The 56,484-nt window shown below is 64.7% G+C and carries 57 protein-coding genes and 1 pseudogene (1 of these 58 only partly in view); 18 read left to right on the top strand and 40 right to left on the bottom strand.

Features of this window, described 5'->3' with window-relative positions:
* The 3 genes from NG697_RS16325 to NG697_RS16315 form a co-directional block, all read left to right on the top strand.
* Window positions 1-468 carry the end of an NHL repeat-containing protein gene (locus NG697_RS16325; protein ID WP_252614672.1) on the top strand. Its footprint begins 507 nt before the window's first position, so 468 of the gene's 975 nt are visible here — the last part of the coding sequence; the start codon falls outside the window, past its left edge; the stop codon is at window positions 466-468.
* Window positions 469-523: 55 nt separating this feature from the next.
* Window positions 524-1,516, top strand: a complete 993-nt coding sequence (locus NG697_RS16320; RefSeq protein WP_252614671.1) for a PDR/VanB family oxidoreductase — start codon at window positions 524-526, stop codon at window positions 1,514-1,516.
* Between the two features lie 174 nt (window positions 1,517-1,690).
* Window positions 1,691-2,602, top strand: a complete 912-nt coding sequence (locus NG697_RS16315; protein ID WP_252614670.1) for an alpha/beta fold hydrolase — start codon at window positions 1,691-1,693, stop codon at window positions 2,600-2,602.
* 10 nt (window positions 2,603-2,612) lie between these two features.
* Here NG697_RS16315 and NG697_RS16310 read toward each other — a convergent pair whose 3' ends face one another.
* The 5 genes from NG697_RS16310 to NG697_RS16285 form a co-directional block, all read right to left on the bottom strand.
* The gene (locus NG697_RS16310; protein WP_256473039.1) at window positions 2,613-3,398 is read right to left on the bottom strand and encodes a GOLPH3/VPS74 family protein; all 786 of its coding nucleotides are present in this window, start codon (window positions 3,396-3,398) and stop codon (window positions 2,613-2,615) included.
* A 224-nt stretch (window positions 3,399-3,622) separates the two neighbouring features.
* Entirely contained in the window at window positions 3,623-4,432 is an 810-nt protein-coding gene (locus NG697_RS16300; RefSeq protein ID WP_252568455.1) for an HAD family hydrolase, read from the bottom strand.
* Complete coding sequence (locus NG697_RS16295) at window positions 4,429-6,978, bottom strand: phosphoribosyltransferase domain-containing protein (protein ID WP_252614669.1); 2,550 nt, start codon at window positions 6,976-6,978, stop codon at window positions 4,429-4,431. Before NG697_RS16295 ends, NG697_RS16300 begins: the two co-directional genes overlap by 4 nt.
* Entirely contained in the window at window positions 6,975-8,225 is a 1,251-nt protein-coding gene (locus NG697_RS16290) for an HpcH/HpaI aldolase/citrate lyase family protein (RefSeq protein WP_252600442.1), read from the bottom strand. Before NG697_RS16290 ends, NG697_RS16295 begins: the two co-directional genes overlap by 4 nt.
* A 9-nt stretch (window positions 8,226-8,234) precedes the next feature.
* Window positions 8,235-8,690, bottom strand: coding sequence for a hypothetical protein (locus NG697_RS16285; RefSeq protein WP_252614668.1), 456 nt, complete (start codon window positions 8,688-8,690; stop codon window positions 8,235-8,237).
* A 13-nt stretch (window positions 8,691-8,703) separates the two neighbouring features.
* Between NG697_RS16285 and NG697_RS16280 the strand changes: the two genes are divergently transcribed.
* The gene (locus tag NG697_RS16280) at window positions 8,704-8,994 is read left to right on the top strand and encodes a hypothetical protein (RefSeq protein WP_252568459.1); all 291 of its coding nucleotides are present in this window, start codon (window positions 8,704-8,706) and stop codon (window positions 8,992-8,994) included.
* Here the strand turns inward: NG697_RS16280 and NG697_RS16275 are convergent.
* From NG697_RS16275 to NG697_RS16250, 6 genes are all read right to left on the bottom strand, one after another.
* Window positions 8,991-9,542 (bottom strand): TerD family protein, encoded by a 552-nt coding sequence (locus NG697_RS16275; RefSeq protein ID WP_252575924.1) that lies wholly within the window; start codon window positions 9,540-9,542, stop codon window positions 8,991-8,993. The genes NG697_RS16280 and NG697_RS16275 overlap by 4 nt on opposite strands.
* Window positions 9,542-10,045, bottom strand: coding sequence for a hypothetical protein (locus tag NG697_RS16270; RefSeq protein WP_252568461.1), 504 nt, complete (start codon window positions 10,043-10,045; stop codon window positions 9,542-9,544). Before NG697_RS16270 ends, NG697_RS16275 begins: the two co-directional genes overlap by 1 nt.
* Window positions 10,046-10,076: 31 nt before the next feature.
* Window positions 10,077-11,270, bottom strand: coding sequence for a toxic anion resistance protein (locus tag NG697_RS16265; protein ID WP_252600439.1), 1,194 nt, complete (start codon window positions 11,268-11,270; stop codon window positions 10,077-10,079).
* Window positions 11,271-11,391: 121 nt separating this feature from the next.
* The gene (locus NG697_RS16260) at window positions 11,392-11,973 is read right to left on the bottom strand and encodes a TerD family protein (RefSeq protein ID WP_252568463.1); all 582 of its coding nucleotides are present in this window, start codon (window positions 11,971-11,973) and stop codon (window positions 11,392-11,394) included.
* A 38-nt stretch (window positions 11,974-12,011) separates the two neighbouring features.
* Window positions 12,012-12,200, bottom strand: coding sequence for a TerD family protein (locus NG697_RS16255; RefSeq protein WP_374208695.1), 189 nt, complete (start codon window positions 12,198-12,200; stop codon window positions 12,012-12,014).
* Window positions 12,201-12,224: 24 nt separating this feature from the next.
* The gene (locus tag NG697_RS16250; RefSeq protein WP_252568464.1) at window positions 12,225-12,815 is read right to left on the bottom strand and encodes a TerD family protein; all 591 of its coding nucleotides are present in this window, start codon (window positions 12,813-12,815) and stop codon (window positions 12,225-12,227) included.
* A gap of 309 nt (window positions 12,816-13,124) precedes the next feature.
* Between NG697_RS16250 and NG697_RS16245 the strand changes: the two genes are divergently transcribed.
* The gene (locus NG697_RS16245; protein WP_252614667.1) at window positions 13,125-13,748 is read left to right on the top strand and encodes a hypothetical protein; all 624 of its coding nucleotides are present in this window, start codon (window positions 13,125-13,127) and stop codon (window positions 13,746-13,748) included.
* Here the strand turns inward: NG697_RS16245 and NG697_RS16240 are convergent.
* Window positions 13,667-14,707: a metallophosphoesterase family protein gene (locus NG697_RS16240; protein ID WP_252614666.1), complete on the bottom strand. Its 1,041-nt coding sequence runs from the start codon at window positions 14,705-14,707 to the stop codon at window positions 13,667-13,669. The genes NG697_RS16245 and NG697_RS16240 overlap by 82 nt on opposite strands.
* Window positions 14,708-14,742: 35 nt before the next feature.
* A complete protein-coding gene (locus NG697_RS16235) occupies window positions 14,743-15,600 on the bottom strand; it encodes a phosphatidylinositol-specific phospholipase C/glycerophosphodiester phosphodiesterase family protein (RefSeq protein WP_252611025.1) in 858 nt (285 codons plus the stop codon).
* 239 nt (window positions 15,601-15,839) lie between these two features.
* Here NG697_RS16235 and NG697_RS16230 point away from each other — a divergent pair, with 239 nt between their 5' ends.
* Together NG697_RS16230 and NG697_RS16225 are read left to right on the top strand one after the other, a co-directional pair.
* Window positions 15,840-16,052: a helix-hairpin-helix domain-containing protein gene (locus NG697_RS16230; protein ID WP_252600407.1), complete on the top strand. Its 213-nt coding sequence runs from the start codon at window positions 15,840-15,842 to the stop codon at window positions 16,050-16,052.
* A 139-nt stretch (window positions 16,053-16,191) separates the two neighbouring features.
* Window positions 16,192-16,515 carry a hypothetical protein gene (locus tag NG697_RS16225; RefSeq protein WP_252600406.1) on the top strand — a complete coding sequence of 108 codons (324 nt, stop codon included), beginning with the start codon at window positions 16,192-16,194 and terminating at the stop codon, window positions 16,513-16,515.
* A gap of 71 nt (window positions 16,516-16,586) precedes the next feature.
* Here the strand turns inward: NG697_RS16225 and arfA are convergent, their stop codons facing one another.
* The 5 genes from arfA to NG697_RS16200 form a co-directional block, all read right to left on the bottom strand.
* Window positions 16,587-18,125, bottom strand: a complete 1,539-nt coding sequence (gene arfA, locus NG697_RS16220; protein ID WP_252600404.1) for an arabinosylfuranosidase ArfA — start codon at window positions 18,123-18,125, stop codon at window positions 16,587-16,589.
* Between the two features lie 60 nt (window positions 18,126-18,185).
* Window positions 18,186-19,082: a carbohydrate ABC transporter permease gene (locus tag NG697_RS16215; protein ID WP_252614665.1), complete on the bottom strand. Its 897-nt coding sequence runs from the start codon at window positions 19,080-19,082 to the stop codon at window positions 18,186-18,188.
* A 2-nt stretch (window positions 19,083-19,084) separates the two neighbouring features.
* On the bottom strand, window positions 19,085-20,041 hold the full coding sequence (locus NG697_RS16210) for a carbohydrate ABC transporter permease (RefSeq protein ID WP_252611029.1): 957 nt from the start codon (window positions 20,039-20,041) through the stop codon (window positions 19,085-19,087).
* Between the two features lie 27 nt (window positions 20,042-20,068).
* The gene (locus NG697_RS16205) at window positions 20,069-21,400 is read right to left on the bottom strand and encodes an extracellular solute-binding protein (RefSeq protein ID WP_252614664.1); all 1,332 of its coding nucleotides are present in this window, start codon (window positions 21,398-21,400) and stop codon (window positions 20,069-20,071) included.
* A gap of 184 nt (window positions 21,401-21,584) precedes the next feature.
* The gene (locus NG697_RS16200) at window positions 21,585-22,586 is read right to left on the bottom strand and encodes a LacI family DNA-binding transcriptional regulator (protein ID WP_252614663.1); all 1,002 of its coding nucleotides are present in this window, start codon (window positions 22,584-22,586) and stop codon (window positions 21,585-21,587) included.
* A 177-nt stretch (window positions 22,587-22,763) separates the two neighbouring features.
* Between NG697_RS16200 and NG697_RS16195 the strand changes: the two genes are divergently transcribed.
* The gene (locus NG697_RS16195) at window positions 22,764-24,020 is read left to right on the top strand and encodes a D-arabinono-1,4-lactone oxidase (protein ID WP_252614662.1); all 1,257 of its coding nucleotides are present in this window, start codon (window positions 22,764-22,766) and stop codon (window positions 24,018-24,020) included.
* A 263-nt stretch (window positions 24,021-24,283) separates the two neighbouring features.
* Here the strand turns inward: NG697_RS16195 and NG697_RS16190 are convergent.
* From NG697_RS16190 to NG697_RS16170, 5 genes and pseudogenes are all read right to left on the bottom strand, one after another.
* Window positions 24,284-25,296, bottom strand: a pseudogene (locus NG697_RS16190) (agmatine deiminase family protein).
* A complete protein-coding gene (locus tag NG697_RS16185) occupies window positions 25,293-26,282 on the bottom strand; it encodes a nitrilase-related carbon-nitrogen hydrolase (protein WP_256473038.1) in 990 nt (329 codons plus the stop codon). The pseudogene NG697_RS16190 and the gene NG697_RS16185 overlap by 4 nt, the downstream one beginning before the upstream one ends.
* Before the next feature lie 99 nt (window positions 26,283-26,381).
* A complete protein-coding gene (locus tag NG697_RS16180; protein ID WP_252600391.1) occupies window positions 26,382-26,993 on the bottom strand; it encodes a TetR/AcrR family transcriptional regulator in 612 nt (203 codons plus the stop codon).
* Complete coding sequence (locus NG697_RS16175) at window positions 26,986-28,503, bottom strand: purine-cytosine permease family protein (RefSeq protein WP_252614661.1); 1,518 nt, start codon at window positions 28,501-28,503, stop codon at window positions 26,986-26,988. Before NG697_RS16175 ends, NG697_RS16180 begins: the two co-directional genes overlap by 8 nt.
* Before the next feature lie 217 nt (window positions 28,504-28,720).
* Window positions 28,721-29,251, bottom strand: a complete 531-nt coding sequence (locus tag NG697_RS16170) for an SDR family NAD(P)-dependent oxidoreductase (protein ID WP_308293100.1) — start codon at window positions 29,249-29,251, stop codon at window positions 28,721-28,723.
* A 102-nt stretch (window positions 29,252-29,353) separates the two neighbouring features.
* Between NG697_RS16170 and NG697_RS16165 the strand changes: the two genes are divergently transcribed.
* Window positions 29,354-30,265 carry an alpha/beta fold hydrolase gene (locus tag NG697_RS16165; protein ID WP_252614660.1) on the top strand — a complete coding sequence of 304 codons (912 nt, stop codon included), beginning with the start codon at window positions 29,354-29,356 and terminating at the stop codon, window positions 30,263-30,265.
* A 64-nt stretch (window positions 30,266-30,329) separates the two neighbouring features.
* On the opposite strand, the gene NG697_RS16160 is transcribed toward NG697_RS16165, so the two are convergent.
* Window positions 30,330-31,925: an alkaline phosphatase D family protein gene (locus NG697_RS16160; protein WP_252614659.1), complete on the bottom strand. Its 1,596-nt coding sequence runs from the start codon at window positions 31,923-31,925 to the stop codon at window positions 30,330-30,332.
* Window positions 31,926-32,517: 592 nt separating this feature from the next.
* The gene (locus NG697_RS16155) at window positions 32,518-33,219 is read right to left on the bottom strand and encodes a GntR family transcriptional regulator (protein ID WP_252614658.1); all 702 of its coding nucleotides are present in this window, start codon (window positions 33,217-33,219) and stop codon (window positions 32,518-32,520) included.
* 48 nt (window positions 33,220-33,267) lie between these two features.
* Here NG697_RS16155 and lhgD point away from each other — a divergent pair, with 48 nt between their 5' ends.
* Complete coding sequence (gene lhgD / locus NG697_RS16150; RefSeq protein WP_252600380.1) at window positions 33,268-34,500, top strand: L-2-hydroxyglutarate dehydrogenase; 1,233 nt, start codon at window positions 33,268-33,270, stop codon at window positions 34,498-34,500.
* Window positions 34,501-34,514: 14 nt separating this feature from the next.
* On the opposite strand, the gene NG697_RS16145 is transcribed toward lhgD, so the two are convergent.
* The 15 genes from NG697_RS16145 to NG697_RS16075 all read right to left on the bottom strand — a co-directional run bounded on the left by NG697_RS16145 (window position 34,515) and on the right by NG697_RS16075 (window position 50,828).
* The gene (locus NG697_RS16145) at window positions 34,515-35,675 is read right to left on the bottom strand and encodes an acyl-CoA dehydrogenase family protein (protein ID WP_252600378.1); all 1,161 of its coding nucleotides are present in this window, start codon (window positions 35,673-35,675) and stop codon (window positions 34,515-34,517) included.
* Between the two features lie 4 nt (window positions 35,676-35,679).
* Complete coding sequence (locus NG697_RS16140) at window positions 35,680-36,894, bottom strand: CaiB/BaiF CoA transferase family protein (RefSeq protein WP_256473036.1); 1,215 nt, start codon at window positions 36,892-36,894, stop codon at window positions 35,680-35,682.
* 36 nt (window positions 36,895-36,930) lie between these two features.
* Window positions 36,931-37,827 carry a fumarylacetoacetate hydrolase family protein gene (locus NG697_RS16135; RefSeq protein ID WP_252600376.1) on the bottom strand — a complete coding sequence of 299 codons (897 nt, stop codon included), beginning with the start codon at window positions 37,825-37,827 and terminating at the stop codon, window positions 36,931-36,933.
* A gap of 16 nt (window positions 37,828-37,843) precedes the next feature.
* Window positions 37,844-38,605 carry an SDR family oxidoreductase gene (locus NG697_RS16130; RefSeq protein WP_308216185.1) on the bottom strand — a complete coding sequence of 254 codons (762 nt, stop codon included), beginning with the start codon at window positions 38,603-38,605 and terminating at the stop codon, window positions 37,844-37,846.
* Between the two features lie 11 nt (window positions 38,606-38,616).
* A complete protein-coding gene (locus NG697_RS16125) occupies window positions 38,617-39,522 on the bottom strand; it encodes a dihydrodipicolinate synthase family protein (protein ID WP_252611053.1) in 906 nt (301 codons plus the stop codon).
* A complete protein-coding gene (locus NG697_RS16120; RefSeq protein WP_252614657.1) occupies window positions 39,519-41,606 on the bottom strand; it encodes a TRAP transporter permease in 2,088 nt (695 codons plus the stop codon). Before NG697_RS16120 ends, NG697_RS16125 begins: the two co-directional genes overlap by 4 nt.
* Window positions 41,603-42,118 (bottom strand): hypothetical protein, encoded by a 516-nt coding sequence (locus NG697_RS16115; protein ID WP_252611056.1) that lies wholly within the window; start codon window positions 42,116-42,118, stop codon window positions 41,603-41,605. Before NG697_RS16115 ends, NG697_RS16120 begins: the two co-directional genes overlap by 4 nt.
* A 6-nt stretch (window positions 42,119-42,124) precedes the next feature.
* Window positions 42,125-43,147: a TAXI family TRAP transporter solute-binding subunit gene (locus tag NG697_RS16110; protein ID WP_252600367.1), complete on the bottom strand. Its 1,023-nt coding sequence runs from the start codon at window positions 43,145-43,147 to the stop codon at window positions 42,125-42,127.
* 61 nt (window positions 43,148-43,208) lie between these two features.
* A complete protein-coding gene (locus tag NG697_RS16105; protein ID WP_252600365.1) occupies window positions 43,209-43,850 on the bottom strand; it encodes a carboxymuconolactone decarboxylase family protein in 642 nt (213 codons plus the stop codon).
* Complete coding sequence (locus NG697_RS16100; protein WP_252600363.1) at window positions 43,843-44,616, bottom strand: SDR family NAD(P)-dependent oxidoreductase; 774 nt, start codon at window positions 44,614-44,616, stop codon at window positions 43,843-43,845. Before NG697_RS16100 ends, NG697_RS16105 begins: the two co-directional genes overlap by 8 nt.
* Window positions 44,617-44,713: 97 nt before the next feature.
* Window positions 44,714-45,394: a GntR family transcriptional regulator gene (locus NG697_RS16095; RefSeq protein WP_252600361.1), complete on the bottom strand. Its 681-nt coding sequence runs from the start codon at window positions 45,392-45,394 to the stop codon at window positions 44,714-44,716.
* A gap of 25 nt (window positions 45,395-45,419) precedes the next feature.
* A complete protein-coding gene (locus tag NG697_RS16090) occupies window positions 45,420-48,338 on the bottom strand; it encodes an FAD-binding and (Fe-S)-binding domain-containing protein (protein ID WP_252600359.1) in 2,919 nt (972 codons plus the stop codon).
* Between the two features lie 231 nt (window positions 48,339-48,569).
* Window positions 48,570-48,983, bottom strand: coding sequence for a nuclear transport factor 2 family protein (locus tag NG697_RS16085; protein WP_252600357.1), 414 nt, complete (start codon window positions 48,981-48,983; stop codon window positions 48,570-48,572).
* Between the two features lie 224 nt (window positions 48,984-49,207).
* The gene (locus NG697_RS16080; protein WP_252603565.1) at window positions 49,208-49,624 is read right to left on the bottom strand and encodes a CBS domain-containing protein; all 417 of its coding nucleotides are present in this window, start codon (window positions 49,622-49,624) and stop codon (window positions 49,208-49,210) included.
* 175 nt (window positions 49,625-49,799) lie between these two features.
* Window positions 49,800-50,828, bottom strand: coding sequence for a LacI family DNA-binding transcriptional regulator (locus tag NG697_RS16075; protein ID WP_252611060.1), 1,029 nt, complete (start codon window positions 50,826-50,828; stop codon window positions 49,800-49,802).
* Window positions 50,829-51,083: 255 nt separating this feature from the next.
* Here NG697_RS16075 and NG697_RS16070 point away from each other — a divergent pair, with 255 nt between their 5' ends.
* From NG697_RS16070 to NG697_RS21410, 8 genes are all read left to right on the top strand, one after another.
* Window positions 51,084-52,454: an NAD(P)H-dependent oxidoreductase gene (locus tag NG697_RS16070; RefSeq protein WP_252611061.1), complete on the top strand. Its 1,371-nt coding sequence runs from the start codon at window positions 51,084-51,086 to the stop codon at window positions 52,452-52,454.
* A gap of 124 nt (window positions 52,455-52,578) precedes the next feature.
* The gene (locus NG697_RS16065) at window positions 52,579-52,890 is read left to right on the top strand and encodes a putative quinol monooxygenase (RefSeq protein ID WP_252611063.1); all 312 of its coding nucleotides are present in this window, start codon (window positions 52,579-52,581) and stop codon (window positions 52,888-52,890) included.
* Entirely contained in the window at window positions 52,890-53,426 is a 537-nt protein-coding gene (locus NG697_RS16060) for a gluconokinase (protein ID WP_252611065.1), read from the top strand. The genes NG697_RS16065 and NG697_RS16060 overlap by 1 nt, the downstream gene beginning before the upstream one ends.
* A 140-nt stretch (window positions 53,427-53,566) precedes the next feature.
* Window positions 53,567-53,842, top strand: a complete 276-nt coding sequence (locus tag NG697_RS16055; protein ID WP_252611067.1) for a recombinase family protein — start codon at window positions 53,567-53,569, stop codon at window positions 53,840-53,842.
* A gap of 202 nt (window positions 53,843-54,044) precedes the next feature.
* Window positions 54,045-54,278: an Abi family protein gene (locus NG697_RS16050; protein ID WP_252611069.1), complete on the top strand. Its 234-nt coding sequence runs from the start codon at window positions 54,045-54,047 to the stop codon at window positions 54,276-54,278.
* Between the two features lie 101 nt (window positions 54,279-54,379).
* On the top strand, window positions 54,380-55,201 hold the full coding sequence (locus NG697_RS16045; RefSeq protein ID WP_256471180.1) for an Abi family protein: 822 nt from the start codon (window positions 54,380-54,382) through the stop codon (window positions 55,199-55,201).
* A 668-nt stretch (window positions 55,202-55,869) separates the two neighbouring features.
* Window positions 55,870-56,160: a transposase gene (locus NG697_RS16040; RefSeq protein WP_252614656.1), complete on the top strand. Its 291-nt coding sequence runs from the start codon at window positions 55,870-55,872 to the stop codon at window positions 56,158-56,160.
* Between the two features lie 53 nt (window positions 56,161-56,213).
* The coding region (locus NG697_RS21410) for an IS3 family transposase (RefSeq protein WP_256473035.1) at window positions 56,214-56,484 on the top strand (271 nt) is incomplete at its 3' end.

The raw sequence follows: 56,484 nt of genomic DNA, 5'->3' as shown, positions 1-56,484 counted from the left end.
GGAACGCGGGACGGCGCTGAAACGGGCACCGCCTTCGCCTGCCCGCACGGGATAATGCTGCGGACCCACCATGGGCGCCTCGAAATCTACGTGGCGGACCGCACCAACCGCCGAATCGTGGTCATGGACCCGAACGGAATGCAGTCGCGGCTCCTGGGCGAAGGAGTCCTGGACAGCCCGTCCTCGCTCGTTCTCGTGGAGAACCGGATCTACATTACCGAACTCTTCGGCGGAGTCGCGAGGTTCGACGGCGATGCATTCACCCGCGTCCTTGAACAGACCCGGCCCCGGTCGAACGAGGACGACGCCTGGCCCAACCGCCGCACCCCCGAGGGCCTGGACGGACCGGTTGTGGACCCGGGGTTCTTTAACAGCCCCCACGGCATCGCTGCCGACGATCACTGGCTCTACGTCACCGAGTGGTTCATCGGCGGGCGGCTCAGCCGCCTGTCACTCACGCAGTACTAGAACACACTTCCCCGCACCCATCCCACGCGACGACTTTCAGATTGAGAGCAGGACCATGAGCACAACAGAGACCATCTCCGGGCCGATTTCGGACCTCACCCTCGAAGAGGCCCATTTCGTTGCCCGCGTCGCGTCGAAGACACACGCAGCCGACGACGTCGTACTCCTCACCCTCCAGCACCAGGACGGCGAAGACCTTCCGCCGTGGCGACCCGGCGCCCATATCGACCTGGTTCTTTCCAACGGCCTGACGCGGCAGTACTCCCTCTGCGGCGATCCGGCAGATCGGAGCAGCTACGTCGTTGGTGTCCTCAATGCGCCCAACAGCCGCGGCGGCTCGCAGTTCGTTCACGAATCGCTGGCTGCCGGCGATTCGGTGACTGTCCGCGGTCCGCGGAACCACTTCCGGCTGGTCGATGCCCCCAGCTACCTGTTCGTCGCCGGTGGTATCGGAATCACGCCCATTGCCGCGATGGTCCGTGAAGTACAGCAGCAGGGGAAGCCCTGGACACTCGTCTACGGAGGCCGGACACTTTCCTCCATGGCCTTCAGGGATGAGCTAACCGCCCACAGCACCCGAACCACCTTGTGGCCCCAGGACCAGAAGGGGATCATCGATCTGCCCACGGCCCTGGGCTCCCCGGACAGCCACACAGCCGTCTACACCTGCGGTCCGGAACCGCTCCTGGCCGCCGTCGAGGCAATCTGTGCCGAGAAATGGCCCTCCGGGTCCCTGCACCTGGAACGGTTCACGGCAAAGAAGGTGGACACCGCGCACGATGTGGCGTTCGAAATCGAACTGGCAACGAGCGGCGTACGGCTGACCGTCCCGGCGGATAAATCCGTCCTGCGTGTTCTCGAAGAAGCCGGCACGCGCATCCTTTCCTCCTGCGGCGAAGGGACCTGCGGCACCTGCGAAACCACGGTCATCGAGGGAAGGATCGACCACCGCGACTCCGTCCTCACCCACGAAGAAAAAGCCGAGAACAGCTGCATGATGGTCTGCGTCTCCCGCGCCACGTGCCCCGTTCTGGTGCTGGACCTCTAACCTTCCTGCCGCCCAGTTACGCGGACGACGACGGGACCTCCCGCCGTCGTCCGTTTCCGTTTAGTGCCTCACCAGGCAGCTGTGCTCTGCACGTCCGGTCCGGTCCAGTAACGCCACGGCTCCGAATCCTTTGTAGAGATCAACAGCGTTAGAGATCACCAGAGGAAGGCGGGCATGAGCGTTCGGCAGGAATCCGCGACGCGGGAGGCCACGCTGCGGCGGCACATCATTCCAACCGGGCTGGGCTCGTGCACGGTGCGTGTCCAGCAGGGCACCGGAGGCGGGTCCCCGGCGTCCGGCACAGCGGAGGTGTATCTTCACGGCGCCGCGGGATCCTGGACCACTTTTGAGCCGCTGCTTTCCGACGCTTCGCCCCGCGATCGTGTCCTGATTGATCTGCCGGGCTGGGGCGAATCCACCAAGGGAGCCAGGCTGGAACACTTCGGCATCGAGGCGATGGCACGCGCCGTCACTGAGGTGCTGGCCTTGCTCGGCTACCCGCAATGGCACCTCGTGGGCCACTCCATGGGAGGCTTCCTGGCGTTGCATATTGCCGCGGCATGGCCGGAACGGACCGCGAGCGTCGCCGCCATTTCGGCCACGACATTCGGCGTGTCCGAGGCCGCCCGCAAGCCGCTGCTCAGTCTGTCCCGATTCCCGGCGTTTGTCGGCATGAGGCTGCTCATGCGCTCACTGGCGGCCCTGGGTCCGGCAGGGCCGGCCCTGGTCCGTGCAGTCGGCGCAACCCCCGTGATGGGACCGTTGACGGCACCGCTGTTCGCCGATCCCGCAGGCATGTCCGAGGGGGTGATCCGCGGGCTCGGCCGTGGCGCCCGTCCGGCCAGCTTCTCCGCGGCTGCCCGGGCAGTGGCGCACTACGACTTTGACCAGTGGCGCGGCATCCGCTGCCCCGTGCTGGCGACCCGCGGGGACACTGATGTGTTCACGTTTCCTTCCGACCTGGACCGGCTGGCCGCCACAATTCCGAACGTCAGGACTGTGACGATCCCGCGCTGCGGCCACTTCGCCAACGTCGAGCAGCCGGAGCACGTGCAGCAACTGCTCGAGGGCCTGTGGTCACTGTGAAGGCGTTGAATCACAGGTTTGCGGCTTCTTGCTCCGCCAGCCTGATCATACGAAGTTCGTCCTCCACCGCGCGGGACGGCCAATAGTCCTTCGACAGCTCAGTTGCCCGGGTCAGATCTGCCGCCGGGAAGAGCTTGCCGAGCATTCCGGCCGCCTGAAGCAGGGCGATCAGCACTATGGTCCTCGCATCGGGCGCCTTGGAATCAGGCTTGGCAGCAGGGGCCCCGGCACCAGGCTTCGTGGAATCGGGCGTCCCTGCGTCAGCCGTCCCCGCATCACTGGTCCCCGCATCAGAGCCGGCATCGGTCGCCATGGTATCCGGCGGCTCAAGTTCGGACGGCGGGCCGCTGAGGGCGGCCTGGATCTTTTCCAGGAGCGCCGACTCCGGAGCGTGGTCCTTCTCCGGGTACCGCACGGCCCGGAACCGGCCCAGGTGCTTTTCGCCGACATGTTCTACGATGCCCAGTGACGCCATGCCCTCGTAGACACGCTGCACTACGGCGCGGCCCTCCAGCATGCCTACCCACCCCTTGGGAGTGTGGGGCCGGGATTTGCCACGGATGACTTCCAGCTCGCGCTGGAAGTCCGTTGCCGGGGCGTCGCCGGTGGCCCTGATGCGCTTCCCCTGCAGCTCGATCGCACCGATCAGGTCCAGCTCGGCCAATATTGCCCCTGCCACAGTGGTCCTGAGTGCGAACACCGGCACTTCAGGTTTGCCGTTCATGTCGTTCGTTGCCAGAAGGAGGAAGGCCTGGGGAAGGTTCAGCTCCGCCGCCTTCGGTGTTTCAGCGTCCATACGAACATGGTGGCCCTGTTGGGCGCCCACCACAATGAGGATTTACAAAGGCGAGCGGACGACGGCGGGACCTCCTGCCGTCGGACGCAAGGATGGCCCCGTTGATGTTGGTGATGGTGGGGCCGGGGTCCACTGCATTGAAGCGCAGGCCCTTGGGCCCGTACATCACGGCCGAGTTCCTGGTCAGGCCAAGGCTGGGCAGGTGGCCGCCTGTAGACGTGTGCTCAGCGCTGGACCAGCGCATGTATGCGTCGGGAGATTTCTTCGCCTGCCAGGATGCCGCGGGCATCGGTGACGCGCAGGTGATCCCTGCGGAAGTCGACGTCGGCGAGTTCTCCGTGGGAGGGACGGAAGGCGACGTCAGCTTCGGCCAGCATCGGCCCGTCCAGCAGCGAATCCCCGGCGGCGATCACCCGGGAGGCCCCAGTCCGCCGGGCGACTTCTGCGACGGCGCTGTTCTTCGTCACCGCGTGCGGCACACAGTAGAGCTTGCGGCCCTGGACGGACACCGTCCAGCCGAGCGAGGCACACCATGCGTCCAGCTCCCGCACGAATTCCGCGGGCATGAGCTCCCGGTCCACGATGGCGTAGAGGAAGAGCTCTTCGGCCTGGCGCAGCCGGAGAATCCAGGACCGGTAGGCCTCCCGGGACAAAAATTCCTCGATGACGGCCAGCGGCGCCGAGCCCTCCGAGACCCGTTGCCCGACTGTGGTCTGCCACTCGATGTCCGGCTCGCCGTTCTTGAGCAGGACACCGCCGTTGGTGGTGACCGCGTATTCAGGCACGGCACCGGGCAGCCGGACCCGCCGGTACTGGGCCTCGGTCCGGGTGGTCACTGGGACGAAGATGGTTGTCCGGGTCAGTTCGAGCAGCAGCCGCTCGGCGGTGCGGGTCATAAACGAGATCGGCACCCCCTCGTGGAGCTCCGCAACCACCATGTCCGGTGCCAGGTGGTCGGGGACGTCCAGAAAGAAGGCCTTCGCGGAGTAGATGAGGGTCCGGTCAAGGTCCGAGGCCAGCAGGACGGAATTCACAGGGCGGCCGCCGCAGTGACTCCATCGGCGCCGGATACCCCGCTGAACGTCGGATCGATGAGCCCCACGCAGCTGAAGGGCAGGTGCGGCACCTCCAGCACCGGTACATCGCGCTGCTGAGCCAGCAGCAGGATGTGGGCTATCTCGGGCGCGGCATCAGGACGCACCAGGATCTTCCACGGCACCCTGCGCAGCAGCACGCGTGTTGTCTCGCCGACTCCGGGTTTGATGAGGTTCAGGTCGTCGATCCCGTGTTCCCGGCCGAGGCTTTCCACGGCGAGCCTGCCGGCCCAGGTGGGCGTCCGGTCCGCGGCCAGCAGCGCCCCGGCTTCTGCCCGGGCGAACGGTTCGACGGTTGGGAAATGGCCAGAGACGGCGGCCAAGAACTCCCGCGAGACGTCGTCACCGCGCAGCTGGTGGTAAAACTTGGCCCCGTGGAAGTCGTCGGGGCCGATGAACTCCGTGTTGAAGACCGTGCGGGACACGAGCCCGGACACCGTCGAGTTCAGGCAGGCGGAGGGTATGAGGTAGTCCTCGCGCGTGCCGTACATGGCGGCGCAGTGCCCGGGATCGGCGAGCACGGCGAGGTCCTTGGGGAAGGCAACACCGTCGGTTTCGGCGAAGCGGTCGAGGCCGGCCGAGAGCTCGCGGGTGATCGCGCCCTTTCCGGTCCAGCCGTCCACAAAGAGGATCTGCTCCGGGTCATGGTGGGCGGCCAGGTATCGCAGGGCCGTCTGGTCCGGCCCGACGCCGCGCACGATGCTCATCGTGTAGTGGGGAAGGTCGATGCCGTGGATCTGCTGGGCCCAGCGGCGCATCAGGATGCCGACCGGTGTGCCGGCCCTGGCCAGGGAAACCAACACAGGCCGGTTCCGGCGCGCGGCCAGCGCCATCTCGGTCACGGTGCCCACGGCCTGCGCGACGCGCGCGGCGGAGCGTTTCAAGGCGTCCCGGTACAGCTGCTGGTACTGCTGCGAGGGCGAATATTCGATCGGCAGGGACTCGGCATAGTTCGCCCTGCCCGATTGCATCGCGGCTTCACGATCGGCCGCTGGCGCTTCCAGCGCGGCATCACCGATGTCCTTGAGCAGCCAGGTGACTTCCTCGGGCGCGTAGGAACCGAACGCCGGTCCGGCCAGCGGCGCCGGGAGGATGGGTGAGGCGGGCAGGAGGACGACGACGACGACGCTGCAGACGGCGCTGAGCCCCTCCGTCACGCTGCCGGGACCCGAGAGAACCTCCGCGGGGGTTCCAGGTTCGGGCATCAGGACGATCGTGCCGAATCTGCGGCCGGCGGGGGAAACATTGTGGGCGAAGCGCACACCGGGGCCGTCCACGGTGACGTCATGGCTGGTGAACCGCACCGTGCCGGTGATGGCGTAGTCCGGGCGGTCCAGGGCGACGATGGGCGAGCGGGTGGTGGTGGAGAACCGGACGCCGCGGTCCGGATTCAGCCGGTCCAGTGCATCGGCCACGGCCAGGGGCACGTGGATGAACTCCTCGCTGCCCAGGACCAGAACGGACTCCGCGGCAGCCGCCTGCGGAAGCATCCGGTGGATCGATTCCGCGATGCCGGCCAGGGTGGCCGCCGCGGGGGCGCCGCCGTTGCCGAACCGGTCGCTGCGGACAGCTGCGCCGTCTGCCGCGGGCTTGAGGAAGGTCACCGTTCCGGGTGCCGAATCGGGGGTTGCCGGCGCCTGCGGCAGTGCCGCCACCACCTCCTCGGCACGCTGGAGAATGTCCGCGCCCAGGGTGATCTGCCCCGTGCCCAGAGCCACCACCCGGATGCGGGTCCCGAGCCGCTCCGCGAGTTCGTCGAACCGGGCCCGGTCCCCCGGTGTCCGCAGGTCCACGAGCGCAGCCACCGTGTAGCTGGGATGGGGAGCCAAGGCGTGGAGTTCGGTGATGGTGTTGATGATCGTGGCCCCGGTGCTGAGTTCGTCGTCGACCAGCACCACCGGTTCAGGGGCGTTCAGGCGCCGCGGATCCGTGGGGAGCAGCCGGTGTGAGGTGGCGTGCGAATGTGATTCCTCGAAGGACCCGTAGGCGGCGGCGCCCGCCGGGGCGTGCCGGGAGGAATGGATGTAATACGAGCCGATCGTGTCAGCCACAAGCCGTCCCAGGCCGGTGGCCGTCTCCGCGTAGCCGATGGTAATGATCTGCGGGTTGCGGGTCTTCAACCCGGCGAGCTGCAGACGGAGGCTCTGCAACGCGGCCCGCCGGCCGCCGTCGTGCGTTTCCCCGCGCAGGAGCGCGGCGAGCCCGGCCGCAATGGTCGGAGTGACGGATACGGATTCCGGGGTATCGGACAGAGCCTCGCCGACGAGCACTCCCAGCAACTCACCGGCGGCTATGATCAGCCCGGGTTCAGAGGGGACGTGTTTGCCGAGCACCCGGGACACCAGCAGGTGGGCCCGCTTGGGGTTGCGGCGCAGTGCCAGTCCCACGAGGTCCTCGACCGGCAGCAGGCTCGCGGAGTGGTCCGTCGTGATGCCGACGCCGAGGGCGTCCCGCACAAAACCGCCGGTCCAGATGTCCTGGCTCAATTCATGCTCGCTTCCAGAAGGTCAACGTAAGTGATGTTCTCGGCGGCAACACCAAACGCTGCGGCACGCAGCAGCGTCTGGCCGGCCCAGGCCTGATGGGGCTTCATCTCATTCATCTTGTTGCCGTACGGCGAGGCCGAGGCGCCGCCGCCGTTCTTGCCGGCGATCTCCAGCGCGTCCACGTATTCCTCGTGGCTGACGACGCACATGGCATGGACCAGCGGGACATGGGTGGGGTGGATGACCGTCTTGCCCAGCAGCCCGTTGGCCAGGTCCAGTTCGATTTCGCGGATCAGCCCGTCGAGGTTGGCCGTCAGAATCCGATCGCGCAGCGGCATCTCATTTGCGTCGGCGAAGGGAGTGCGCCGCAGCAGGGGGCGCAGCACCCGCTCGCTGTTGCTGTAGTGCTCCCAGACCGGGCCGGAGATCACGAATCCGTTGTCCGGCCGGCCCAGCATATTCACGATGTCCCCGATCACGGAGGCCACCACCTTGACGTCATAGATGGTCAGGTCCCGGGAGCGGCGCAGGCCGAAAGCACTGGACATGTCCGTGGCGCCCACGCGGACGGCCAGGACATCCTCCTTGTTGGCTTGCAGCACGTCGCAGATACCGGACAAAGTCCTGGCCCGGGTCTCGCCGTGGATCACGAGCGGAGATTCCATGATGGGCATGATCCGCAGCCTGCGGCCGCCCCCGCGTGAAGCGTTGATGGTATGCAGGGCATCCAGGAACCGCTGGGCCTGGCCGGTCTCATTCTCGAACTTCGGAATGACAAAACCCACCAGCAGGTCCAGTGCCTTACCGCAGCGGCTTGCCAGGCTCAGCATCTGTTCCGGCGTGCGGACCCGGAGAAACAGCAACGGCCCCTCGTCGGAGTGGAAGGCGCCGACAGCGTCGCTGCCGCTGTCGCCACTCCTGTCGTCGTCGCTGCCGATGCCGCTCCCGCGGCGCGGCCCGGCGGAACCGGCATGCAGCCGGGTCAGCGTGTTCACGACGTTGGTCTCTGCAGAGTCCACCGCATCATCGGCGATGGAATCCTCGAGGCAGATCACCATGCTCAGGCAGCCGCGGGCAGCCTGTTTGCGGATATCCTGAGCCAGGTTCGGGCGGTCCGCCGGAGTGTAGAGCGTGGCGCCCAAGGCCACGGCCAGCACCGCTGGCGCCGAGCCCAGGCTCAGCTCCTGCGGAGCGATGTGGAAAAGGCGCGAGGCATTCTCGTCGCTAAGAAAACTGAAATGGCGCATGCCGTCCCGTCAGTGTCCCTGCCGACAGGCGGCAGCGTTGGTGGTCATGGAAAAGCCGAATTCCTGCCAGAGCTCGGCGGCGTCGGCGCGGGCCGGCACCGGTTCGGCGCGCAGCTCGATGACTCCATCGATCGCGGTCAGGGACAGGATGTATCTGAGCTCCCCGCTGGCCGCGGGCAGCGTCACGGTGCCGCCGTCGAAGATCTCCACGGTCAGCGGGGCCGAAGGCTGTCCGATAAAAAGCGCCCGGCGCAGCTCGCGGATATGCCGAAGTGCCACGACGGCGGTCCCGTCCATGTAGCCCACAAGCGGGCGGTTTCCCGAGCACTTGATGGAAGTGCCGGAGACGGCGCCGTCCACGGTCATTGCCCCGGTCACGCGTTCTGGGCTTTCCCATGCCGCCGAGGTTGCCCCCGTCACCAGCAGGCTGCCAATCGCCGACTGGCGCCGGTCGAGGCGGATCATCGGTGTCTGGGCGTTGAGCAGCCTCGTCTCGCCGATCCCGGGAGCCGGAAAGAGCCTGGTGGGCCGGGTCTCGGCTGCCGGCCGGGCTCCGGCCCATGGGGTCGCCGCTGACGTGGCTGGTGCTGGCGATGTGGGCGCGGACGATCGGCTTAGGGACAGCGACGTCACGGCCGCAGGGGACACCGGAGACGACGGCGGCGCTGTCGCCGGGGCGGATGTTTCAGCGCGGGCGGCCGGCTTGACCCGGCGGCTGAGGTACGTGATGTCCGTGCGGGTGCTGGACCTGTTCAGTGCCATCGCCTAGACATCGAACCGGAAGTCGGCTGCCACGCCGCGCAGGCCAGTCGTGTAGCCCTGGCCCAGGGCCCGGAACTTCCAGTCTTCGCGGTGGCGGTACAGTTCGCCGAACATCATGGCGGTGATGTTGTCCTGCGGGGACTGGGGAATATCGAAGCGCACGAGCTCCTGATTCTGTGCGGTAGCCACCCGGATGTACTGGTTGCGGATGGCGGAGAAGGTGCCGGGCCCGCGGAGATCGGGGTCCACGTAGACAATGAACGTAATCTTGGCGACGCCGGCCGGCACCAGGGACAGGTCGACGTCGATCTGCTCCTGGTCCTCGGTGCCGGCGAAGGCCACCGAGCCCTCCGGGCTGGCGATCTGGTTGAAAAACACCAGGTGATCGTTCGAGACGGCACGGCCGCCGGCGTCGCACATGATCGCCAGCGGAACCAGCTCGGACTGGGGCCCCCGGCTGGGAATGGACTGCCAGCCCAAGCCGACCAGGATCTTGCTCAGTCCCGGGTTCTCGGCCGTCAGCGCGGCGTTGGCCCCGGCCACAAGATTGCCCATCAGCGGCCTTCCAGACGAAGGCTGGACGGCGCGAACTTATCCTCGAGGAACCGGCCGTGGGTGGACAGCTCGGCAATGGCACCGATCCGCACCTGGTTGGCCAGGTCACGAGCTATTTCCTCGAGCGTGGCGAACTGTTCCGCCAGCAGCCGCGTCGGCCCGGATTCCTCAGTCCTGGCACTGTCCGGGAGCGCCAGATAAGTGCGCAGGGGATCCGGGATGTAGCTGCAGACGATGGAATTCAACAGCACCTGCTGCTCCATCGAAGCCCCCTGCTCGACCATATGGCTCACCAGCGGGCGCAGCACATCGTCGATTTGGCGCAACTGCGAGGACACCGACGTCGGCAGCTCAGCGCCGGCCCGCCGGATGGCGCTGCGCAGGTTGTCCAGGGATCCGGCGGTCTGCGCCATCTCGGCGTCGGCCGTTGGCTCGGGAGCCTGTTCGGTGATGCCCGGCACGGGGGCGCCGCCGAACAGGGAGCCGATGAACTTACCAATCACTGCGTTACCGCCTGCTGCTTTCCGCCGTCACTTAGTCTGTCTTGCCCTGCCGCGCGCGTTCCAGGTACGGCTTGGCCTTCAGCACGCTGGCTTCGAGGGCCCCGACGGTGCTCTCCATGTTCTTGGCCGCCTCCGACCGGAAGGTGTCGATGGCATCCATCGTGGCGAACACATTGTCGAAGGCCTTCTGCAGCGTCTCCACGCTGACCCCGGAGCTGGACGCCTGCTGGTGGATTCGGGAAGTCTGGTCCTTGAGCATTTCGCTGGTGCTCAAGATCATGTTGTTGGTGGTGGTATTGACGGCGTCGATCTGGTCCAGGACCATCTTCTGGTTGGCCAGGGCCTGGGCCACGATCACCGCCGTGCGCAGGGCCGAGATGGTGGTGGTCCGCGCCCGCTCCACACCCTTGATCAGTTCAACGTTGTTCTTGCGGATCAGGTCCATCGCCAGGTACCCCTGCACCGAGACGGCGAGCTGGGTCAGGATGTCCTGGTGGCGCTGACGCACGGGGAACAGGACGTCCGCCTCCATCTTTTGCGCCTCGGTAATCTGCCCGGCGGCGCGGGTGGAGTCGATCTTCTCCATGCAGGCGGCATCCAGTGCCTTGGCGAAGACGGCATATTCGCTCAACGCCTGCATCGTTTCCCAGAGCTGGACTTTTTCGTTGGCCAGGCTGGCATTGTCCTTGAGCAGCTCGTCCTGGCCCGTCATCAGGGCCTTGATGATCTGGTTCAGCTGGGTCTGCGCCGACTCGTACTTCTGGAAGTACTTGGCCAGCTTGTTGCCGCCGGGGATGAAGCCCAGGATCTTCTTGCCAACGCTCATGTTGGCCTGGTTGGGAGTGAGCTCCTCCACCGTGCTCCGCAGCTCACCCAGGGTGTTGGCGACCGCCACCTGAGCGCTGTTCCCGGACTTCTTGGCGCCGGCCATGGACGTCGAGGAACGCTCCAGCAGCCTGCTGGAGGAGTTGCTGGACGCTGTGATCTCGGCGCTGCCGATCTTATTGATGCCATCGACCTGCGCGGAGAACTCCGGGCTGCGCGCGTCCAGTTGGGCCAGACCGGCCACGAACTCCCTGGCCTGCCTATTGATCTCGGCCCGTCGTTCGTCGGGGACCGGCACCATGCCGGGAGCGTCTTCGGGCTGAACTATGGCAGGGGCGTCCGGAGCCTGAAGCACCAATGAAGCCTCTGCGGCGTCGGGGGGAGTCAACGGAGAATTCATGATGCTGCCTTTTCAAGAGGTCGATGGTGTCCCGGTTTCGATTGGCCGGGACACCACCTCAGGTGGAAACGATGCGGAGCCGAAGTAGTCAGTCCGGACTCTAATCAGTCCGGGACACTAATCAGCTAAGGTCGACGCCGAAGTCCTTGGCGATGCCGGCGAGTCCGGTGGCGTATCCCTGTCCGACGGCCTTGAACTTCCAGTCCCCGTTGTTGCGGTAGACCTCGGCGAAAATCATCGACGTTTCGGGCGCCGCGTCCTCGCTCAGGTCGTAGCGGACGATTTCCTTCTCATCGATCTGGTTGACCACCCGGCAGTAGGCGCTGCGCACCTGGCCGAAGTTCTGGCCGCGCGTTTCACCCTGGTCGATGGAGACCACGATGACAACACGCTCGACGTCGGCAGCAACCAGGGAGAGATCGATCAGAATCTGTTCGTCGTCGCCGGCGCCTTCGCCGGACCGGTTATCCCCCAGGTGGCTGACGGAGCCGTCCGCGGCAGCGGGCTGGTTGTAGAAAATGAAGTCCGCGGAGGACCGGACCTTGCCGTCGGCCGCCACCAGGAGGGCGGAGGCGTCGAGGTCGAAAGGTTCTCCCGTCGTCGTACGCGGGTCCCAGCCCAGCCCGACCACAGCCTTCGTCAGGCCTGGTGCGCTCTTCGTCAGGGACAGATTGCTGCCTTTGGTAAGGGTTAGTCCTGCCATGTTTGTACCATTCCTTCGTGTTGAATCGATCTTGCGAACTAGTCCAGCGAAATGCCGAAATCGGTGGCGATGCCGTGGAGGCCCGTGGCATAGCCTTGGCCAACCGCCCGGAACTTCCATTCGGCACGGTTGCGGTAAATCTCGGCGCAAATCATCGACGTTTCAGGTGCCGCGTCCTCGCTCAAATCGTAGCGGACCACTTCCTGATCCGTGTCCTGGTTCAGCACACGGCAGAAGGGAGCCTCGAACGACTAGAGGACGGCGGCAGCTGGTGCGATCAGATCCGCGACCGAGCGGCCCTGGGCCCGCTCCCCGATGGCCTTAAAGGTCCAGCCCGCGCCGTCACGGGATACTTTGGACATGATCATGGCCGAATGGGTCCCCGAGTCGGTCAGCTGGTACTTGGCAATTTCCGGGCTTCCTGGCGTGGAGTCGTCCACCAGCCGGCAGAAGGCATTCTGCACCTGGTCGAAGGTCTGGCCGGTGTAGCTGCTGATAACGAAGACGATGTGTGCCACTGCCGGGGAGACGAGCTCCAAATTGACCAGGATGGTCTCGTCATCGCCGTCGCCGTCGCCCGTCAGGTTGTCCCCGGTATGACGCGTGGAGCCGTCTTTGCTCTGCAGCTGGTTGTACCAGACCTGATCCAGCGACTTGCCAGCCGCGTCGAAGAAAATGGCCGACGCATCGAGGTCGACCTCCACCGACTTGGCCTTTCCGAAAAAGCCCTTCTTGACCGGGGCCGCCGAGTCCCAGCCCAGCCCCATCTTGGTCTTAGTGAGCGATCCGCCGTCTTTTTTGGTCAGCGACAGCGACTGGCCCTTCTGCAAGCTCAATCCCATAATTTTCTCAACCTCCAGCTAGTTTGAATACTCGAGTTCTCAGGTCCCAACGACTCCGGCCGTGCGCCAGTTCCGTGCGTACATGTGAAGTTGGTGGGGGCGAGGACGCGGACCATGCCGATCAGGCGGGTTCGAGAGCGATCCTAGCCGGAATCGAGGTGATGGCGAAGCCGTGGCGCGGGCGGAGCCGGACAAGGCGGCCGTGTATGGTCTCGTCTAATTGGCGAATCTCAAAAGCAGGACGGCTCTTGCCGGAAGGCATTCACACGAAGTCAATTTCCAGTAGGGATTGAATTCAAATGGGGGAAAATGACAGACATCAAGTATCAGGCGCGTCTGCAGGTGCTGTCTCAGTGGGCGACTGAGGCAGCTGGGCAGGGTCACCTTGTTCCGCGCATCGCCGATCTGGAGGCCATCTCCGCGGCGAGGACCGTCGATGCCCCGGGTGTGAGCAGGGAGGCCGTCCAGCCATGGTTGCCGACAATCCAGTGGCTGTTGAAACAGGCGGCTTTTGGTGTTGTGGACCCACATGTCCAGCTCCCCGACGAATTGTCGCGGCCCGTGCGTGCGGCCCACGCTCTCCAAGTCGTTCCACCCGACGAAAATTCAGCCGACGCGCCAGCGCCGCCGGCGATGGAATTAAGCCTCGTGGCGGTCGTTTCCCCGGACACGGAACACGGAAGCAGCCACGCCGCCGAAGCCGTCACAGTCATCGCGGAGATCAAACCCGCTCCCCCAATTGCCAAGGGACCGAAGTGGGAGTCCGAGGCCCATGAGCAGGTTAAAGACACGAGGGAAGGGAAGCGGACGACGGCGGGAGGCTCCCGCCGTCGTCCGCTTCCGTTTGGTGCCTACTGGCTGAAGGGGACCTTCTCCCAGCTCAGGACATCATCGCTGTCGCTGCTGTTGCCGACCACCGTGAACCTGACGTAGTTGGTGGCGTTGGCCGATCCGTCCACGGTGATGCGCTGCAGGTCATCCGCGGCGGGCTGGCCGTAGACCTCCAGCCATGGTGAGCCTTCCGCCAGCGGCTGGTTCTCGGCAAAGACGTGGCTGTCGCCGTTGATGAGATAGACCGGGCGGTCAAAGCGGTTGGTCTCTTCAATGATGGCCGCAACGATCTCCCGGAACCCGGAGACTGTTTCCGGGTTGGCAGCGGCCGCGGCGAGCAGCGACGGATCAAACATGTCGGCCTGCGTCATCAGCACCACGGCGCGGTCGTTGCGGCGCTCGGCGTCGGTGAACGTGTCACGTATCTGGCCCAGGACGGCATCCGTCCGGTGCTCAACTTCGGCCAGCTGCTCGGGCGTGGGTGTGGTTTCGCCCAGGCCGCTCCATGGAAGCAGCGAGTTGTTGCTGCCCTGGACGTTCACCACGGAGAAGGCCACGCGGTTCTGGGTGAAGCGGACATTTTCCGGAAGCCCAAGCTTCTCTTGCGTCTTGACCGGCATGGTTGCGCCCAGGGTCTTGCCGGGCTCGTCGAAGAAGACGTCCCGCAGCTTGTCCAGCCGTTCCAGCGGGTTGTAGGCGCCGTTGTTAGTGCGGTGGCAGTCCACCCACTCGTTGTCGCCCGGGGTGAAGACCAGCGGGTGCTCGAAAGTGTCGAACTGTGAGCGGATGTCGGCGAAGTACTCATCTGAGCACACCGAGGAGCCGTTCTTGATGTCGCCCACATGGGTGACGAACTTCAGCGCCCTGTCGCCGTTGATGTCCTGGATGCGGGACGGGAACTTGGCGATTTCGGCGGCGCCGTAGGGAATGTCGCCGATGACGCCAAAGGTGAAAGCCTGGCTGTCAGAGGTGTTATTGGCTGCGATGGCGGGCTGGGACGCAAGGAGGCCGAGCGCCAGGACGGCCGCCGCCGTCGTCGTTTTCACGGTCTTTGAAGGCATGGTGGTGTTCCTGTGTCTGCTGAGTGGGGGCGGCTTTAGAGCGTGCGGGCGGCGAGGAACTGTTCCAGCGCCTCAAGGTCGTCGGTGTTGATGTGGTCCACGCCGGCGTCGAAGAGTTCGTTCCAGACAGCTTCGCGTGCGGCGCCGGGCTGGTCAGGGGTGGCCCAGAAGCGGACCCGGTAGCCCTGGGCGTGTGCCTCTGTCACGTATGCGTGGAGCTTGGTGCGTTCTGCCTCGGGCATGGGGCCCACGCCCTGCCAGGTGAAGAGCTTGGTCCAGTTGTCGCTGATCAGCGGCATCAGCCCGGCAGGCATGCCGGAGGTGAGGTCGGCGGAGCGTCCGTCATAGAAGCCGAACCGCTTTTCCTGCGCCTGCATGGTGGCCAAGGGGCGGTTTCCGCTGATGACGGCGGTGACGGGCCCGGTTTTGGTGGTGCCGTTGCTGTAGCGGCTCATGATGTCCCGGTGCTCGGCCAGTTCCTGCTCGATGGCGGCGTAGGTGGCCTCGCCCTCACTCTTGATGTCGATCAGGAGCTGCAGGCTGCCGTCCCAGTGCGGGTAAACGCTGTGGCCCTGGTTCCGCACCAGCTCGTCCAGGGGATCGAGGTAGAGGCTCTCGAGCGTTACTCCGGGCTTGGCGTCCTCGAGGTCGTGGGCCACCAGCAGTTCGCCGTCCACCAGCCACACGTCGGCTTCGACGCTGGTGAAGCCGTGCTCCAGGGCGTCGAACAGGGGTCGGTCGTGCTCATAGTCGTTGTGGGCATGGGCTGCGGCCAGCGGCTGTCCGAGGACCACGGACGACGGCGCATTGGCGGGATTTGCGGCCGGCGGGGCGGCGATTCCGGTCAGGGAGGTGAGGGCTACGAGGGCTGTGACGGCGCTTTTCAGGAACACGGGGTTCTCCTTGGTACAGCAGGGTCGGTTCATTTCCCAGGCGATGGAGGCGCTGGGCGGCGGTGCGTGAAAAGACTTCCTGCTGCCGGAGAACGGGCGTTGCGCCAACGGTTTCGGGACGGTGAACAGGAGGCGTCGTTTGGACCATATGGCTACGGCCGCTCGCCTACGTCCGCGGGTTTTGAGGGAGGAGAGGATCAGGCCACAGCGTTATGGCGTGATTTCGATACCATGCCAGCATGAGCACACGTGATACTCCTGCGCAGATCGGCGACCTTCCGCCGATCGGACGCCCGGCGAACAGCGCCCTGCTCGAGGCAGGCATTAGCACTTTGGCTCAAGTTGCTGCCTGCAGCCGCAGCCAATTGCTCGCCATGCACGGCGTGGGGCCCAAGGCTGTCCGGATTCTGGAAGCCGCGCTCCAGGCTCAAGGGCTACGGTTCGCTGACTGACCACCCACCCTGCATTCTCCGGGCTGGAAACACCAGGATGCCCGCCGCCTGGGTGACGTTATCCAATTCCCGGGCGCCCGCACGGATCAGCAGGCATAAGCTGATATCAGCACGTCTCTTCCAGCGCCGGGAGGTCATCATGGACACTGAAACCGCCGATGTTATCGGCCATGATGTCACCACCATCGTCTGCGTGTGCGGCAACACCGTCAGCAAGGACGGGTTGATTCAGGCCAACTCACAAGGCGTCCCCGTCCACAACGGAGAGAACACTCCGGTCCCCGCGGAGCTGGCGGAATGGCCTGCGGATGAGGATCTCTACACGCTGTGTCCCTCATGCGGCCGTGTGTACCGTGACTCGGTCATCGAAGAGACCGGGACCGCGCCCGTTGCTTTCCGGGTCGACGTCGCCGCCGGCCCAATTGCCGAGGCAATCCGGGTGCACTGGGACCTAAGCACCTAGCCCAGAAACTGGCAGAGCGGACGACGGCGGGAGGTCCCGCCGTCGTCCGCTCATAACTGGTGCGGCAAGAGTCAGTTCTTGACGACGTCCAGCTCGATCACGGCCCAGGACAGCGCCGGCAGCGTCAACCGGAGCTCGGAGCCGCTCGCCTTCGCGCCTTCCAGCGGCTTGAGCCCCACCTGGTCCTGACGGCTTTGGGTGTTGGCCGTGAAACGGTCCCCGCCTTCCGGGATTTCCAGGACCTCGGCACGGACCACCCGGCGGGCGTCGAACCCGCGCAGGGCGACCTCGACGTCGGCAGCTTCCTCAAGGCCGCGGTTCGCGAAGAACAGTGCCACGCGACCCGTTTCCTCGTTCCACGTTGCACTGACGTCCACCAGGTCGGTGCCGCCGAAGCGGGCATTCTCGTACTTGTCCGAGTCAACAGACAGCCGCAGGATCTGGCCCTTGGCCAGCTCCGCCATGCGGGCGAACGGGTGGAAGATGGTCTGCTTCCATGCCGGTCCGTTTTCCTCGCTGAAGATCGGTGCAATGACGTTGACCAGCTGAGCCTGGTTGGCGATCTTGACGCGGTCGCCATGGCGGAGCAGCGAGTTCAGCAGGGTTCCCACCACCACGGCGTCTGTCACGTTGTACTTGTCCTCGATGACCCGGGGGTGCTCGCGCCAGCCCGCCTTGGCGACGTTGTGCGGCTGGTCCTCCGTGTCCAGACCGCGCTGGTACCAAACGTTCCACTCATCGAAGGACAGGTTGATGTGCTTTTTGTGTTTGCCCTTCGCACGCACGGCGTCAGCGGTGGCGATCACGGACTCGATGAAGTAGTCGGTGTCCACTGCGCTGGCGAGGAAGCTGCCGACGTCGCCGTCGTTCTCCTGGTAGTAGGCGTGGAGGGAGACGTAGTCCACCTCGTCATAAGTGTGCGTCAGGACAGTCTGCTCCCAATCGCCGAACGTCGGCATGCCGGAGCTGGAACTTCCGCAGGCCACCAGTTCGATGTCAGGGTCCACGAAGCGCATGGCCTTGGCGGCTTCCTGAGCCAGGCGGCCGTATTCCTCAGCGGTCTTGTGGCCGATCTGCCACGGCCCGTCCATCTCGTTGCCCAGGCACCAGAGCTTGATGTCGAAAGGATCCTTGTGGCCATTCTTGGCGCGGAGGTCTGACCAGTAGGTGCCGCCGGGGTGGTTGGCGTATTCCACGATCTCGCGGGCTGCATCCACTCCCCTGGTGCCCAGGTTGATGGCTTCCATGATTTCCGTGCCGGCCTGGCGGGACCAGTCCACGAATTCGTGCAGGCCGAACGCGTTGGTCTCCACGGTGTGCCAGGCGCCGTCCAGCCGGCGGGGACGGTTCTCCCGCGGGCCGATGCCGTCTTCCCAGTTGTAGCCGGAGACGAAGTTGCCGCCGGGGTACCGGATGACGGTGGCGCCGAGCTCCTTGACGAGCTTGAGCACGTCCTGGCGGAAGCCGTTCTCATCAGCCTCCGGGTGGCCCGGCTCGTAGATGCCGGTGTAGACGCAGCGGCCCATGTGCTCCACGAAGGAGCCGAACAGGCGGCGGGGTACTTCGCCGATGGTGAAGTCGCGGTCGAGGGTGATCCGTGCGCGTGACATGTGCAGTATCTCCTTGGTTGTAGAACAGGTCTTTTGGTGAGTGGTAAGTAAGGTGCCGGTTCAGGTTCCGGCGAGTCCCGTCGTCGCGACGCCCTTGATGATCTGGCGCTGGAAGAACAGGAAGACGAGGATCAGGGGCAGTGCCGCGAGGAGCGCGGAGGCCATGTTCTGCGCGTACTGGATGCCGTACGCGCTCTTGATGGTTTGCAGCCCCACCGGAAGGGTGAGGAGCGCGCCGTCGTTCGTGGCGATGAACGGCCACAGGAAGTTGTTCCAGGCACCGATGAACACAAAGATCGCGACGGCGGCCAGGATGGGCTGGGACAACGGCAGGATGATCTGGGTGAAGATCCGCAATCGGCTGGCACCGTCCATCACAGCGGCTTCTTCAAGTTCGCGGGGAATCTGGTCGAAGAACTTCTTGAGCACGAACACCATGGCCGGGTGGATGACCTGCGGCAGGATGATGGCCCACGAGGTATCGATCAGGTGCAGCGCCAGCATTTGGTAGAAGAGCGGGATGATGAGGACCGGCGGCGGGATGATGATGGAGGCAATGATCACCGTCATCAGCACCTTCTTGCCTTTGAAGTCGATCCGGGACAGGGCGTAGGCCACCAGCGCCGAGATCACCAGCGTGATCGCCGTGATGGCCGCCGAGGTGTAGAACGAGTTCCAGGTCCAGAGCGGGATGTTGCCGTCCTGGAACACCTTGACGAACGCTTCAGCAGTAAAGCCCGACGGCGGCATCCAGCTGACCTTCGGAGCTGCGGCATCCGTCTCGGTCTTGAAGGCGGTGGCCGTGGCCCAGGCGAACGGAATCATCCACAGCACGGCGATGAACGCCGCCACAACGAGCGCGGCAATCTTGCCTGCGGTCATCTTCTTGCGGGGTTTTCGGGCCTCTTGGCTGGTGTTGGTGCGGGGAGTGGGACGCGTGAGGGTAGGGATTGCCATGGTTATGCACTCCTGCGGCGGGTGATGACGAACTGCATGACCGAAACGAGCACGATCAGTCCGAAGAAAATGTAGGAGATGGCTGCGGAGTACCCCAGCCGGTAGCCGGTGAAGCCGGTTTCAAAGATGTACTGCACCACCGGGCGGGTTGATCCTCCGGGCCCGCCGGCGGTCATCTGGTACACCTGATCGAAGATCTTCATGGACGCGAGGATCTGGAGGAGCACGATCATCACCGTGGTGGGGGTCAGCTGCGGCAGGGTGATCGAGAAGAACTGCCGCCATGCTCCGGCGCCATCCAGGGACGCTGCTTCGTAGTGCTGTGCGGGGATGTTCTGCATCGCGGCCAGGTACAGCAGGAAATTGAACCCCACGGTCCACCACAGCGTGGCGATGACGATCGCCCACATGGCCACGTTGGGATCGTTGAGCCAGGCGACTTTGGGGAGGCCCATCTTGGAGAGGAAGTCATTGATCAGGCCAAGCTGCGGGTTGTACATCCAGGTGAAGAACAGCGAGACCACGGTGGAGGCCAGCAGGTACGGGGCGAAGTAGGAAAGCCGCCACAGCCACTGGGCAGGCAGCCCGACGTTCAGCAGGGCAGCCATCACCAGGGCCACGAGGACCAGCGGGACGGTGCTGATGACGGTGAAGTAGAACGTGTTTCCCAGGGAGCGCCACATATCGGCGTCGGCCAGTGCCTCGGCGTAGTTCGCGAAGCCGATCAGGCTGTCATTGGCGCCGGTCAGGGACTTGCCCGTGAGGCTCATGTAGATGCCATAGAGAATGGGCCACACCAGGAAGACCAGGAAGAAGACCAGGAACGGGGTGGCGAATGCCCAGCCGCTCAGGTTGCTCCTGGTACGGCTCTGCGAAGTGCGGCGCGTTGGTTGGGGTTGGGTCGCTGCGGCGATGTCCGGCTGGCCGGTACTGCGCCGGGACGCTAGTGAAGAACTCATGAAGGACTCCTTTGTCGCTCGGTGCGGTTAGACCGGGTTGGGCCTGGAAAGAAGGGTGTTGGTGCGGCGCTCAAAGGCGTCCCAACCTGCGGCTGCCTTGTCGCGGCCCAGGAGCACGTTCTGGACGTTCTCCGCAAAGTAGGTCTGCCAGTCCGAGCCGGAGCCGCTGAACCAGGCTTCGGGATCGTAGGCGATGATGTCCGCTGCGTTCGCGTAGTGGATCTGCGGCGTGAGGTCGCGGTATGCCTGCGACTGGACCACGGGCTGGTAGGCCGGAATGTGCCCGGCTTCTGCCCAGGAGAGTGATCCTTTGAGGACGTCGCTCACGAACTTGTAGACGTCCCGCCGTTTCGCGTCATCCACGTTCAGCTGCCGCGGCAGGACGAACGAGTGCGAGTCTGCGTAGGCTGCCGGCGTTCCGTACAGCGTGGGAATGGTGGCAGCGTCCACCGGAAGTCCGGCTTTCTTGAGCGTGGGCAATTCCCACACTCCGCTGAACAGCATTCCCGAGTCGCCGCGGGCGAACTCCGCGATGCCCGTGCTGATGTCGCCGGCCTTGGCAGCGATGGTGTCGTCAAAGAGCGATGCCATGAATTCCAAGGACTCAATCGCGGCGTCGCGGTCCACTTTCATCGGCTGGCCCGGGATCAGTTCCATATCCGCGCCATGCTGCTTGTAGAGCGTGTAGAACAAGCGCCACATCTGGGAGCCACTGCCGAGGTATCCGAAGGACAAACCATGGGCCTGGGTGACCTTCTGCATTTCCCTGGCCATGGCCATAAACTCCTGCGGAGAATTTACTTCCTGCAGTTGTCCGTTGCCGCCGAGGACGCCGGCTTTGCGGGCGATGTCCGTGTTGTAGAACATAACGAACGGGTGCGAATCCAGGGCGATGGAGAACACCTTGCCGTTCTGCTGGCTCTTCTCCCAGATGCGCGGCGCAAAGTTTTCCCCGGTGACGCCGTGCTCGGCCAGCAGGTCCATGTCCCACGGGTCAATGAGCCCGCCGGGGGCGTATCCTGGAACCCGGCTGGCATGCATGATCGCTACTTCCGGTGGCCGCCCGCCGGCCGATGCCATGGCCAGTTTGGTGTAGTACGGCGGGCCCCAGGCAAGGACTGTGGGGTGCACCTTGAAGCCGGGGCTGGCCTGGTTGGCGCTGTTGATCATGGCCTGCATCTTGATGCCGTCACCACCGGACAGCAGGTGCCAGAACCCGATGTCCCGCAGGTCAGAGGCTTTGGCGTTTCCGCCGCAGCCGGTCAGGCCGCCTGCTACCAGGACACTGCCTAAGGCTGCCGTTCCTGTCAATAACTGCCGTCGGGATAACTGCTTCCCGAAAAGTTCAAACTGCTTCACCCGTCACTCCTTTGGATGGGTCCGCTGAAAGGTCACTTCTTGTTGCTCAAAACTCCGGTTCCGGTGCGTCCCCGTTCCCGGGCCGATGCCTTCAGGGGGTGACGCACGCCTCACATTACATCGATGTAATGGACAGGGCAAGAGAAAATTGTTAGCGCACACAATCCGGTGGGCTGCTCTCGTTTCAGATGCGGGTGCTGTCCCGCTCCACGATGGTGTAGTCCACGGAAACCACGCGCTGCTCGTGGCCCCTGTCGGCCATCCGCTCCGTGAGCAGGCGGAGGGCTTCGCTGGCAATGGCACGCTTGTCGAAGGAGACCGTGGTCAGTGACGGAACCGCGTAGCGGCCGTCGGCGATGTCATCAAAGCCCGCCACCGCGATGTCCTCCGGGATGCGCAGGCCCCTCTTCCACAGCACGCTCAGGGCGCCGATGGCCATGGAATCCGTGAAGCAGAACAGCGCCTCGGGAAGGGGGTGGGAGTCGAGGTAGGCGGTGAGCGCATCGGCAGCAGTCTGCGGCGTCCACTTTTCGCAGGGAATCAGCAGTGACTCGTCGCGTTCGATGCCGAGGATCTCCAACGCCTCCTCATAGCCCTGGGTTCGCTGTATGGCCGCAGCCGATCCCCTGCCCTGGGTGGTTCCCAAAACGGCGATCCGTCGGCGCCCGGACTGCGCCAGGGCGAGCGTCATGTCGCGGGCGGCAGCGAAGCTATCCACGAAGACGCGGTCGGCGAGCCTTTGCGTGACCTCGCCGAGCAGGACCACGGGCGGAAGGGCAACGCCCACCTGGACGGCGCTCTCGTCCAGCACCACAGGGTTGAGGATCAGCCCGTCGATCAGGTTGGAGCGGGCACGCACCATGAGTTCGTGCTCGCGCTGGGGATCGGAGCCGGTTTCCTCGATCTGCACGATCCAGCCCTGCTCGTGCGCCACTTCCACAATGTGGTGGGCAATTTCTGCGGAGTACGGCGTGCCCAGATCAGGCAGGGCCAGCGCAATCACGCCGGACCTCCCGTTGCGCAATCCGCGGGCGGAGAGGTTGGGCACATAATCCAGCTCGACGATGGCCTGCTCCACCTTGGTCCTGGTGGCGCCACTGACTGGAATGATGCCGTTCATGACGTTCGAGACAGTCTTGGGTGAAACGCCGGCACGACGCGCGACATCCTTGACCGTTGCGCGCACTGCTCCCCTTTCTAAGCCTCTTAGGCCAAAGCCGGCAGGCAGTAAATGCCGCTGCGGATGACCTGCTGACGATGTTACCGCCCTCCTCGGCGGGAGGCGGCCGAAGCGTCTTGACAGGGAAATTGTTAGCGCTCACAGTTGGTGGAGCGAAACTTACTTCACCCGAAAGCCGAGCACATGAAGAACTGGGCAGGAAATCTCAACTACTCATCAGCGGACGTCGTGCGCCCGGAGTCGGTGGCTGAGCTCGCCCAGGTGGTGGCGCGCTCCAGCCGGGTCAAGGCCTTGGGGTCGCGACACTCCTTCAACCGCATCGGGGACACAGACGGCGTGCACGTGCTGCTGGATGCACTGCCACAGCACATCGAACTGGACGCGGAACAGCAGAGCGTCCGCGTCAGCGGCGGAGTGAGCTACGGCGCCCTTTGCCGTACGCTGCAGCAGGCCGGCCTGGCCATCCACAATCTGGCGTCGCTGCCCCACATTTCGGTGGCCGGGGCAGTCCAGACGGCCACCCATGGATCCGGTTTGAACAACCCCTCCCTGGCCGGAGCGGTGGAGGCCATTGATCTGGTCCGGCCCTCCGGCGAGCAGGTCTCGCTGTCCCGCGCGGACGGCGAGGAGTTCCTGGGCAGCGTAGTGGGCCTGGGCGCCCTGGGCATCGTCACCGGCCTCCAGCTTGCCGTCCGGCCGAGCTTCAGCATGCGCCAGCGTGTTTTGGAAAACCTGCCGTGGGAACGGGCGCTGGCGGATTTCACGCAGCTGGTGTCCAGCGCCTACAGCGTGAGTCTTTTCACCGATTACGCGGGCGATAGCATCAGCCAGGTCTGGCTCAAGGCGCTGGACTCGGAGCCTCCCATCGGTGAATTGTTCGGCGCCACGGCAGCCACCGGCCCGCGGCACCCGTTGCCGGGGATGTCGGCCGAGAACTGCACAGTCCAGATGGATAAGCCCGGGCCATGGCTGGACCGGCTGCCGCACTTCCGCCACGAGTTCACACCCAGCAAGGGTGAGGAACTGCAAAGCGAATTCATCCTGCCGCTGGAACAGGCACCAGCTGCGATCCAGGCCGTCCGGAGCCTGGCGGACAAGCTTGCACCCCTGCTGTTTGTCTCCGAAATCCGGACCGGCGCCGCGGACGAATTCTGGCTCAGCCCCTTCTACCGGCAGCAGAGCGTTGCGCTGCACTTCACCTGGAAGCCGCTGCAGCCGCAGGTGGAAGCCGTACTTCCGGAGCTCGAGGACCTGCTTCGGCCCTTCGTGGCCAGGCCGCACTGGGGCAAGCTTTTCACGCCCGACGGTCACGACTGGGACTCCCTCTACCCCCGCTTAACGGATTTCCGCTCGCTGGCATCGGCGCACGATCCGGAGGGAAAATTCCGCAACGGGCTGCTGGACAGCATCCTCGGCGTCCCGGCGGTGAGCTCACGCTAAGCAGCACACACCACCAGTCCTCAAACGGACGACGGCGGGACACCCCGCCGTCGTCCGTTTGCGTTGGGTACGGCTCCCCTACAGCGCCGACCAGCCGCCGTCGGAGGCGAGGATGGTGCCGTTGACGTTGGTGCCGTCGTCGCTGAAAGTGGGCAGGATCGTCCAACGGCTCAGGCGAGACTACCGGTGGTATTGCCGTGGAAAGCCCCTGCTGTGGGCGGCGGGCACGTCGCCCACAGCAGGGGTCTTCATGGCTGCCGCGGTCAGACGGCCGGCTGATGCTGGGTGATGCAATGGATGCCGCCGCCCCGGGCGAAGATGGCGCGGGCATCGACCGTCACCACTTCCCGGCCCGGATACGCCTGCTCCAGGATCCGGCTGGCTCCCGCGTCCGCGGGGTCGTCGAAACTGCAGGCGATGACGCCTCCGTTCACCACCAGATGGTTGATGTAGCTGTAGTCGACCCAGTCGAGCTCGTCGCGCAGCGTGTCCGGGGCCGGTACCTCCACGATGTCCCAGACACGGCCCTGCGCGTCCCGGCGAGCATCGCGATGATATCGGCGGTGATCTGGAAGTCCGGGTGTGATGGGTTGCGCTGGGAGTGGACCAGCAGCACACCGGGCGACGGGATAGCGGCCACGATGTCCACGTGTCCGCGGGTTCCGAGTTCCTGCGAATCACGGGTCAGCCCACGTGGCAGCCAGATGACATGCGTGGCGCCGATGGTGCGGGCCAGCTCGGCTTCGACGTCAGCCTTGGTCAGGTGCGGGTTCCGGAACTTATCCAGCTGCACCGTCTCGGTGACCAGCACGGTGCCCAGACCGTCCACCTGGATCCCGCCGCCTTCATTGACCAGCGGGCTGTCCAGCAGCTCCGCACCGGCCTCCCTCACCACTTCCGCACCGACCCCGGAATCCTTGCCCCAGCTGGCCCATTCCTGCTGCCCCCAGCCGTTGAAGACCCAGTCCACCCCGCCCAGCCGGCCGTCGTCGCCGGTCACGAATGTGGGCCCGATGTCCCGCATCCAGGCATCGTCAAGGGGCGCTTCCACCAGGTCAATGCCAGCCGAAAGATAAGTCCGCGCGGCAGTCATGTCCGGCGGGTCCACGACCATGGTGACAGGCTCGAAATCCGCCACAGCATGCGCCACCGCTGCCCACGCCGTGCGGGCCTCATGGGTTTCCTCCGCGGTGTGCCCTATCGAGGATCGCTCCGGCGGAAATGCCATCCAGACCCTTTCCTGGGGTGCCGTTTCGCTCGGCATCATCCAGGTCATGGCTGGGCCGCGGTCTGCTGTGCGGATACCGCCCCGTACGGACGGTCGAAATCGACGTCCCGGGTGAGCTCGGCATAGGTGTCGGGGCGGCGCGTGGTCAGGAACGGGAACAGGTCCAGCCAGTCCTTGCGCTGGTCCAGGTCAAGGTCGGCCACCAGGACGGCTTCCCGGTCCCGCGGCGCTTGGACCAGGACGCGGCCGTAGGGATCGGAAATGAATGAGGAACCGTAGAAGTTGATGTCGCCTTCGTCGCCCGTCCGGTTGGGGACCACCATGAACCTGCCGTTCGTGATGCCGTGGCCTGTGATCACGTGCTGCCACAGCGGCTGGTGGTCGAACTCCGGGAAGGTCGGCTCCGAGCCGATAGCCGTGGGGTAGACCAGGATTTCCGCGCCGGCCAGCGAATACAGCCGGGCGACCTCCGGGAACCATTCGTCCCAGCAGGTGGGGAGTCCGACGGCGGCCCCGTCCAGTTCCGCGGGGCGGTGCACGGGGTAGGCGTCGACGGCCGGCCCGGCACGGAAGTACGTGTCCTCGTAGTAGCCGGCGCTGACGGGAATGTGGGTCTTGCGCGTGCGTGCCAGCAGCTCCCCCTGGGGCGAGACGAGGATGGCGGTGTTGAAGCCCAGCCCGTCGTTTCCGTCTGAGCGCTCGTAGAGCGAGGCGTGGACGGTGACGCAGTGCTTCCGGGCCGCGTTGGCGGCGAACTCGAAGGTGGGGCCGCTGAGCAGGTCCTCGGCATTCCGGGCGGGGTTACTGCCGGCCCGGACGTTGGCAGGATATTTGGACAGCGTAAGTTCCGGCAGGAACACGGCCCTGGCTCCGGCGTCGGCGGCTTTGCCGATGGCCCCGGTCAGCACCGACCTGAGCTCGGCGGCGTTTTCGCGCCAGCGGTGCTGGACCAGGGCCACTCGGAGCGGCCGGCGGGTGCTTTCCTGGCTCCGGGCGAAAGAGGCGGGCGGTTCGGTGTTGGCGATGATGTCCAAGGCGGTGTTTCCTAACGGGACCCTAGGGGTCCTTGCATAATCGCGGGATTCCGCTGGAATCGCGTCGTTTGATAAGTGGTTGAGAGTTGGGTCGGTGGTTCATTTGCCCAGACCCTGTCCGGAAGGTTCCTGCAGGGTCGTCGGGCGTGCTGTGGTGAGTGAGTCGATGGCCGTCGTCAACAGGGAACGCGCGTGGTCTGTGGTGATGAAACCGTTGAGCCAGCGGCCGGAGATCCCTTCCACCAAACTGGTGAGGATCTCCGCAGTGACTGCGGCCTCGTCCTCGCTGGTGCCTTCGCTGGCGGCCACGATGGCCTGGGCGATCTCGCGGTTCCATTCCGCCGTTGTCCGGGAAAGCGGTTCCGCCAGCTCCTGTTCGAAGATGGAGCACGCCCGGAGCTCGTTCCAGGCCACCGAATTCCGGCGGACATCAGCGTCGTCCTTGATTTCGTCAAGGAGCAGGTGCCTGAAGTGCCGGGCGCGGTCTTCCGCGTCAGGGGAGGAGGGGGCGGCGTCGTCCTTGCTGACCTGCTTGTTGATGTGTTCAAGCGTTGCGGCAAGCAGGCCGGCCCGGTCGGTGAAGTGGTAGTACAGGAGGCCCGGCGAAACACCGGCTTCTGCAGCCACATCGTTGACCCGCATTCCCCGGACGCCGTTCCTGGCGATGCAGGTGGTGGCGGCGGTGAGGATCTTGGCTAGTTTGTCAGTCATGGTTTGACAGTAATACGTGCTCACCCCGCTCCGGTCCGGCCTCGGCCAGGGAGGCAGGCGGTTCGGGCCAGAGCCGGAGCGCCGCGAGATAGCCGACGGCTCCGATGACTGTGGAGCCAAGGAAGCTGAGGTCGATTCCTCCGGCGAGCTGCGAGAGCGGACCGGCGTAGAGGGATGTGTCCGTGGCCAGCAGACCGAATGCTGATCCGATGGCCCAGGGGATCACGGCCCGGAGGTTCCAGCCGTTGCTGAACCAGTACCGTCCGCGAGGTCCGTTGGCGCGAAAGAGCTGGAGGTCTGCGGCGTGGTATGTGCCGCGGCGGGCGACCAGGAAGCCCAGGACGTTGATGGCCACCCAGGGGCCGGCGAATCCGTTGAGCACCAGGGTCATGGCGGTGATGGAGTCCACCGCGTTGAACACGAAGACACCAAGGTAGAGGAGTCCGACGGCGATCACCGACGTGATGAGCGTGGTGTGGATGCGGCGCAGGCGCGGGAAGAGTGCTTCGAGGTCCAGGCCGCTGGCGTAGAGGTTGAGCACGCCCTGGCCTAGCCCGCCGGCCAACGCGATGATGAGGATTGGGAGCAGGTACCAGGCCGGCGCGGACCGCACCAGGTCTGCGACATAGGAGCCGCCGAGTTCCGGGATGGCCGAGGCTGTGAAGGCGCCGAAGAGGGCAGTGACAAACAGGCCCAGGAACACACCAAGGCAGGTGGCGCCGACCACGGACCGGTCCGAGTGGAGTTTCCCGGAGATGCGCTGGCTGTAGTCGCCCAGCGTGGGCGCGTAGGACAGTGGGCCTCCGACGGAAATGACGGCGGACAAAATCCAGGTGGGCCAGAAATCGCCCAGAAGGTAGTCGGCGTGCACGGTGGTGGGGCTGAACGTTGGAGCGAAAGCAACGACGCCGATGAGCAGCAGAATGCCGACCACTGGGGCGACAAATTTCTGCATCGCCACCACGGTGCCGTGGCCAAAAAGCGCAACCAATACGATTTCCACGGAGATCACGGCGTAGCCGATGGCCAGCGTGGTGCCGTCAACGGACACGCCCAGCAGCCGCTCGGCGGCGGCAACCAGCGCGTCGCCCGAAGTCCAGACCGCGATGGCGGCGTACGCAAGGGCGAACAACAGGGTCAGGGCGGAACCGATCAACCTCCCGCGGGTGCCGAAGTGTGCGGCGCTGGAAACGGTGTTGTTGGTGCCGGTCCGTGGCCCCAGGAGGGCCATCGGGGCGATCAGGGCTGTACCAACGAGGAGACCGGTGAGGCTGGCCGTGGCGGCGCCGACGAAGTCCAGGCCGAAGGTGATGGGAAGCCAGCCGAAAACGATGACCGAGAAGGCGAAGTTGCCGCCGAAGAACACGGTGAACAGGTTCCGGGGGCGGGAGGTGCGTTGTTCGTCGGGGATGAACTCAATGCCGGCCGACTCAATGCGGCCGAAGCGGTCCTTGTGCGCGGATGCGGCACCGACGGAATCCGCGTCTTTGCGGAAGCGCGTGCTGATCATGGCAAGCCTTCGTGAGCTACATCACGTTGATGTATCGCATCAACCATAAGGCCTGACTGAATTTTCAGTCAATAGCTGATCCACAACACGCATCTCCGCCACCATGCAGCACCGGACGGGTCGGAGCGGCCGGCGTCCGGCTGAACTGTGGTGGGGCCTTGCGGTGGTGGGTGATGGACGACGGCGGGACCTCCCGCCGTCGTCCATTTCCGTTTTGTCAGGCGTCGCTTAACGCGAGGTTGCTGGAGAGTTCGCGGTGCGCGTCGGCCTGGAGCTGGAGGGCCTTTCCTCGGGTCTCGAAGACGCCCACGGCGTCGGCTCCGGCGGCGAACCGCAGCGGGGGTTCGTCCAGTTCGGCCAGCTGGATCAGCGCTTCGGCGAGCTTGGCCGGGTCCCCGCCCTGGAGGCCGTTCATGCCCTTCCACGCGGTGACCGTCTGCGCGGTGCGTTCGGCGTAGTCCCCGATGGTGGATTCCGCGTAGCTGGTGGATTCCGGGGTGAGCAGCTCGGCGCGGAAGAACCCCGGCTCCACGATCATGGAGCGGATGCCGAACGGTGCGACCTCGAGTGCCAGGGATTCCGCCCAGCCTTCCACGCCGAACTTCGACGCGGCGTAGGCGGACAGGAACTCGCCGCCTGCGAGGCCGGCGGTGGAGGAGATGGTGACCACCAGGCCGGAGCGCTGGGCGCGCAGGACCGGCAGGGCAGCGCGGGTGACGTTCATGGGACCGAACATGGTGGTTTCGATCTGTTCCGTTTAATGCCAAACCCAGCAGCTGTAGCCTGTACGTCCGGTCCGGTGACGCCACGGCTCCGAATCCCTAGTAGAGATCAGCAACGGAAGGCGGGCATGAGCGTTCGGCAGGAATCCGCGACGTGGGTGGCTACGCTGCGGCGGCACACAATTCCAACAGAGCTGGGCCCGTGCACTGTGCGAGTCCAACAGGGCATCGGAAGCGGGGCTCCGGCGTCCGGCACACCGGAGGTGTACCTGCACGGCACCGCGGGATCCTGGGCCACCTTCCGGCCGCTGCTTTCCGAAGCATCGCACCACGATCGTGTCCTGATTGACCTGCCGGGCTGGGGCGAATCCACTAAGGGAGCCCGGCTGGAACACTTCGGCATCGAGACGATGACACGCGCAGTCACCGATGTACTGAACTTGCTCAACTACCCGCGATGGAACCTCGTGGGCCACTCCATGGGAGGCTTCCTGGCTTTGCATATTGCCGCGACGTGGCCGGAGCGGACCGCCAGCGTGGCTGCCATTTCGCCCACAACATTCGGCGTGTCTGAGGCCGCCCGCGAGCCACTGCGCAGCCTGTCCCGGTTCCCGGCGTTTGTCGGCATGATGCTGCTCATGCGCTCACTGGCGGCCCTAGGTCCAGCAGGGCTGGCAATGGTCCGCGCAGTCGGTGCCACACCCGTGATGGGACCGTTGATGTCACCGTTCTTCGCAGATCCCCCAGGCATGTCAGCTGGGGTGATCCGCGGGCTCGGCCATAACGCCCGTCCGGCCAGCTTCTCCGCGGCTGCCCGGGCAGTGGCGCACTACGACTTTAACCAGTGGCGCGGCATCCGCTGCCCCGTGCTGGCAACCCGCGGGGAAACTGATGTATTCACGTCTCCCTCCGACCTGGACCGGCTGGCCGCCACAGTGCCGCAAGTCCAGACTGTGACGATCCAGCATTGCGGGCACTTCGCCCACGTCGAGCAGCCGGAACAGGTGCAACGACTTCTCGAGGACATGTGGTCACTGTGACCGGGCAGCGTGGCCAAGCGGACGACGGCGGGACGTCAGCTGCGGGCGCAGGTTGAACTAGCCGCTATGAAACCTGCACTGCGCCCGGCTTGCCGTCTTCGACCTCGAACACCGCATGCGTGTACTGCCCTGCGGTCCGGGTCCCCACTCCGGTGGCCATGCGAAGCTCCGTGCGCCAGCGCTCGGGAGTGACCTGGCAACGGACGTAGCCCCGCCGGTCGCCATCGAAGAATTTGATGTGCGGGTTAAACCCGATCATGGGCCCGTAGTAGGGCCCGTAAACCGGCACGTCGCCGTTCGTGCTGATGGAGGTCCCGACGAATTCGGTGGCCACCACCGGGGAGTCCGGCTTGTCGAAGTCGAGGTGGACGTCGTTGACGAAGGTGGAGTGCCAGTCGCCCGTGATGAACACGGCGTTGCTCACCGCTGGCTCGGCGATCACATCCAGCAGCCTCTTGCGGGCCGCCGGAAAACCGTCCCAGGCGTCGTGCCACAGCAGCTCACCCGCGGCGCCGTCGTGGTCGAGGCGGGAGACCATGACATTGTTCCCCAGGATGTTCCACCGCACCTCTGAGTCACGCAGTCCGGCGTAAAGCCACTGCTCCTGCTCTGAGCCGAGCATGCTGATTGACGGGTCGTAAGCGGCTTCGCATGCCTGGGCTTCGCCCCAGCCGCACGGCGGGGCGTCGCGGTACTGGCGTCCATCCAGAACGTCCAGCTGGGCGAGGCGGCCATAGCGCAGCCGCCGGTAAAGCTGCATTTCCGTACCGCGGGGCAGCGACCGTGCCCGCAAGGGCTGGTGCTCGTAGTACGCCATGTAGGCCGCGGCCCGCACTGCGGTGAAGGCCTGGGTCTGCCCCTCCCAGCCTCCGGCATAGTCATTCTTAACCTCGTGATCGTCCCAGGAAACGACGAACGGGAACCGGGCGTGCGCCGCCTGCAGGTCGGGATCGGACTTGTAGAGAGCGTAGCGGGCCCGCCACTGCTCAAGCGTCTGCGGGGCCGGCTGGGCAGCCGCCGGGACAGGTGTGCGACGCAGCCCGCCGCCTGCGGCGATCTCGTACTCGTAAACGTAATCGCCCAGATGCACCACAAAGTCGAGGTCCTCTGCGGCCATATGGCGGTAAGACGGAAAGAAGCCATCCTCCCACTTCTGGCAGGAGGAGAAAGCAAAATCGAGCTGCCGTACATCCGCCCCGGGGGCCGGCAAGGTTTTGGTCCGGCCCACGGGGGACAAGTGGTTACGGAACTTGAACTCGTAGAAGTACTCGCTGTCCGGTGCCAGGCCCTCGACCTCCACGTGGACCGAATGCCCCAGCTGCGCCGGGGCGTGCGCGCTCCCGCGCTGGACAACATCGCGCATCCCGGCGTCACTGGCCAAACGCCACTCCACCACCGCATGGCCCGGCGGCATGCCGCCGTTCGGGTCGAACGGTTTCGGGGCCAGGCGGGTCCACAGCACCACGCCGGAAGGCGTGGGGTCACCGGATGCGATACCCAGCGTGAAGGGATCGTCCTTGGCCCGCGCCGGCGCCGACGCAGCGTCCGCCCTGGTAGCCGGGGCGGCCGCCAGCGCGGCGGCAGCGGAGACACCGGCCACCCCCGCGAGGAAGAGGCGGCGGTCGATCAGATGCGAGTTACCGGGCAGTAGGAGAGGCATGGAGCCAGCATGGCCGCGGACCGTGAACAGGAAGGCAGCCTCCGGGAACCGCCAGGGAACCCGCCGGCTAACAAGCCATGAACCGGGAGAAGCATGCGTCCCCTCGTCCGGCCCGGTGACGCCGCGGCTCCGATCCCTGATAGAGATCAGCAACGGACGGCGGGCATGCGCGTTCGGCAGGAATCCGCAACGTGGGCGGCTACGCTGCGGCGGCACACAATACCAAGAGCTGGGCCCGTGCACTGTGCATATCCAACAGGGCTTCGGACGTGGGTCTCCAACGTCCGGTACGCCGGGCTTCCTGGCTTTGCATATTGCCGCGACGCGGCCGGAGCGGACCGCCAGCGCCGGCACTGATCCGCGCAAGCTGTGCGGCCACTTCGCCAACTTCGAGCAGCCGGAACAGGTGCGTCGTCTGCTCCAGGGCCTAAGGTCACTGGGACAGGACAACAGGGCCGAGCGGGTCCTCGTGGAACCGAGTCACCAAGCGCCCGATATGTGTTGCATGTTGCATGCAACAGGGGTAATTTATACGGATGCAGATTATTCGAGGTGCCGATTCCAGATCTCCGCCGCTCGTTTACCAGGCGAGTCAAGCCCAGCTGAGAAGTGAGTCAACGTCGCCCGTGAGAATGCCGCGTTCGTGGGCTTCGCGCAGGATAAGCAGCCGGGCCGTATTGAGTATGTGGCGCCGCATGTCCTGTCCGGCTTTCTCGGCCTTCCCGGCCACGAAAGCCTCGTAGACGTCCCGATGGTCCTCAAAAGCTTCCCGGGAAGAACGCGATTTGGGGACGGTTTCCACCCCAGTGAGCAGGACGACGTTACGCAAGTCCTCCAGTATTTTCACCACCCGGTGATTGCCGGAGGTAGTTAGCAGCGCCAGGTGGAAGTCGCGGTCGGCCCGCAAAGTAGCAGCAGGACCGCCGCTCTCGGCAATTTTCTGAAAGGTGTTGAACGCCTCTGTGACCCTTTGGACATCGGCGTCCGTGCGGACTGCGGTAGCTTGCCGGGTCACGGGCACCTCGAGCATCAGTCGGACCTGGAATCCCTCGATCAGGTCTTCCAACGTTGTTGACCGGACACGGATCCCTCTATTGCGCTCGACTACTACAAGGCCGGCCTTCGCCAGTTGCTGCACTGCCTCCCGGACCGGCGTTCGCGACACACCCAGCCATTCGCCCAGCTGGGTCGCGGAGTAAAGCTCCCCCGGCTTCAACTCGCCGCCCAATATCGCAGTTCGGAGTCTTGTGATGGCCTGATCTGTCAGATTGACTGCACGTTCAAGGTTGTCCACGAGCACATTCTCGCACGGACAACTTTCCACCCAATGATAAGGATCGACATGCCCACGGAACCATTGCGCTGCGCCGTCGTCGGCGGTGGCATTATCGGTGTCGCCGTTGCACGGGAGCTGACAAACCGACTGGAAGGAGCCTCGGTCACTGTCTACGAGAAGGAGGAGAAACTCGCCTCTCACCAGACGGGCCACAACTCCGGAGTGGTGCACGCCGGCCTTTACTATGAACCCGGCGGCCTGAAGGCCACGCTGTGCCGCCGCGGAGTCCATCTGCTGAAGGAATACTGCGCCGCCAAGAAGCTGCCCTACGATCAGTGCGGCAAGCTCGTCATCGCCCAGACGGCCGAGGAAAGCCGGCGGCTTGACGCTATCTTTGTCCGGGCACAAGCCAACCTGGTACCGGGGGCCAGGATGCTCAGCGGCGCCGAGATCAGGGACGTGGAGCCTAATGCTGTCGGGATCTCGGCACTGCACTCGCCTGAGACGGCCATCGTCGACTATGCCGCCATCACCAACGCCTTTGCCGGCGACGTCCGTGAGGCAGGCGGACAGATCAGGCTGGGTCAGGAAGTCCGCTCTCTTGAACAGCAGGGGCAGGGCGTCGTGGTTCACACCAGGGACGGAGGTGAACACTACGACCTTGTGGTGGCCTGCACCGGGCTCCAATCCGACCGGCTGGCCGCGTCGATGGGGGAACCCTCCACCCCGCGCATCGTGCCGTTCTTCGGACAATACTTTCTTCTCGGTTCAGAGGCCCGCAGCCAGGTAAAGGGCCTAATCTATCCGGTTCCTGATCCACAGCATCCCTTTCTTGGAGTGCACCTCACCAAGCGCATCGACGGCGAAATGATGCTGGGCCCCAACGCCTTCATCTCGTTCGGACGGGAGTCCTACTCCTGGAAGGACGTCAATGTGCGCGACGTCCTGGACTATGCGCTGTTCCCTGCTTTCTGGAACTTCGCCCGCAAGAACCTGCCCTCGGCTGCGCGTGAGTTCCAGACCGTCGTCAGCAAGCGCAAATTCATCGCCGAGGCAACGCGTTTCGTCCCTTCGCTCGAGGGTGCGTCCATCGTTCCCGGCACGCGGGGTGTACGTGCCCAGGCGATGAACGCTGACGGGTCCCTCGTGGATGACTTTGTGATTGCCCGCCGCCAGGACACAGTCCTTGTACGCAACGCCCCCTCACCCGGCGCCACCTCCTCCCTGGCCATCGCCGAATACATCGTCAACCAAGCGCTCGAAGGGCGCGCCGTCCCCGGGCGGGCCGGCGCCCAGTAACCGGAAGCGCCTCCTCAGCGGAAGGCCGGAATCCCGGTGATGTGGTTGCCCAATATCAGCGTGTGCACCTCGTCCGTTCCCTCATAGGTGCGCACGCTCTCGAGGTTGTTGGCGTGGCGCAGCGGGGAATAGTCCAGGGTGATGCCGTTGCCGCCAAGCATGGCCCGGGCATCGCGGCAGATCTTGATCGCTTCGCGGCAGTTGTTCAGCTTGCCCACGGAGATTTGGTGCGGCTGGAGGACTCCGGCGTCCTTCAGCCGGCCCAACTGCAAAGCCAGGAGCGTGCCCTTGTTGATCTCCAATGCCATGTTGACGAGTTTCTCCTGGGTCAGCTGGTAACCGGCTAACGGCTTGCCGAACTGCATGCGCTGCTGCGAGTAGTCCCGTGCCGTGAGGTAGCTGTCACGTGCCGCCCCCATGGCGCCCCAGATGATGCCGTAGCGGGCCTCATTGAGGCACTCAAACGGGCCGCGGAGGCCCTTGGCCTTGGGCAGCATGGCACTCGCCGGCAACCGGATGTCCGTCAGTTCGATATCGCACTGAATGGACGCACGCATGGACAGTTTCTGCTGGATGGGGGTGGCCTTGAACCCGGGGGTGTCGGTGGGGACGACGAAACCGCGGACGCCGTCGTCCGTCATGGCCCAGATGATGGCCACCTGCGCCACCGAGGCCAGCCCGATCCAGCGTTTGGTGCCGTTGAGGATCCAGTCGTCGCCGTCGCGTTTTGCGAAGGTCAGCATGTTCCCGGGGTCGGACCCGGCGGAGGGCTCGGTGAGGCCGAAGCAGCCGATGGCGGTTCCAGCGGCCATGCGCGGAAGCCACTCGTGCTTCTGCTCTTCCGATCCGTGCTTGGCTATGGCGCTCATGGCCAGTGAACCCTGGACGCTGACAAAGGTCCGCAGCCCGGAGTCGCCGGCCTCCAGCTCCAGGGCGGCCAGGCCATACTCCACCGAGGTCCGGCCGGGGCACCCGTAGCCCTTGATGTGCATGCCGAGCAGGCCGAGTTCAGCCATCTGCGGGACTATCTCCAGCGGGAACTCCGCGTGCTCGTACCAGTCAGCAATATTCGGTTTGATGACCGAGTCCACGAATCCGCGGACCTTCTCCCGCACGGTGACTTCCTCCGGCGTGAGCAGCGTGTCGATGCCGATGAGGTCTGAAGTGTCAGTCATGGTTCTACTTTCCGGTGGGATGGGTTTGGGGGGCTGCCCGGTGGGTCCGCGCCGGGAACGTCGCTCCGCTGTGTTCGCCGAGCAGCGGCGGCAGCCGCCGGTACGTGGCGGGGGTTTCCGAGAGCTGGATGGGGTTGGCTACCTGTCGGGAGGTTCGGGGGCTGGACTCGTCCGCAATCTCCACTACGGGCTCCAGCCCCAGATCGGCGGCCAGCTGGATCGCTTCGACGATAGAGTTGACCTTGCCGGCGGGTACGCCCGCTTCACTGAGCAGGCCCGACCACTCCACTGCCGGCTTTTTTTGAAGCTGCGCCTCAAGCAGCGCCTTCAGCGCGTCCCGGTGGGCCACCCTGTCCACGTTCCCGCGGAACCTGCTGTCGTCCGACAGTTCGGGAATGCCCAACACCCGTGCCAGGGCGGCAAATTGCTTGTTCGTTCCCACCGCCAAGGCGAGGGGCCCGTCCGCGGTGCGCAGCGTCTCGTACGGCGCGATGCTGGGATGAGCGTTGCCCATTCGCTGCGGGGATTCGCCCGTAGCCAGGGTGCTGGAGGCCTGGTTGACGAGCCCGGCAAGGAGCGAGGACAACAGGTTGACGTTGATCAGCTGTCCCCTGCCGGTCTGGTCACGGCTCCGCAGAGCGGCAAGGATGCCTACCACCGCGTTTTGGCCGGTCACCACGTCCACCAGCGCCACCCCCACCTTGCTGGGTTCCGACTCCGGGGATCCGGTGACGCTCATGAGTCCGCCCACGGCCTGGACCAGAAGGTCATATCCAGGCAGGTGCGCCCCGCCCTTGCTTCCGAATCCGGTGATGGAGCAGTAGACCAGGTCCGGGCGCTCCACCCGCAGGGTTTCATAGTCCAGTCCGAAGCGCCGCATGACGCCCGGCCGGAAGTTCTCAACGACGACGTCGGCGGCCAACGCTATGTCCCGCGCCTGCGCGAGCCCTTCCTCGGTGCGCAGGTCGCACACGACCGAGCGCTTGTTCCGGTTGACGCTGGAGAAGTATGTCCCCGCGCCGTGTTCGTCCACGGGGGGCACCCAGGCCCTGGTGTCGTCGCCGCCCGGGCTCTCCACCTTGATCACATCGGCGCCGAAATCAGCGAGCATCATGGTTGCAAAGGGCCCGGCGAGGACCCGGGAGAAATCCGCCACCTTGATTCCGTCCAAGGGTGCGGCGGCGGGAGGGCCGTGAGGGAAAGATGGGGTGCTGCTCAACGAGCGTCAGCCTCCTTCGGTTGTGGTTCGGCAAGCTCAGTTGGAGGCGGTCACGGGATTGCTGAGGGTTCCGAGGCCCGTCACGCGGCATTCAGCGAGGTCCCCCGGCTCGATGTGCACTGCTCCGGGTGTTCCCGTGGAGATGATGTCACCGGGGAAGAGCGGCATGACCTTGCTGTGGAAACTGATCAGGTAGGCCGGGTCGTAGCGCATGTGCGACACCGTATTGCTGCGGCGCACCTCCCCGTTGACCACGGTGGACACCGTGACCTCGGCCAGGGAGCCGGCGGCCTCTTCCACCTCGGCGAGGGGCACGATCCGGGGGCCGAAGGAGAAGAATCCCGGAAAGTTCTTGGAGCGGGTGAGGAACCGCGGATTGCGTTGCAGGATGTCCTCCGCGGTCTGGTCCAGGACCGGTACGACGCCGGCGAGATAGGACAGGGCATCCTCCGGCTCGACATTGCGGCAGTATCGACCGATCACGACGGCGATCTCCGCCTCGGTGGTGGTGCGCTGGCTCTGCTCCGGGATCGGGATGTTCTCGTCCGGGCCGATGACCGTATGGTCACCCTTGATAAACGAGGCAGGCTCGTCGGGCACGGCCTCGGTGAGGTCGGAGGCGTGCTCGACGTAGTTCAGGCCGATTCCCCACAGCATGCGGGGGCGGCGGTACGGGGCGCCGTAGGTGAGGTGCTCCGGATCGCGGAAGACGGCGTCCTCGGCGTTGGCTGCGGCCGTTTCCAGGTCCCCGAGCAGGCCTCCGGTCAGGACATCGAGGATGTCGCCGGTAAAGCCCGGGAGCAGGTCGCGGACCAGCGCGGCTCCGCGCCGCGGGTGGACGACGGCCGCCTCTTCGCGGGCCTGCCCGGGGGCGGCCGCATCGGGGGTGTGTTCGTCGCGGATGGCGCATAGATGAAGGACGCGGGAAGTCATGGAATGGTTCTTTCGGTTAGTAGGAACGGACCAGTCCGCCGTCGCAGCGGATCTGTTCCCCGGTCACGTAGGAGGCAGGCCCGCTCGCGAGGAAGGCCACGACGGCGGCAAATTCTTCGGGCTTGCCGTACCGGCCGGCAGGGATCGAAGCTTCCGAGTCCGCCCTCGTCTCCTCCGGCGAGCGGCCGGTGCGTTTGGCCGCCGCTGCATCCAGTGAGCCGACGCGGTCGGTGTCGATGCGGCCGGGAAGCACCATGTTGACGGTCACGCCGTCCCTGGCGACCTCCGCCGCCAGGGTCTTCAGGTAGCCGGCGAGCCCCGCCCGCCCGATGTTGGACAACGCGAGGTTGGGCAGCGGCTGCTGCACGCCGCTGGAGCCCACTGCCACCACGCGCCCCCACCCACGGACCCGCATGCCCGGAAGCACGAGGGCAGTGAGCCGGATGTGCTGCAGCAGCAGCTGGTGCACGGCGCCAAGGGACTGTTCAACGGAGACGTCCGCGGCGCCGCCGGGCGGCGGTCCGCCGCTATTAAGAATGAGCACATCGATCGCGCCAAAGGCCTCCTCCGCCGCTTCCACCAAGGCCGGCGGGGCGCCGTCGTCCATGAGGTCAATGCCGACGCCGACGGCGGAACCCAGGCGCGCAGCTTCCGCCCGCACCAGGTCCTCGCGCCGCGCCGCCAGCACCACGTTGGCGCCTTCCTCGGCCAACGCCCGGGCAATGGCGAGGCCTATCCCCGAACTTGCGCCCGGAACCAGGACGTTCTTTCCCTTCAAACCGGTCTCCATCAGGCCATCACCACCCGAACGGCTTCGAGGTGGGCATCGATGAGGTCCGCCAGCGCCGGCGGCAGTTTCGGAGCGGGCGGCCTCACGATGGATTCAGCGATGATGCCGCGGCGGCGCAGCACCTCCTTGCGCAGGGCCAGCCCTACGCCGGGCTGGGCCTCAAAGTTCACCAAGGGCAGCCACGGAGCGAAAGCCTCGCGCGCGGCGCGGAATCCGCCGTCGGCCCATGCGCTCAGGGCGGCCTGAAGTCCTTCGGGATGCGAGAATCCGGTCATGGCACCGGCCGCGCCGGCGGCCAGCTCATCCAGCAGCCCCACTCCCCCGAGTCCGCCGTATACGGGCACGGACGTGGCACCCGTCAGCCTCGCGATGGCGGAGGCCGTCGGCGGCGCCTCCGACTTGATGGCTACGATGAACGGGCACTGCGCGAGGACCTCGAGGATCTGCGCCGCGCTGATATTTACCCCGGATGCCACGGGGTAGTCCTGCAGCACGATTCCCGCGCCCGTGGCGCGGTGCACGGCGGTCAGGTGGGCCGCGAGCACCTCTGGATCGGAGCTGTTGGCCTGCACCATAAGTGCCGCAAGGTTGCTGCCCGCCGCCTTAACCGCGGTACGGGCTTGCCCCAGCGCCACTGCCGTTGACCGGGCTGAGAGGCCCACCACCAGAGGCGCGCCCTTCCCCTCCTCGGCAACGGTGCGCACAATCAGGGCTTGCTCCTGGGCATCGAGGGATGCTCCCTCGCCGAAGACGCCAAGCACCACCATCCCGGTAGCCGGCAGCGCGGTGTAAAGCTGCACTTCGCGGCGCAGGGAGTCGGTGTCCACGGCAAAATCCGTTCCGCTGAACGGTGTGGCCAGAACTCCCCAGAGGCCGGGGGCAAGGTGCGGAATCGGTGTCGTCATAGTGATGCGTCGTCCTTTCGGTCAAGGGCCATGTCTGTGCGGTGTCTGCGAAGCCCAATGATGTGTACCAGGACGCCCACGGCAATGATGGCTGCCCCGATGCCGATGTAGAGCGGCTCCATGACCAGCATCGGCAGTGACCCGACGCCCAGCAGGACCCGTTCGGGCCAGCGGGCCGGGCCGAAGAGCCAGGCCCCGGTTGCCACGGCAAGGGAGGCCACCGCCAGCAGTGAGACGGTGAATGCCAGTGCAATCGATCCTGGACTGCCCTGCAGCAGCAGCCCGACGCCGTCGTCGGACAGGACAAAGATGAACGGGACCAGGAACGCCGACAGTGTGTACCGCCAGGTCAGCCACATCGTCTTGATCGGTCTGCCGCCGGTGATGGCCGACGCCGCGAACGGGGACAGCGCGGTGGGCGGTGACACCTCGCTGAGGACCGAGTAGTAGAAGATAAACATCGCAGCCGCGAAAGCGGGAACGCCGACATCCTGCAGGGCGGGTCCGATAATCACCCACGAGATGATGAAGCTTGCCGTTACCGGCACCGCAAGTCCCAGGAGGGTGACGGAGATGGCAGAGAAGATGGCGGTCAGGAGCAGGCTGCCGCCGGCAAAGTCCACGATGATGTTCGCGAGCTTCAGGCCCAGGCCGGTGAGGGTCATGATTCCCACGATGAGGCCGGCGGCCGCCATGACCGGGATCACGGACAGGGCGCCCATGGCGCCCGTGGCGAGCGCGTCCCAGATCCGCTTGGGCGTCAGCCAGGATTGGCGATCCAGGAAACTGAGCACGAATGCGAGCGCGGTGGCGAACACCACGGCCCGGAACGGGGTCATGCCCATGGCCATGAACACCACGATCGCAAGGAGGGAGCTGAAGTGGTATCCGAACCGCAGCAGCAGTTTGCCGGCCGGCTTGACGTCCAGCTCCACCGCCTTGGTCTTGAACCGCCGAGCGTCCATTTCGATGGCGAGGATGATGCCGAAGTAGTAGAGGACCGTGGGAATGGTGGCCCAGATGAGCACCTGCAGGTACGAGACTCCAAGCAACGCGGCGATGATGAAGGCTGCGGCGCCGAGCGTGGGCGGGGACATGATGGCGCCGATACCGGCAGCGGCCAGGATGGCGCCGCCGTGTTCCTTCGGGTAGCCGGCCTTGCGCAGCAGCGGCCAGGAGATGCCGCCCAGGGTTACGGTGGTAGCGACGCCGGAACCCGACACGGTGCCCAGCAGGAAACCCGCGAGGGTCACGGTCCGGCCGGGACCCGACTTTGACTGTCCGAAGGCAGAGAAAGAGAGGTCGATGAAGAATTTGGTGGCGCCCGAGGCGCCCAGGACGGCGCCGTAGATGGTGAAAAGAATGATGTACGACGCCGCAACGTCGGTGGGAACCCCGAACAGGCCTTGCGTCCCCATGACGTTGTGGCCAACAAGTCGGATCCAGTTGAAGGAGGACGTGTTGAAGGGGGCAGGGACGAACGAACCGAACGCCGCATACGCGAAAAAGCCGACCACGACCAGCGGAACGAGGATGCCCACCGTCCGGCGGGATGCCTCCAGGGTGACCAGGATGGCGATCACGCCCATGATCAGATCAAGGTAGGTCGGCGTGATCGCGCGGCGGAAGAAGCTGTCCCAGTCCGAGATGATGTACGCGAACGGAACGACCGCGATTGCGGCAAGCAGCCAGTCAAGTATGTGGGGGTTGTCAGAACGTCCGGACGCCTTGGCGGCAGCCGAGCGGCCCCACCCGCGGTAGACCAGGAACGTCATGGGCAGCCCGACCATCAGGAACGCGGGCAGGTAGAACTGGGTGGGCATGGGATTGAAGACCCAATAGAGCGCAAACAAGGACAATGCCACGCCGATGGCCTTCACCGCGATGCCGGGTTTCCCGTTCAGGTGGCGGGCAGGCTTTTCAGCCTCAAACTCCGCGATCAGCGCCTCTTCATCGATCACCGCTTCCTTGTCCCTGGGGTCGGCGGTGACACCGTCATCCGCGTTCCTCCGTCCGGTGCGCCCCGGGGGCTCAGGCGACGTGCGTGCCTGAACGGCGCCGTTGCCGTTGGGGTTCTCGGTCATGGGGTCTCCTTGAGGGATAGCACAACGAACGGGTCGCTGTCTTCGACTAACTTCCATAGTTCAAGCGGCGGAGCGCCCGGAACGTACACGGTGCGGAGGCCCAGATCAGTTGCTGCCAGCGACAGCCGGCCAAACTCCGCAGGGTGCCCCGGATCTGGGTCCGCCACCCACTCCCTGCGGTCGCCTTCCCCGGCCGCGGACGGCGGCCCGGGGACGGCGTAGTACTCTTCGAGCACCGCCAGCTGATCGGCGGCCAGCTGCACCAGGCGGTAGCTGCCGTCCTCCTGGACGGTGTACCGCTCTTCAGCGACGGTGCCGTAGATGGAGTTGCGGTAGCTCACTGCGAACGTGTCCCCGGCAAGGGGAATGCTGGCCAGCACGCCGCCGTCGTTGCTGATCACGACGGCGCGGGGACGGTGGGATTCCATCGGCGCGCCGGCCACGGCAATCCCGCCTGCTCCCAGCATGCCGAGGCAAACGAGACCGACGACGGCGGCGGCTGGCTTACGCATGGGGTGCTAGCTTCCGGACTTGTCGAAGTACGCCTTCGAACCTGGGCAGGCGTCCACGAACTCAACCTTCCCCGCGGTGGCCTTATCCATCTCGCCGGCTGCGGGGTGGACCTTGATCAAGGCCTCTTTGTTGTCAAAGAGTGCGGTGGTGATGTCCTGCTGGAGCTGCTTGTCCATTTTCTTGCTGGCGACCAGGATGTTCGGCGAAGCGATCGCCGGGACCGCCTCGGTCTGTCCTTCGTAGGTGTTGGCCGGGATGTCCTGCTCCACGTAGTAGGCGCCGTATTTCTCCGCAAGGGGTTTGGCGTACTCCCCGATTGAAAGCAGCTTCATGTCGCCGTCGCCGGCCAGGTCGATCAGCGCGCCGGTGGGCAGCCCTCCGGACCAGAATCCGGCGTCGATCGTTCCGTCGCGCAGCGCAGCGACGGTCTCCGCCGCGCCGAGTTGGCGGCGCTGGATGCCCGACTTCGGGTCAATTCCGGCGGCCTCAAGGATGCGCAGCGCCGCTACCTCGGTGGCGGAGCTGGGCGCGCCGACCGAGATGACTTTGCCCGCCATGTCCTTGACGTTCTGGATTCCCTTGTCGTTTACGGTGACGGCCTGCATAAAGTTGTTGTAGATGTTGCCAAGGGAGCAGACCTCCTGGGGCTTTCCCGCGAATTTGCCCTCGCCCTTGACGGCATCGGACACCACGTCGCCCACTGAGAAGGCGAGCTGTGCGGACCCGTTCTCGAGCAGCAACATGTTGTCCACGGAAGCGTTGGTTTCCTGCACCGTGGCGTCATAGCCCTTGATGTTGTCCCGGATCACAGTTGCAAAGCCGCCGCCCAACGGATAATAGACCCCGCCGGTGCCGCCCGTCGCGATGGACAACATGCCTCCCTGGCCGGCTGTGCCCCCGCCGCCGCCACCGCCGCCGCTGCTGGGGGCGGGGCTGCCGCACGCGGAAAGGAAAACTGCCGGTACAAGGACAGCTGCTGCGCACAGGCGGCGCATGCGCCTCCGGGCAGTGATGTTCATAGCAATCATGGTTGTATCTCCCTGTTTTTGATCATGCTGTTGGCTGGGTGGGCGTCAATTGGCTTGGCGGTCAAGTGGCCTGGTGCAGGGGTTCTCCGGCGGCGGCTGGTGGAACGGGAACATCTCCGGCGGCGAGGATGCCTGCCAGCAGGCGGTAATAGCCCACCAGCACCGAAAGCTCCGTAATGCCACCGTGTCCGAAGTGTTCAAGGGCGGCAGCATGCACGTCCTCGTCAACGGCGGTGCCTCGCAACAGGGAACGCGTCAAACTCAGCGCCGCGCTTTCGTCCGCAGACAAGGTGTCCGGGACATCGCCGTCGTGCAGCTGCTTCAGCTCGGTGCCGTTGATGCCAACGGTCGTGGCGACCAGGCTGTGCGCGTACCACTCGTAGGCGGACTCCAGCTCGGCGGCGACGGCGCAGATCACCAGCTCCCGGGTGCGGGCCGGCAGCGACCCGTCAAAGCGCAGGACGGCGCCCAGGGCCTGTACCGCGTTTCCGATCGCGGGCGAGTACAGCAGCGCGTTGAAGGGGCCGCTGAGGCGTCCGTTTTCGTCGACAATGGAAAACGGCCCGTTTCCCCTCGGTGGGCCGGCGATGACCCCGTACAGATCGCGCTGCTGGTTCGAGAGTTCATGCGGCATGAGGAGCGGGAAGCGGCCGCCCAGCCCGGAAGCGTTGGATCCGGCTCCAAGGTGGTTCGATTCACACAAGGGTCCTGCCCCCGTCCACGTACAGGACATGACCGGTGACAAACGCCGCCTGCCGGGAAGACAGGTAGAGCACAGGACCGGTGAGGTCATCCACCGTCCCGAGCCGGCCGGCGGGGACCATTGAGGTGTAGTGTTCGCGAACCCCGGGGCGATCCAGATGCATCCTGGTAAGTTCAGTGTCCACGTAGCCGGGGGCGATGGCGTTCACCGTTACTCCGTGGGCGGCCCACTCGCGGGCCATGACCCGGACCAGCTGGTTGATGCCGCCCTTGCTGGCCGCGTAGGGGCCGTGGTCGGGGTGCGCCAGGAGGCTGGAGACCGACGAGCAGTAGATCTGGCGCCCGAAGCCGGCCTCGACCATGACGCGGCCGGCTGCGCGGCCGAGTCGGAAGGCGCTGGTGAGGTTGAGCTCGAGGATACGGTTCCAGTCCTCATCCGCGGTTTCGAGAATCGGCACCCGGTGGTTGACGCCAATGGAGTGCACCAGGATGTCCAGTCCGCCGAGCCGTTCCTGGGCCGACGCAACGGCATCCTCACAGCCCTCCGTGGACGTGAGGTCAACCCGTTTGGTGGCCACGCCCGGACCAAGGGCAGCCAGCCGGGACTCGTCGCGGTCAACCGCGAGTACGCTCGCCCCGGCTGCCACGAACTCCCCAATGCAGGCACTCCCGATTCCGCCGGCGCCGGCCACCAGGACGCGGGCGCCGTTCAACCCGAGCCAGTCGTTCACGGAGGCCACATCCGTGTGGAGGGTCGCGTCACTCATGGGTAGAAATCCGCACCATTGCGGTTAATTGAAAGACCATTTGGATAATGTATCCAATATCACCCCGAACTGTAACCGGCGTCACACAATCGTTACGTTATGGGCGGCTCGGGGCTTCCAAGAACGTGCGGAGGGCGTCCACGGCATGCTCGCGGTGTTCGTCCATCAGGGCGACGAGCAGCCCGACGTCCCCGTCCGCATAGGCCTGGACGATGCCGGCGTGTTCGCGTTCCACTGTGGCCCGATTGTGTTCCGCCCCGTAGTAGACGAACCGGTAGGCCTCGGTCGCATCCCACAGGACCTGAACGATCCGCTCCAGGCGCGGCATCTGGGCCGCTGCCAGCAGTTCGAAGTGAAACCGCCGGTTCGCCTCGGTCATCTTCAGCAGATCACCGGCCGCGCTGGCCGCTTCAACGTCACGGGCGGACGCCCTCATCGCTGCGAGTACACCGTCACTCCGGTTTCTGACAGCAGCCTGCGCGGCCTCCGCTTCCAACAACTGCCTGAGCCGGTAGACCTCCAGGAGGTCCGTGAGCGACAGGCTGGCGACTTTGTGCCCGCGGTGCGGCTCGTAGACCACCTGGCCCTCGCTTTCGAGGACCTTGAATGCTTCGCGGACGGGAACCCTGCTGACGCCGAACCGCTCGGCGAGCGTGTTTTGACGGAGCGGCTCACCGGGCAGGAAGTCCCCCGCGATGATTGCGCGCCGCAGCTCGGCAAGGACGAAAGCTTGAGCGGTGGGAGGGCGCCTAAACTCTTTCGCGGCGTCCTCGCTCATCCCGTCACCGCAAACGCATCTGCTTTCACACCTGAATCCTAGCTGGCGGGCTTCCGCCGCCGTCCTCGTTCCCGCCGGTCGCACCCCCGCTGTGGTCCGAAGCCTGTCGCCGCCCGGCGCGCAGGGCGTCGGCGATGACTTGGACCAGGTGCCGGCTCTCCAGCCCGGCCAGGTCGCGGACCTGGGTGCGGCAGGAGAAGCCGTCGGCCATGATGCCGTGATCGGGAAGGGCCTCCGCCTTGGCGAGAATCCCCCTGCGGGCGATGTTCTCGGACACGTCGTAGTGCCCTTTTTCCATGCCGAAGTTGCCAGCCAGTCCGCAGCAGCCGGCTGACGTTTCGACGTCACATCCCATGGCTGTCAGCAGGGCTTCATCGGCCGCGTAACCCATGACGGAATAGTGGTGGCAGTGCGGCTGAACGAGGAGCTTTTCCACGGCGAGCGGTGGAGTCCACCCGATCCCGGCCAGGAGTTCAGCGACAGTTCTCACGGCAGCTGACACTTCCGCGGCGCGGGGATCGTCGGCCAGGAGTTCCACCAGGTCCGAGCGCAGCGTCGCGGTGCAGCTGGGCTCGAGACCAACCACCGTCCGGCCGTCCCGGACGTGCGGCAGAAGGAGGTCTACCGTTGCGCGGAGCTTCGCTTTCGCGGCCGTCAGCTGGCCTGTGGAGATGAGAGTCAGTCCGCAGCATGCACCGGGGCCGGCAAGCTCGACATCGCAGCCTGCGGCCACGAGAACTTCGACGGCGTCGCGCGCCACCTCGGGCGCCAGTGCGTCGGAGAACGAATCGACCCAAAGCAGGACTTTGTGTCCCCCTTTCCGGCCATGGCTGCGGTTCCGGCCTTCTTGCGTTCGTCTGAACGGAGCACGGGGCAGCGGCGGAAGGGACCGGCGGAGGTCGGCCCCCATGAGCGCCATGATGGTCTTGCGCAGCACCGGAAGGCGTCCGGCGAGGTTGACCAGGGGTGCCGCCGGGGCGGAGAGGCGCAGCCACTGGGGAAGGCGCCCCAGCGTGTAGTGGCTCAGCGGGCGTATTCGTCCCTTGTAGGACTGGTGCAGGGTTTCGGACTTGAACATGGCCATGTCGATGCCGGTGGGGCAGTCGCTGGCGCAGGCTTTGCAGCTGAGGCAGAGGTCGAGCGCGTCATGCACTTCCGGTGAGGACCAGCCTAGAGTCACCACACCGCCGTTCAGCATCTCTTGGAGTACCCGGGCCCGGCCGCGGGTGGAGTCTTTCTCCTCGCGGGTTGCGGTGTAGGACGGACACATGAAACCGCCCTGTGGGCCCAGGTCCGCGCGGCATTTTCCGACCCCTACGCAGCGGTGCACGGCTTTGGTGATGTCGCCGTCGTCGTGGGCGAAGGCGAATCCGTCACTGGCGCGCAGGGACAGTGCCTGGGGTCGGCGCAGGTCAGCGTCGAGGGGCGACGGCCGGACTACGACGCCGGGGTTGAACATGTCCTCCGGGTCAAAAAGAGCCTTGAAATCGCTCATGGCCCGAAGCGCTGCGGGGCTGTACATGGTGGGGAGCAGTTCGGAACGCGCCCTGCCGTCGCCGTGCTCACCCGAGAGCGATCCCCCGTGCGCGACTGCCAGGGCCGCGGCGCGCTCGAGGAAGCGGCGCATGAGCACCCCGTCGCTGTCCAGCGGGAAGTCGAGGCGGACGTGCACGCACCCGTCACCGAAGTGACCGTAAGCCAGGCCGGAAAGCCCTTCCTCATCCATCAGTTGTTCCAGGCCGCGCAGGTAGCTGCCCAGCCTCTCCGGAGGCACGGCAGAGTCTTCCCATCCCGGCCACGCCTGCTGACCTGAAGCGGTGCGGCCGGCCAGTCCGGCCCCGTCCGCCCGGATCTGCCAGAGGCGGGTGGCTTGAGGGCCGGCCGGCAGCACGATGGCAGCATCAGCACTGGAGGCGGAGACCAGATGTTCGGCTGACGCGATGGCTTCTTCAGCCGTGGCGCCGCCAATCTCGGCCATCAGCCAGCCGCCTCCTGCGGGAAGCGCCGGGACACTGGCCGGGCCGTGAGCCCGCCGCACGACGTCGACGAGCTTCGCGTCCAGCCCTTCCAGTGCCAGTGGGCGAAAAGGGAGCAGCGCCGGAACATCGTCGGCCGCGGTGGCCATATCCGCGTAGCCAAGCACAGCCAAGGCAGGGGCCACCGCCTGCGGAACCAGCCTGAGTTCTGCCTCGAGGATCACCCCGCAGCTTCCTTCTGTGCCGGTCAGGGCAGCCGCGAGGTTTTGGCCCTTCTCGGGGAGCAGGTGCTCCAGGGAGTAACCCGAGATCTGTCGACCGAATCGCCCGAATTCGGTCCTCAAGACGGCCATGTTTTCCGCCACGAAGGCTGCCAGCCCCGGCACGGCCTCCAAGGCGTGCGGGCCGGAGCCTGCGGTGACAATGTCACCCGAACCTGTCAGCCAGGTCATTGACACAACGTTGTCCGCGGTGCGCCCGTAGGAGAGTCCGTGCGGTCCACAGGCGTTGTTTCCGATCATGCCCCCGAGAGTGCAGCGCATAGCTGTCGAAGGGTCCGGACCGAACCGCAGCCCAAACGGGGCGGCCGCATTCTGAAGGTCACTGAGCACCACCCCGGGTTCCACAACCGCGGTGGCCGCTTCGGGATCGATAGCAAGGATGCGGTTCATGTAACGCGAAACGTCCAGGACCATGCCCGGGCCGATCGCGTTCCCGGCGCAGGAGGTGCCACCGCCGCGCACGGTCACTGGCATGCGGTGCTTCCGTGCGATTGCCACTGCCTCCTCGACGTCCCGGCGGGTCCTGGGAAGCACCACGATTTCGGGAACCACCCGGTAGTTGGAGGCATCGGTGGCGTATTGCGCCCGTGCCAGCGAGGAGTCATCCGCGGTCCCTTCGAGAACCGCGCGGAGCTCGGCGACAATCGCGTGCGTGGGTTGTTGCGGGATCGGTATATTCAGGGTCACGGCGGAAATGCTCCTCATTGGGCCGGTATGGTGCTGTTCCTTCGTGCGGCCTCCGTCAGCACTGTAACCGTGTTGGCGCGCGCTGTGTCGGACACCGGAGTGAAAATCTACTCCGTGGCGGCGGGCTTGGGTGACCACCTCTGCACCGGCTTCGCTCGGCATAGCCCCTCATATGCAAGCTGCGGTCGGCTGACGTCCGCAGAAGCAGAAAATCCGTCCGGGAGGACGGGCTTACGACGTCCCCTTGGTCATACGGTCAATCTGCGCCTCAATGCCACCAGCGTCGCGCACAACTTCCGTATAGATCCGGCCGGCGCGGAACCTGCCGTCCAAGACTTGGAAGATGTTGACCCCCACGAACTCCATGACCGTCCCGTCCCGGCGGGTTCCCTGCAGGCCCCACTCCATCCACACCTCGTCGCCGTCCGACACCGTCCGGACAATCTTCGCCGTGAGGTCAGGCAGGTCCCTGAGCAGTTTCTCGAGATTTCGCCGCACAGCGTCTTGGCCTTGGACGGATTCCCCGCGTCGCGCGGGAGCTTGGTCAATGTAGGCCCTATCGAAGCAATCCACCGCGGCTTCCAAGTCATGTAACGACAAGGCCCTAACCCACCGTTGCGCCACTGCCTCCGGATCGATGCCCATGCACTCAATGCTGGAGCTCCGGCGCCGGTTTGGCAACCGCCCGAACGTGCGGGGGACATCGAGGAAGATCGAACTGCCAAGGACAGCGTCCAAGATGCAGAACGTCTGTCCTGGGTCGTCCCTGAACGGAAATCAGATCCATCGGTCTAAAGGTACCTGCATGCTAGTCGGACGACGGCGGGAGGCGCCCGCCGTCGTCCCCTTTCTGTTTGTCAGGCGTCGATTCAGTAGAAAGAGATGAGCTCGACAAGCTCCCCGACCCTGTCCTCGGGGTAGTTCCGGGCAATGTCTGCCTGGCTGAGAATGCCAACCAGGTCGTGGCCGTCGATGACCGGCAACCTACGCACCTGGTGCTCCCCCATGGTCCTGATCGCTTCCTCGATGGAAGCGTCCGCACCGATGGTCACCGGCTTGCCCTGGCCAAAATCCCCGGCCTTTGCCGTTCGCGGGTCACCACCTTCCGCGAAGCATTTGATGACAATGTCGCGGTCCGTGATCATGCCCTTAAGCCGGTTGTCCTCCCCGCAAATCGGCAGGGCGCCGACGTTCAGCTCCTTCATCTTCCGAGCGGCCGCTTCCAGCGATTCGTTTTCACCGATGCATTCAACGCCGCCGGTCATAATTTCACGTGCTGTGGTCATGGCATTCTCCTCATACGATCCGAATTGGACTTCTAGAGCTGCTGGCCCGTAGGCCCGTTGTCCTCGACTTCGCCGCGCCAGGATGGAAGATCGCGGTGCCCAGTGGAACCGGTACACTTTTGTACCACGGGCCGGGCGCGGCTGTAAACCTTTTGAGTCGGATCTAAGTCTGAAGTTACTTCGAGAACTGCAGCCGGGCAACGCTGGACCGCTCGACCAGTTCGGCGGCGACCCGTATGACGGTGGGTTTTCCCGACGATTTTCCCTGGGTGTTGGCCAGGGCCAGTTGCACGGAGTGCCGGGCGAGCAGATCTATGGGTTGCCTGACAATTGTCAGGGCCGGGGTCATGAGTTCGGTCCAGGGAGAATCGTCGAAAACGATGACGGACAGCGTCCCGGGGATGTCGATTCCGGCGTGGGAGAGGCGCCGCAGAACCTCGGTTACCTGTGCGGTGTTTGCTACCACCAGAGCCGTGGGCGGGTCCTCGATGCTGAGCAGCGCCGATGCCGCATCTCCTCCGGCCGGGCCGCGGAACGCGGCGTGCCGGATGAGGAGTTCGTCCTGTTCGAGGCCGGCTGCTTCCATGGCTTGCCGGTAGCCGGCAATTCGGTCCCGTCCGGTGGTGGAGGACGCCGGTCCGGAAATGATTCCGATGCGGCGGTGGCCATGCGCCGCCAGCAGCGCTGTAGCGGACCGGGCAGATTCAAAGTTGTCGATGCTCACAACGTCAACCTCAGGAAGCGACGGTATTGAACGGTCGACAAAAACCACATCAGTCCCCAGGTCCTGAAGCTGCTTCCAGATCGCCACGTTGTTGCCGGTCGGCGTCGCGATAATCCCACTGACCCTGCGCTCGATCAGGGTCCCCAGACGCTCTGACTCCAACTGGTCATCCTCCTGCGTGGTCATCAGCAGCACCTGGATTCCGCGCGAGTGCGCCTCCTGCACCACCTGGTCGGCAAGGCGGGCGAAAAAGGGGTTGGAGACATCCGCGAGCAGCAGCCCCAGGGTAGTAGGCGGACCGTACTTGAGCTCCCTGGCTGCCGTGCGGGGGTGATAGCCCAGGTTCTTCATCACGTCGTTAACTCTGCTGCGGGTAGCTGCGGCGACGGGACCTGACCCCGGGTTCAGCACCCGGGAGACGACTGCAACGGACACCCCGGCCGCCTGGGCAACATCGCGGATGGTCGGTTGTTTCTGCACGCCTACTCCTTGCCTGGCACTTCCTGGACATCTGGGAACCTTTTTACCCTAGGGCTTGACCTTGGGCCTATCCCTGTGAAATAAAAGTGTACCGGTTCCACTTATTTTACCTTAGTTCAGTCCCGCTTGTTCTGCAGCCTCATTACCTAGGGCAGCAAGCCGCAAGGTTAAAAGTAGAGCCCCAAAAGCTGCGGTCAATCCCAGACCAGCCCGCATCCCTTCCGGAACAGTGCCGTATCCCTTGAAAGGCAACCCATGAATCTGCATAAACTTCTGTCCCAGCGTGAGGCCGACGGAAAGCCCATCCGGGTCGGCCTGATCGGCGCCGGGCGCTACGGGACGATGTACCTGGCCCAGGCAAACAACATTCCGGGCATCCACGTCGTCGCCATCGCAGATATCAACGTCAAGCGCGCTGAAGGTGCTTTCGATCTCGTTGGATGGCCCAAAGACCAGATCGCGTCCGACATAGCAACCGCTCTAAGGGATCGGTCCACTGCGATCGTGGCCAACGCTGACGAGCTTTTCGACGTCGACATTGACATCATCGTGGAAGCCACCGGCAACCCCATCGTTGGTGTCAAGCATGCGCTGCGTGCCATTGAAACGAAAAAGCACGTCATCATGGTCACGGTTGAAGCCGACGCGTTGGCAGGGCCCGCTCTTGCCAAGCGGGCAGAAGCAGCCGGTGTTGTCTACTCGATGGCGTACGGCGACCAGCCGGCCCTCATTATGGAACTTGTCGACTGGGCCCGCACCAGCGGATTCGACGTCGTTTGCGCCGGCAAGGGCGCCAAATTCCTTGAGCACTATCACGAGATGAACCCGGATAACGTGTGGGAGAACTGGGAATTCTCCAAGGAGCTCACTGATTCCGGGCAGCTGAACCCCAACATGCACACCTCCTTCCGGGACGGCACCAAGGCCGCCATCGAGATGGCCGCCGTCGCCAACGGGGCAGGACTGGTCCCCTCTGACACCGGGCTGACGTTCACGCCGGGAGACGTGGAGGAAATCGCCTCAATCTGCCGCCCCGCCGACGTCGGAGGAGCCCTCGCACACGAAGGCACTGTCGACGTCATGTCCAGTGTTAACCGCGACGGCACCTGGATCCCCCATAACACCCAGGAAGGCGTTTTCGTCGTCGTGAAAGCCACCAACGCCTACGTCTCCGGCTGCTTCAACGAATACCCCTGGCACCCGGACCCCACCGGCCAGTACGCCGCCTCGTACCGCCCCTACCACTACGTCGGCCTGGAACTGAACGTATCCATAGCCAACGCCGTCCTCCGCGGAATCCCCACGGGATCGCCCATCGGGTTCTTCGGCGACGTTGTAGCCACCGCCAAGAAAGACCTTAAAGCCGGTGAATTCCTTGACGGCGAAGGCGGATACACCGTGTGGGGCCAACTCGTTTCCGCGAAGCACTCCGTCACTACCGGTGCGCTGCCGGTCGCGCTGGCCCACCACGTGGAACTGCGCAATGACGTATCCAAGGGCGGGATCGTCCGCTGGGAAGACGTCATCATGGACGACTCGCTCGCCCAGGCCCTCGAACTGCGACGCGAAACCGAGGCCCTTGCCCTTGAGACGTGGACCCCGGGAAACCCGGCCACACTCAGCTAAGTCTGAAGGACACCCTGCGGATGTTCGTCGCGGACCGACGGACTTCGACCGCCGGTCCGCGCCGCGTCCCCCAAGGACCCTCCCACGCCCTCAAAGGCACCCTCAAAGCAAGGAGAACCTCACCATGACCATCGTCGTCACCGCTGCTTTCAGCCCCAAGGAAGGCGCCTTCGACCAGGTCGTCGCCGCCCTCTCCCCCGCAATCAGCGAAGTGCACCAGGAACCCGGCTGCCTGCTCTACGCGATACACGAAGCCCCAAACAACCAGATCCTCATGATCGAAAAATGGGAATCAGCTGCGCTGCTCGACGCCCACGGCCAAGGTGAACCGGTCAAACGCCTGAACGTCTCCCTCGAAGGCCTGCTGGAAAAACCCGTCGTAGTGACCCGGCTGGCGCCGATCCCCGCAGGAACAGCACAACAAGGAACGCTGTAGTGCATAGCCCCATCGTCGTCATGGGCGTCTCGGGCGCAGGCAAGACTGCCGTCGGCGCCGCACTGGCAGCCCGGCTCGGGGCAACCTTCAAGGACGCTGACGACCTGCACCCCTTGCCGAACGTCGAAAGGATGACAGCTGGCATACCGCTCACAGATGAAGACAGATGGCCCTGGCTACGCCTGGTCGGCGCAGAACTCGCCGCCCAGCACCCGCACGGGATCGTCGTTGCCTGCTCGGCCCTCAAACGCGCCTACCGCGACGCCATCCGCGAAGCCGCTCCCTCCACCAGGTTCATCCTCTTAAAGGTCGACCCTTCGATACTGAAGGAGCGGCTGGTCCAGCGCCCAGGACACTTCATGCCTCCATCCCTCCTCACCTCACAACTGGAGACACTCGAGACCCTTGAAACAGCCGAAGCCGGAATGACCGTGACATCCGAAGGCGGCATCGAAGCACTCACCGATCAGATTCTCGCAAATCTGCGCCAAGTACATCTCGCAGTACCGGCCGGTACCGATCAGAACGAAAGATGAGTTTCTAATCCGACGCCCCCGGGCGCCTTGGTACGTCAACTCAAGTACACCCCAACCTGACGAACGAGGTTCCGAAGCCTTGACTTTCTTCTCGAGCGAGCCTAGAACTCAACCTGACAGAACGATGGGTGGAGGCATAGGTGGCTGGACAGCGAATCGGGTACGTACGAGTAAGCACTCTGGACCAAAACGAGAAACGCCAGCTCGAAGGCCAGGTTCTGGACCGCGTCTTCACCGACAAGGCATCCGGCAGGGACACAGCCAGGCCACAACTCACCGAACTGCTACGCAGCGGGGTTCCGAAAGTCGTTCTTGCTCATGATTACGGGATTAGCAGGGAGACCGTTTACCAGTACCTGCGCCAAGCCAAGCAAGCGGGGAGCCCTCCTCCTGCAGTGTCGCCCGCCATTCTGTAGCTTGACTGCCCAAGTCTCACGTATTCACATGTGCTGGCGCTCCTGCTTCGGCAGCACTCCGTGCGTATGTTCTCTGCTTTCAAACGACGCTCATACCACCCGCCTAGCGCGATGAATGTGTTAGATTCTATTTATCAGACATCGCCCCCCTCTGAGCCTCGGCTCAAGGGGGCGATTTTCATTGTGCGACAATCGATGCAGCGTGGAGTATACGAAGGAATTCAAAGAGCGCGAGGAGCTGCTTCAACAGCTCGAAGACCGTGGCCTCGCGATTCCTGACCGCGCCGAGGCGCTCAACTTCCTCACACGCGTCGGCTACTTCCGCTCCGGCGCGTACCGATACGTCTTCCGGAGGCTGCTCCCGCCGGACAAGATCGATGCTCGCCTGCACCAGTACCGGTCAGACGACTACATACCTAGGTGCGTGGGTCAGTAATGGTAACTCGTTGATGAATCCTACAAATTTATCGCCGGAATGCATCAAATCAGTTTCAAATCTTGTAGGTTTTCACCACAAAAAATCGGAAAAATCGACTACTGACCCACGCACCTAGTGCGAGCATCGAGCACGTCGTGAAGCTGGAAGCATTCGACTTCAAGTTGGCCCGAATCTGCCAGGAAGGCCTGCTTGAATTCGAGGTGCGCTTGAGGGCGGCCATCGCCCATACGCTCGCCTCGAAGAACGTGGCAGCTCACGCATCCAAAGAATTTTTGGATGCGCAAAGCTGCGATAAAGCAGCCGGCGAGCACACAAAGTTTGACGCATGGACGAAGACCTGGCGGGAAGCTGTTACTTCCGGTGCAGAAGACGAGGACTTCATCAAGCACCACCTGTTGAAATACCCGGAACAAGATGTGCCCATCTGCGCCGTCACTGAAGTGTTGAGCTTCGGAAATTTGCCATTCCTCTACGACCTCATGCAGACCCCGGACGCGCGCTCGGTCGCCCGCATGTTCGGATTCGCCCACCCCAGCCGCTTCGGTGCGGTGTTGCGTATGATGGTGGATTTTCGAAACACGTGCGCCCACGGCTCGCGTCTTTTCAACCGCGCGTTCAAAAGGCCACTCTCACTCCGCGAACACGACACTGCCAGCGAGCTCCTGGCGCACTTGCTCGAACCCGGCTTCACGGTCACGCCCAAAGCGCATCAAAGGCTCTATATCTACGCCGCCGTCCTGGCCTTCATGCTCAGATCTCACACGAGTGGCACAAACTGGCACCTGACCTTCAAGACGCAAATCAGAAAACTCGACATCAAGCTTCAAGCACCGGACGGTTCCGAACTCATCTCACCAGATGTGAGTATGGGCTTTCCCGCCCGTTGGTCAGACTTGGACCTATGGAAGCCCAAGCCCTGAACCTGGTTCGCAGTGACGGTGACCCTTGCGAATAGAACTGGCACCCCGGCGCTCTTAGGTTAACGAAAGGCCGTTATCGGCGCGCCAGGAATTAGCAGGGGGGCGTGGAGGACGTCTAGGTGCGTGGGGCAGTAATGGTAACTCGTTGATGAATCCTACAAATTTATCGCCGGAATGCATCAAATCAGTTTCAAATCTTGTAGGTTTTCACCACAAAAAATCGGAAAAATCGACTACTGACCCACGCACCTAGAAAGGGGTAGGCTGAGGCGTCATTTGGTGCAATGAGCTCCGGCAAAAGTATGTGTTTTTCGGTCAGTAGGGAGTTCCGGTGGGCAGGTCCCATTCGTAGCGCGCAAAAGCCACCTTCTCGCCTTACTTTTCGGCCATTTCCCGTGACCAGGGCCCTTCGGGCGCTAGCCACAGAACTGAGTTGTCCGGCCCCTGTCGTTCGGCCGCCCCGCAGCGAACGGCTGCCGGAGAACGAGCGCCCGACGGGCCTAGAGTCCGCGGCCAGGGTTGTTCCGACGATCACCACCCTCCTGTTCCGCCGTTCAGGTCTTCTAGAATGGCGGGCCCACCTACTTAATTTGTTTTCACGCAAACTTATTCAGGGCTTCTCTGAGGTGTACTACTGATGTGAGACACAGTTTGAAAGGATTGTGCCCATGTCTGCTCGACCAACCTATTCCGATGAGTTCAAGGCTGATGCCGTTGCGCTGGTGATTTCCTCGGGACGTTCGCCGGCTTCGGTTGCGCCGGAGCTGGGGATTTCTGTAACCGCCCTGAAGCGGTGGGTGCGGCTGCATAATGAGGGCCAATCGGAGGGCGGGGGCAAACCGGATGATCCGGTGGATCCGGCGAGATACAGGGCATTGGAAGCCCGGCTGCGTGAAGTCGAGAGAGAAAATGACTTCCTAAAAAAAGTTTCAGCGTTCTTCGCCAGAGAACAACGGTAGAGGATCTCTACCGCCTTGTTCAGGAGAAGAACGCGCAGTTCCCCGTCCAGTGGATGTGCGGGCGGCTGGGTATTTCCAGGGCGTCGTATTACCGGTGGCTGGCCGCGGAAGAGTCCCCGACGGCGACCCGGCATCGGGAGCTGACAGAACACGTAAAGGTCATGTTCGATTCCTCCGACGGGTGTTTCGGGCACCGTATGGTCCATACGAAACTTGCCGCCGCCGGCATCGGGGTATCGGTGGGAACTGTGGCGGTCATCATGGCGGAGAACGGCTGGGCCGCGAAGCGGATGCGGGCGTTCAAGCGCACGACGATTCCCTCTG

It is taken from the genome of Pseudarthrobacter raffinosi (assembly GCF_023913835.1).
GTDB classification, from domain to species: Bacteria; Actinomycetota; Actinomycetes; order Actinomycetales; family Micrococcaceae; genus Arthrobacter; species Arthrobacter raffinosi.
The sequence above is the reverse complement of the archived record's forward strand: the minus strand, read 5'-3'. Positions and strand labels throughout refer to the sequence as shown.

What these genes read in the sequence shown, in the direction of transcription:
- NG697_RS16240 (WP_252614666.1), bottom strand. Translation starts at nt 14,707, where the DNA reads ATGCCTTCAAAGACCGTGAAAACGACGACGGCGGCGGCCGTCCTGGCG.
- NG697_RS16195 (WP_252614662.1), top strand. Translation starts at nt 22,764, where the DNA reads ATGAAGAACTGGGCAGGAAATCTCAACTACTCATCAGCGGACGTCGTG.
- NG697_RS16210 (WP_252611029.1), bottom strand. Translation starts at nt 20,041, where the DNA reads ATGAGTTCTTCACTAGCGTCCCGGCGCAGTACCGGCCAGCCGGACATC.
- NG697_RS16120 (WP_252614657.1), bottom strand. Translation starts at nt 41,606, where the DNA reads ATGACCGAGAACCCCAACGGCAACGGCGCCGTTCAGGCACGCACGTCG.
- NG697_RS16245 (WP_252614667.1), top strand. Translation starts at nt 13,125, where the DNA reads ATGACAGACATCAAGTATCAGGCGCGTCTGCAGGTGCTGTCTCAGTGG.
- NG697_RS16160 (WP_252614659.1), bottom strand. Translation starts at nt 31,925, where the DNA reads ATGCCTCTCCTACTGCCCGGTAACTCGCATCTGATCGACCGCCGCCTC.
- NG697_RS16225 (WP_252600406.1), top strand. Translation starts at nt 16,192, where the DNA reads ATGGACACTGAAACCGCCGATGTTATCGGCCATGATGTCACCACCATC.
- NG697_RS16040 (WP_252614656.1), top strand. Translation starts at nt 55,870, where the DNA reads ATGTCTGCTCGACCAACCTATTCCGATGAGTTCAAGGCTGATGCCGTT.
- NG697_RS16070 (WP_252611061.1), top strand. Translation starts at nt 51,084, where the DNA reads ATGAATCTGCATAAACTTCTGTCCCAGCGTGAGGCCGACGGAAAGCCC.
- NG697_RS16275 (WP_252575924.1), bottom strand. Translation starts at nt 9,542, where the DNA reads ATGGGCAATCTTGTGGCCGGGGCCAACGCCGCGCTGACGGCCGAGAAC.
- NG697_RS16250 (WP_252568464.1), bottom strand. Translation starts at nt 12,815, where the DNA reads ATGGGATTGAGCTTGCAGAAGGGCCAGTCGCTGTCGCTGACCAAAAAA.
- NG697_RS16125 (WP_252611053.1), bottom strand. Translation starts at nt 39,522, where the DNA reads ATGACGACACCGATTCCGCACCTTGCCCCCGGCCTCTGGGGAGTTCTG.
- NG697_RS16100 (WP_252600363.1), bottom strand. Translation starts at nt 44,616, where the DNA reads ATGAGTGACGCGACCCTCCACACGGATGTGGCCTCCGTGAACGACTGG.
- NG697_RS16310 (WP_256473039.1), bottom strand. Translation starts at nt 3,398, where the DNA reads ATGGACGCTGAAACACCGAAGGCGGCGGAGCTGAACCTTCCCCAGGCC.
- NG697_RS16285 (WP_252614668.1), bottom strand. Translation starts at nt 8,690, where the DNA reads ATGATCCGCCTCGACCGGCGCCAGTCGGCGATTGGCAGCCTGCTGGTG.
- NG697_RS16290 (WP_252600442.1), bottom strand. Translation starts at nt 8,225, where the DNA reads ATGCGCCATTTCAGTTTTCTTAGCGACGAGAATGCCTCGCGCCTTTTC.
- arfA (WP_252600404.1), bottom strand. Translation starts at nt 18,125, where the DNA reads ATGTCACGCGCACGGATCACCCTCGACCGCGACTTCACCATCGGCGAA.
- NG697_RS16260 (WP_252568463.1), bottom strand. Translation starts at nt 11,973, where the DNA reads ATGGCAGGACTAACCCTTACCAAAGGCAGCAATCTGTCCCTGACGAAG.
- NG697_RS16065 (WP_252611063.1), top strand. Translation starts at nt 52,579, where the DNA reads ATGACCATCGTCGTCACCGCTGCTTTCAGCCCCAAGGAAGGCGCCTTC.
- NG697_RS16315 (WP_252614670.1), top strand. Translation starts at nt 1,691, where the DNA reads ATGAGCGTTCGGCAGGAATCCGCGACGCGGGAGGCCACGCTGCGGCGG.
- NG697_RS16265 (WP_252600439.1), bottom strand. Translation starts at nt 11,270, where the DNA reads ATGAATTCTCCGTTGACTCCCCCCGACGCCGCAGAGGCTTCATTGGTG.
- NG697_RS16215 (WP_252614665.1), bottom strand. Translation starts at nt 19,082, where the DNA reads ATGGCAATCCCTACCCTCACGCGTCCCACTCCCCGCACCAACACCAGC.
- NG697_RS16145 (WP_252600378.1), bottom strand. Translation starts at nt 35,675, where the DNA reads ATGACTGACACTTCAGACCTCATCGGCATCGACACGCTGCTCACGCCG.
- lhgD (WP_252600380.1), top strand. Translation starts at nt 33,268, where the DNA reads ATGCCCACGGAACCATTGCGCTGCGCCGTCGTCGGCGGTGGCATTATC.
- NG697_RS16165 (WP_252614660.1), top strand. Translation starts at nt 29,354, where the DNA reads ATGAGCGTTCGGCAGGAATCCGCGACGTGGGTGGCTACGCTGCGGCGG.
- NG697_RS16080 (WP_252603565.1), bottom strand. Translation starts at nt 49,624, where the DNA reads ATGACCACAGCACGTGAAATTATGACCGGCGGCGTTGAATGCATCGGT.
- NG697_RS16085 (WP_252600357.1), bottom strand. Translation starts at nt 48,983, where the DNA reads ATGGGCATCGATCCGGAGGCAGTGGCGCAACGGTGGGTTAGGGCCTTG.
- NG697_RS16230 (WP_252600407.1), top strand. Translation starts at nt 15,840, where the DNA reads ATGAGCACACGTGATACTCCTGCGCAGATCGGCGACCTTCCGCCGATC.
- NG697_RS16180 (WP_252600391.1), bottom strand. Translation starts at nt 26,993, where the DNA reads ATGACTGACAAACTAGCCAAGATCCTCACCGCCGCCACCACCTGCATC.
- NG697_RS16320 (WP_252614671.1), top strand. Translation starts at nt 524, where the DNA reads ATGAGCACAACAGAGACCATCTCCGGGCCGATTTCGGACCTCACCCTC.
- NG697_RS16175 (WP_252614661.1), bottom strand. Translation starts at nt 28,503, where the DNA reads ATGATCAGCACGCGCTTCCGCAAAGACGCGGATTCCGTCGGTGCCGCA.
- NG697_RS16095 (WP_252600361.1), bottom strand. Translation starts at nt 45,394, where the DNA reads ATGAGCGAGGACGCCGCGAAAGAGTTTAGGCGCCCTCCCACCGCTCAA.
- NG697_RS16115 (WP_252611056.1), bottom strand. Translation starts at nt 42,118, where the DNA reads ATGCGTAAGCCAGCCGCCGCCGTCGTCGGTCTCGTTTGCCTCGGCATG.
- NG697_RS16110 (WP_252600367.1), bottom strand. Translation starts at nt 43,147, where the DNA reads ATGATTGCTATGAACATCACTGCCCGGAGGCGCATGCGCCGCCTGTGC.
- NG697_RS16135 (WP_252600376.1), bottom strand. Translation starts at nt 37,827, where the DNA reads ATGACTTCCCGCGTCCTTCATCTATGCGCCATCCGCGACGAACACACC.